The sequence below is a fragment of the Paraflavitalea speifideaquila genome (assembly GCF_032395985.1).
In the GTDB taxonomy this organism is placed as follows: domain Bacteria; phylum Bacteroidota; class Bacteroidia; order Chitinophagales; family Chitinophagaceae; genus Paraflavitalea; species Paraflavitalea speifideaquila.
In genome coordinates this window covers 4,434,102-4,491,629 of sequence record NZ_CP135920.1, presented here as the reverse complement: position 1 = coordinate 4,491,629, position 57,528 = coordinate 4,434,102, and the positions used below count along the sequence as shown (strand labels likewise).

The 57,528-nt window shown below is 45.7% G+C and carries 72 protein-coding genes and 3 pseudogenes (1 of these 75 cut by a window edge); 65 read left to right on the top strand and 10 right to left on the bottom strand.

All coding sequences use genetic code 11. The features are described 5' to 3' along the window. From RS881_RS30875 to RS881_RS60145, 3 genes and pseudogenes are all read right to left on the bottom strand, one after another. Positions 1–1,346: the 5' portion of a SusC/RagA family TonB-linked outer membrane protein gene (locus RS881_RS30875; RefSeq protein WP_315824658.1), read on the bottom strand. Its footprint begins 838 nt before the window's first position; the window shows 1,346 of its 2,184 coding nt (coding positions 1–1,346); the start codon lies at positions 1,344–1,346; the stop codon falls past the left edge of the window. A gap of 89 nt (positions 1,347–1,435) precedes the next feature. Continuing rightward, a pseudogene (locus RS881_RS30870) lies at positions 1,436–1,816 on the bottom strand (TonB-dependent receptor plug domain-containing protein); the annotation flags it as partial. A gap of 89 nt (positions 1,817–1,905) precedes the next feature. Further along, positions 1,906–2,076 carry a carboxypeptidase-like regulatory domain-containing protein gene (locus tag RS881_RS60145; protein ID WP_350339968.1) on the bottom strand — a complete coding sequence of 57 codons (171 nt, stop codon included), beginning with the start codon at positions 2,074–2,076 and terminating at the stop codon, positions 1,906–1,908. Between the two features lie 633 nt (positions 2,077–2,709). Between RS881_RS60145 and RS881_RS30865 the strand changes: the two genes are divergently transcribed. The 30 genes from RS881_RS30865 (at position 2,710) to RS881_RS30720 (ending at position 27,500) form a co-directional block, all read left to right on the top strand. Then, positions 2,710–2,838, top strand: a complete 129-nt coding sequence (locus RS881_RS30865; protein ID WP_315814267.1) for a hypothetical protein — start codon at positions 2,710–2,712, stop codon at positions 2,836–2,838. Between the two features lie 329 nt (positions 2,839–3,167). Next, positions 3,168–3,719: a hypothetical protein gene (locus RS881_RS30860; RefSeq protein WP_315814266.1), complete on the top strand. Its 552-nt coding sequence runs from the start codon at positions 3,168–3,170 to the stop codon at positions 3,717–3,719. A gap of 25 nt (positions 3,720–3,744) precedes the next feature. Continuing rightward, entirely contained in the window at positions 3,745–3,939 is a 195-nt protein-coding gene (locus tag RS881_RS30855) for a hypothetical protein (protein ID WP_315814265.1), read from the top strand. 401 nt (positions 3,940–4,340) lie between these two features. Continuing rightward, positions 4,341–4,949, top strand: a complete 609-nt coding sequence (locus tag RS881_RS30850; protein WP_315814264.1) for a hypothetical protein — start codon at positions 4,341–4,343, stop codon at positions 4,947–4,949. Next, positions 4,901–5,230: a hypothetical protein gene (locus RS881_RS30845; RefSeq protein ID WP_315814263.1), complete on the top strand. Its 330-nt coding sequence runs from the start codon at positions 4,901–4,903 to the stop codon at positions 5,228–5,230. Before RS881_RS30850 ends, RS881_RS30845 begins: the two co-directional genes overlap by 49 nt. Then, entirely contained in the window at positions 5,227–5,499 is a 273-nt protein-coding gene (locus tag RS881_RS30840; protein WP_315814262.1) for a hypothetical protein, read from the top strand. The genes RS881_RS30845 and RS881_RS30840 overlap by 4 nt, the downstream gene beginning before the upstream one ends. Positions 5,500–5,524: 25 nt before the next feature. Beyond that, positions 5,525–5,851, top strand: a complete 327-nt coding sequence (locus tag RS881_RS30835; protein ID WP_315814261.1) for a hypothetical protein — start codon at positions 5,525–5,527, stop codon at positions 5,849–5,851. Positions 5,852–5,989: 138 nt separating this feature from the next. After that, the gene (locus tag RS881_RS30830; RefSeq protein WP_315814260.1) at positions 5,990–6,541 is read left to right on the top strand and encodes a hypothetical protein; all 552 of its coding nucleotides are present in this window, start codon (positions 5,990–5,992) and stop codon (positions 6,539–6,541) included. Positions 6,542–7,047: 506 nt separating this feature from the next. Beyond that, entirely contained in the window at positions 7,048–7,581 is a 534-nt protein-coding gene (locus tag RS881_RS30825; protein WP_315814259.1) for a hypothetical protein, read from the top strand. Positions 7,582–7,586: 5 nt separating this feature from the next. Next, positions 7,587–7,937, top strand: coding sequence for a hypothetical protein (locus tag RS881_RS30820; protein ID WP_315814258.1), 351 nt, complete (start codon positions 7,587–7,589; stop codon positions 7,935–7,937). Between the two features lie 379 nt (positions 7,938–8,316). Continuing rightward, on the top strand, positions 8,317–9,225 hold the full coding sequence (locus tag RS881_RS30815) for a hypothetical protein (RefSeq protein ID WP_315814257.1): 909 nt from the start codon (positions 8,317–8,319) through the stop codon (positions 9,223–9,225). 80 nt (positions 9,226–9,305) lie between these two features. Then, on the top strand, positions 9,306–10,766 hold the full coding sequence (locus tag RS881_RS30810) for a PA14 domain-containing protein (protein WP_315814256.1): 1,461 nt from the start codon (positions 9,306–9,308) through the stop codon (positions 10,764–10,766). Positions 10,767–10,849: 83 nt separating this feature from the next. Continuing rightward, a complete protein-coding gene (locus RS881_RS30805; RefSeq protein WP_315814255.1) occupies positions 10,850–12,784 on the top strand; it encodes a hypothetical protein in 1,935 nt (644 codons plus the stop codon). A 17-nt stretch (positions 12,785–12,801) separates the two neighbouring features. Further along, positions 12,802–14,472 (top strand): hypothetical protein, encoded by a 1,671-nt coding sequence (locus tag RS881_RS30800; protein WP_315814254.1) that lies wholly within the window; start codon positions 12,802–12,804, stop codon positions 14,470–14,472. Next, positions 14,451–15,722, top strand: a complete 1,272-nt coding sequence (locus tag RS881_RS30795; RefSeq protein WP_315814253.1) for a hypothetical protein — start codon at positions 14,451–14,453, stop codon at positions 15,720–15,722. The genes RS881_RS30800 and RS881_RS30795 overlap by 22 nt, the downstream gene beginning before the upstream one ends. 32 nt (positions 15,723–15,754) lie before the next feature. Further along, the gene (locus RS881_RS30790) at positions 15,755–16,393 is read left to right on the top strand and encodes a hypothetical protein (protein WP_315814252.1); all 639 of its coding nucleotides are present in this window, start codon (positions 15,755–15,757) and stop codon (positions 16,391–16,393) included. Further along, the gene (locus tag RS881_RS30785; RefSeq protein WP_315814251.1) at positions 16,312–16,983 is read left to right on the top strand and encodes a hypothetical protein; all 672 of its coding nucleotides are present in this window, start codon (positions 16,312–16,314) and stop codon (positions 16,981–16,983) included. Before RS881_RS30790 ends, RS881_RS30785 begins: the two co-directional genes overlap by 82 nt. A gap of 100 nt (positions 16,984–17,083) precedes the next feature. Continuing rightward, entirely contained in the window at positions 17,084–17,803 is a 720-nt protein-coding gene (locus RS881_RS30780) for a LolA3 family protein (protein ID WP_315814250.1), read from the top strand. A gap of 164 nt (positions 17,804–17,967) precedes the next feature. Continuing rightward, positions 17,968–18,276 carry a hypothetical protein gene (locus RS881_RS30775; protein WP_315814249.1) on the top strand — a complete coding sequence of 103 codons (309 nt, stop codon included), beginning with the start codon at positions 17,968–17,970 and terminating at the stop codon, positions 18,274–18,276. Beyond that, positions 18,234–18,965 carry a hypothetical protein gene (locus tag RS881_RS30770; RefSeq protein WP_315814248.1) on the top strand — a complete coding sequence of 244 codons (732 nt, stop codon included), beginning with the start codon at positions 18,234–18,236 and terminating at the stop codon, positions 18,963–18,965. The genes RS881_RS30775 and RS881_RS30770 overlap by 43 nt, the downstream gene beginning before the upstream one ends. Then, on the top strand, positions 18,920–19,648 hold the full coding sequence (locus RS881_RS30765) for a DUF6443 domain-containing protein (protein WP_315814247.1): 729 nt from the start codon (positions 18,920–18,922) through the stop codon (positions 19,646–19,648). Before RS881_RS30770 ends, RS881_RS30765 begins: the two co-directional genes overlap by 46 nt. Continuing rightward, positions 19,645–21,861: a hypothetical protein gene (locus RS881_RS30760; RefSeq protein WP_315814246.1), complete on the top strand. Its 2,217-nt coding sequence runs from the start codon at positions 19,645–19,647 to the stop codon at positions 21,859–21,861. The genes RS881_RS30765 and RS881_RS30760 overlap by 4 nt, the downstream gene beginning before the upstream one ends. Beyond that, on the top strand, positions 21,858–22,190 hold the full coding sequence (locus tag RS881_RS30755) for a hypothetical protein (RefSeq protein WP_315814245.1): 333 nt from the start codon (positions 21,858–21,860) through the stop codon (positions 22,188–22,190). Before RS881_RS30760 ends, RS881_RS30755 begins: the two co-directional genes overlap by 4 nt. 235 nt (positions 22,191–22,425) lie before the next feature. Beyond that, the gene (locus RS881_RS30750) at positions 22,426–22,743 is read left to right on the top strand and encodes a hypothetical protein (protein WP_315814244.1); all 318 of its coding nucleotides are present in this window, start codon (positions 22,426–22,428) and stop codon (positions 22,741–22,743) included. A 196-nt stretch (positions 22,744–22,939) separates the two neighbouring features. Beyond that, positions 22,940–24,019, top strand: coding sequence for a hypothetical protein (locus RS881_RS30745; RefSeq protein ID WP_315814243.1), 1,080 nt, complete (start codon positions 22,940–22,942; stop codon positions 24,017–24,019). After that, entirely contained in the window at positions 23,988–25,004 is a 1,017-nt protein-coding gene (locus RS881_RS30740; protein ID WP_315814242.1) for a hypothetical protein, read from the top strand. The genes RS881_RS30745 and RS881_RS30740 overlap by 32 nt, the downstream gene beginning before the upstream one ends. Next, positions 25,001–25,933 (top strand): hypothetical protein, encoded by a 933-nt coding sequence (locus RS881_RS30735; RefSeq protein WP_315814241.1) that lies wholly within the window; start codon positions 25,001–25,003, stop codon positions 25,931–25,933. Before RS881_RS30740 ends, RS881_RS30735 begins: the two co-directional genes overlap by 4 nt. Beyond that, entirely contained in the window at positions 25,930–26,331 is a 402-nt protein-coding gene (locus tag RS881_RS30730; protein WP_315814240.1) for an RHS repeat domain-containing protein, read from the top strand. The genes RS881_RS30735 and RS881_RS30730 overlap by 4 nt, the downstream gene beginning before the upstream one ends. A 180-nt stretch (positions 26,332–26,511) precedes the next feature. Further along, positions 26,512–26,826, top strand: coding sequence for a hypothetical protein (locus RS881_RS30725; RefSeq protein WP_315814239.1), 315 nt, complete (start codon positions 26,512–26,514; stop codon positions 26,824–26,826). A 296-nt stretch (positions 26,827–27,122) separates the two neighbouring features. Further along, a complete protein-coding gene (locus tag RS881_RS30720) occupies positions 27,123–27,500 on the top strand; it encodes a hypothetical protein (protein WP_315814238.1) in 378 nt (125 codons plus the stop codon). 503 nt (positions 27,501–28,003) lie between these two features. Here the strand turns inward: RS881_RS30720 and RS881_RS30715 are convergent. Further along, positions 28,004–29,326 (bottom strand): hypothetical protein, encoded by a 1,323-nt coding sequence (locus tag RS881_RS30715; RefSeq protein WP_315814237.1) that lies wholly within the window; start codon positions 29,324–29,326, stop codon positions 28,004–28,006. A gap of 37 nt (positions 29,327–29,363) precedes the next feature. Then, positions 29,364–29,528, bottom strand: coding sequence for a hypothetical protein (locus RS881_RS30710; protein WP_315814236.1), 165 nt, complete (start codon positions 29,526–29,528; stop codon positions 29,364–29,366). A gap of 1,283 nt (positions 29,529–30,811) precedes the next feature. Here RS881_RS30710 and RS881_RS30705 point away from each other — a divergent pair. The 8 genes from RS881_RS30705 (at position 30,812) to RS881_RS30670 (ending at position 36,116) form a co-directional block, all read left to right on the top strand. Then, the gene (locus tag RS881_RS30705) at positions 30,812–31,720 is read left to right on the top strand and encodes a hypothetical protein (RefSeq protein WP_315814235.1); all 909 of its coding nucleotides are present in this window, start codon (positions 30,812–30,814) and stop codon (positions 31,718–31,720) included. A gap of 37 nt (positions 31,721–31,757) precedes the next feature. After that, positions 31,758–31,967 (top strand): hypothetical protein, encoded by a 210-nt coding sequence (locus tag RS881_RS30700; protein WP_315814234.1) that lies wholly within the window; start codon positions 31,758–31,760, stop codon positions 31,965–31,967. Between the two features lie 64 nt (positions 31,968–32,031). Then, a complete protein-coding gene (locus tag RS881_RS30695) occupies positions 32,032–33,105 on the top strand; it encodes a hypothetical protein (RefSeq protein ID WP_315814233.1) in 1,074 nt (357 codons plus the stop codon). Next, entirely contained in the window at positions 33,102–33,962 is an 861-nt protein-coding gene (locus RS881_RS30690; RefSeq protein WP_315814232.1) for a DUF8616 domain-containing protein, read from the top strand. The genes RS881_RS30695 and RS881_RS30690 overlap by 4 nt, the downstream gene beginning before the upstream one ends. A 19-nt stretch (positions 33,963–33,981) precedes the next feature. After that, entirely contained in the window at positions 33,982–34,350 is a 369-nt protein-coding gene (locus RS881_RS30685) for a hypothetical protein (protein WP_315814231.1), read from the top strand. 160 nt (positions 34,351–34,510) lie between these two features. Beyond that, the gene (locus tag RS881_RS30680; protein WP_315814230.1) at positions 34,511–34,834 is read left to right on the top strand and encodes a hypothetical protein; all 324 of its coding nucleotides are present in this window, start codon (positions 34,511–34,513) and stop codon (positions 34,832–34,834) included. After that, positions 34,831–34,962: a hypothetical protein gene (locus RS881_RS30675; RefSeq protein WP_315814229.1), complete on the top strand. Its 132-nt coding sequence runs from the start codon at positions 34,831–34,833 to the stop codon at positions 34,960–34,962. Before RS881_RS30680 ends, RS881_RS30675 begins: the two co-directional genes overlap by 4 nt. Then, positions 34,962–36,116, top strand: coding sequence for an MTBMA_p00010-related P-loop-containing protein (locus RS881_RS30670; RefSeq protein ID WP_315814228.1), 1,155 nt, complete (start codon positions 34,962–34,964; stop codon positions 36,114–36,116). The genes RS881_RS30675 and RS881_RS30670 overlap by 1 nt, the downstream gene beginning before the upstream one ends. A 176-nt stretch (positions 36,117–36,292) precedes the next feature. On the opposite strand, the gene RS881_RS30665 is transcribed toward RS881_RS30670, so the two are convergent. Then, a complete protein-coding gene (locus tag RS881_RS30665) occupies positions 36,293–37,966 on the bottom strand; it encodes a hypothetical protein (RefSeq protein WP_315814227.1) in 1,674 nt (557 codons plus the stop codon). A gap of 301 nt (positions 37,967–38,267) precedes the next feature. Further along, complete coding sequence (locus RS881_RS30660; RefSeq protein ID WP_315814226.1) at positions 38,268–38,618, bottom strand: DUF6617 family protein; 351 nt, start codon at positions 38,616–38,618, stop codon at positions 38,268–38,270. Between the two features lie 256 nt (positions 38,619–38,874). Here RS881_RS30660 and RS881_RS30655 point away from each other — a divergent pair. Continuing rightward, positions 38,875–39,972: pseudogene (locus RS881_RS30655) on the top strand (IS630 family transposase). On the opposite strand, the gene RS881_RS30650 reads toward RS881_RS30655, so the two are convergent. Further along, positions 39,973–40,257: a hypothetical protein gene (locus RS881_RS30650; RefSeq protein WP_315814225.1), complete on the bottom strand. Its 285-nt coding sequence runs from the start codon at positions 40,255–40,257 to the stop codon at positions 39,973–39,975. Between the two features lie 29 nt (positions 40,258–40,286). On the opposite strand from RS881_RS30650, the gene RS881_RS30645 reads away from it, so the two are divergent. From RS881_RS30645 to RS881_RS30620, 6 genes are all read left to right on the top strand, one after another. Beyond that, a complete protein-coding gene (locus tag RS881_RS30645; protein ID WP_315814224.1) occupies positions 40,287–41,015 on the top strand; it encodes an AAA family ATPase in 729 nt (242 codons plus the stop codon). Positions 41,016–41,083: 68 nt separating this feature from the next. Continuing rightward, positions 41,084–41,209, top strand: coding sequence for a hypothetical protein (locus RS881_RS30640; protein WP_315814223.1), 126 nt, complete (start codon positions 41,084–41,086; stop codon positions 41,207–41,209). Beyond that, positions 41,190–42,197, top strand: coding sequence for a DUF3871 family protein (locus tag RS881_RS30635; protein ID WP_315814222.1), 1,008 nt, complete (start codon positions 41,190–41,192; stop codon positions 42,195–42,197). The genes RS881_RS30640 and RS881_RS30635 overlap by 20 nt, the downstream gene beginning before the upstream one ends. Positions 42,198–42,320: 123 nt before the next feature. After that, complete coding sequence (locus RS881_RS30630) at positions 42,321–42,665, top strand: hypothetical protein (protein WP_315814221.1); 345 nt, start codon at positions 42,321–42,323, stop codon at positions 42,663–42,665. Further along, entirely contained in the window at positions 42,640–43,479 is an 840-nt protein-coding gene (locus RS881_RS30625; protein WP_315814220.1) for a HEPN domain-containing protein, read from the top strand. Before RS881_RS30630 ends, RS881_RS30625 begins: the two co-directional genes overlap by 26 nt. Before the next feature lie 526 nt (positions 43,480–44,005). Beyond that, positions 44,006–44,194, top strand: coding sequence for a hypothetical protein (locus tag RS881_RS30620; RefSeq protein ID WP_315814219.1), 189 nt, complete (start codon positions 44,006–44,008; stop codon positions 44,192–44,194). A gap of 564 nt (positions 44,195–44,758) precedes the next feature. On the opposite strand, the gene relB is transcribed toward RS881_RS30620, so the two are convergent. Continuing rightward, a complete protein-coding gene (relB, locus tag RS881_RS30615; protein WP_315814218.1) occupies positions 44,759–44,977 on the bottom strand; it encodes a type II toxin-antitoxin system RelB family anti-toxin in 219 nt (72 codons plus the stop codon). 161 nt (positions 44,978–45,138) lie between these two features. Between relB and RS881_RS30610 the strand changes: the two genes are divergently transcribed. From RS881_RS30610 to RS881_RS30535, 17 genes and pseudogenes are all read left to right on the top strand, one after another. Further along, positions 45,139–45,786 carry a hypothetical protein gene (locus tag RS881_RS30610; RefSeq protein WP_315814217.1) on the top strand — a complete coding sequence of 216 codons (648 nt, stop codon included), beginning with the start codon at positions 45,139–45,141 and terminating at the stop codon, positions 45,784–45,786. A 380-nt stretch (positions 45,787–46,166) separates the two neighbouring features. Next, entirely contained in the window at positions 46,167–46,820 is a 654-nt protein-coding gene (locus RS881_RS30605; protein ID WP_315814216.1) for a JAB domain-containing protein, read from the top strand. Positions 46,821–46,866: 46 nt separating this feature from the next. After that, the gene (locus RS881_RS30600; protein ID WP_315814215.1) at positions 46,867–47,601 is read left to right on the top strand and encodes a tyrosine-type recombinase/integrase; all 735 of its coding nucleotides are present in this window, start codon (positions 46,867–46,869) and stop codon (positions 47,599–47,601) included. Positions 47,602–47,618: 17 nt separating this feature from the next. Beyond that, a complete protein-coding gene (locus tag RS881_RS30595; protein WP_315814214.1) occupies positions 47,619–47,843 on the top strand; it encodes a tyrosine-type recombinase/integrase in 225 nt (74 codons plus the stop codon). Continuing rightward, positions 47,830–48,708 (top strand): tyrosine-type recombinase/integrase, encoded by an 879-nt coding sequence (locus RS881_RS30590; protein WP_315814213.1) that lies wholly within the window; start codon positions 47,830–47,832, stop codon positions 48,706–48,708. Before RS881_RS30595 ends, RS881_RS30590 begins: the two co-directional genes overlap by 14 nt. Positions 48,709–48,747: 39 nt before the next feature. Then, a complete protein-coding gene (locus tag RS881_RS30585; protein ID WP_315814212.1) occupies positions 48,748–48,927 on the top strand; it encodes a hypothetical protein in 180 nt (59 codons plus the stop codon). 39 nt (positions 48,928–48,966) lie between these two features. Beyond that, positions 48,967–49,359, top strand: a complete 393-nt coding sequence (locus RS881_RS30580; protein WP_315814211.1) for a type II toxin-antitoxin system VapC family toxin — start codon at positions 48,967–48,969, stop codon at positions 49,357–49,359. Between the two features lie 232 nt (positions 49,360–49,591). Continuing rightward, positions 49,592–49,798 (top strand): annotated as a pseudogene (locus RS881_RS60140) (RHS repeat domain-containing protein); the annotation flags it as partial. 155 nt (positions 49,799–49,953) lie between these two features. Beyond that, positions 49,954–50,505 (top strand): hypothetical protein, encoded by a 552-nt coding sequence (locus RS881_RS30575; RefSeq protein WP_315814210.1) that lies wholly within the window; start codon positions 49,954–49,956, stop codon positions 50,503–50,505. Between the two features lie 198 nt (positions 50,506–50,703). After that, positions 50,704–51,096 (top strand): hypothetical protein, encoded by a 393-nt coding sequence (locus RS881_RS30570; protein ID WP_315814209.1) that lies wholly within the window; start codon positions 50,704–50,706, stop codon positions 51,094–51,096. Between the two features lie 298 nt (positions 51,097–51,394). Then, positions 51,395–52,054 (top strand): IS1 family transposase, encoded by a 660-nt coding sequence (locus tag RS881_RS30565; protein WP_315814205.1) that lies wholly within the window; start codon positions 51,395–51,397, stop codon positions 52,052–52,054. Positions 52,055–52,255: 201 nt separating this feature from the next. Then, positions 52,256–52,462: a hypothetical protein gene (locus tag RS881_RS30560; protein ID WP_315814208.1), complete on the top strand. Its 207-nt coding sequence runs from the start codon at positions 52,256–52,258 to the stop codon at positions 52,460–52,462. 27 nt (positions 52,463–52,489) lie between these two features. Continuing rightward, complete coding sequence (locus tag RS881_RS30555; protein WP_315814207.1) at positions 52,490–52,762, top strand: hypothetical protein; 273 nt, start codon at positions 52,490–52,492, stop codon at positions 52,760–52,762. Continuing rightward, positions 52,759–53,061 carry a type II toxin-antitoxin system RelE/ParE family toxin gene (locus RS881_RS30550; RefSeq protein ID WP_315814206.1) on the top strand — a complete coding sequence of 101 codons (303 nt, stop codon included), beginning with the start codon at positions 52,759–52,761 and terminating at the stop codon, positions 53,059–53,061. The genes RS881_RS30555 and RS881_RS30550 overlap by 4 nt, the downstream gene beginning before the upstream one ends. 277 nt (positions 53,062–53,338) lie before the next feature. Next, the gene (locus tag RS881_RS30545) at positions 53,339–53,998 is read left to right on the top strand and encodes an IS1 family transposase (protein WP_315814205.1); all 660 of its coding nucleotides are present in this window, start codon (positions 53,339–53,341) and stop codon (positions 53,996–53,998) included. 437 nt (positions 53,999–54,435) lie between these two features. Further along, entirely contained in the window at positions 54,436–54,699 is a 264-nt protein-coding gene (locus tag RS881_RS30540) for a hypothetical protein (RefSeq protein ID WP_315814204.1), read from the top strand. Then, entirely contained in the window at positions 54,696–54,992 is a 297-nt protein-coding gene (locus RS881_RS30535) for a type II toxin-antitoxin system RelE/ParE family toxin (protein ID WP_315814203.1), read from the top strand. Before RS881_RS30540 ends, RS881_RS30535 begins: the two co-directional genes overlap by 4 nt. 250 nt (positions 54,993–55,242) lie before the next feature. Here the strand turns inward: RS881_RS30535 and RS881_RS30530 are convergent, their stop codons facing one another. Next, positions 55,243–55,674, bottom strand: coding sequence for an integrase core domain-containing protein (locus RS881_RS30530; protein ID WP_315814202.1), 432 nt, complete (start codon positions 55,672–55,674; stop codon positions 55,243–55,245). A 379-nt stretch (positions 55,675–56,053) separates the two neighbouring features. Here RS881_RS30530 and RS881_RS30525 point away from each other — a divergent pair, with 379 nt between their 5' ends. The 3 genes from RS881_RS30525 (at position 56,054) to RS881_RS30515 (ending at position 57,313) form a co-directional block, all read left to right on the top strand. Continuing rightward, on the top strand, positions 56,054–56,509 hold the full coding sequence (locus RS881_RS30525; RefSeq protein WP_315814201.1) for a hypothetical protein: 456 nt from the start codon (positions 56,054–56,056) through the stop codon (positions 56,507–56,509). 170 nt (positions 56,510–56,679) lie between these two features. Further along, on the top strand, positions 56,680–56,919 hold the full coding sequence (locus RS881_RS30520; protein ID WP_315814200.1) for a hypothetical protein: 240 nt from the start codon (positions 56,680–56,682) through the stop codon (positions 56,917–56,919). 85 nt (positions 56,920–57,004) lie between these two features. After that, positions 57,005–57,313, top strand: a complete 309-nt coding sequence (locus RS881_RS30515; protein ID WP_315814199.1) for a hypothetical protein — start codon at positions 57,005–57,007, stop codon at positions 57,311–57,313. The last annotated feature ends 215 nt before the right edge of the window (positions 57,314–57,528 follow it).

Below are 57,528 nucleotides of genomic sequence, written 5' to 3'. Positions count from 1 at the left end.
AAGTCGAGTGAAGCGGAATACTTTCCATTCATGAGCTCGAAATCGGCACCGATATTCCATTGCCTGGATTTCTCCCAGCTCAGGTCTTTCTGTGCAGCACCATCGTAAAAGTTGGGCGTAATGGCTGTGATGGCATTGTAAGAAGTAGCCTGGAGGTTACCATTATAGCCGCCCGCATTTACACTATACCGGTTGTATTGGAGATAGTTGTCGTTGGGCAGGGCGCCTGCCGTACCCAGGCTGGCGCGCAGCTTGATCATGGAGAAGGTATTGGCCACTCTTTTCATCCAGGGTTCTTCGGTGATGATCCAGGCTGCTGATGCGGAAGGGAAGAAACCCCATTTGTTGTTTTCGCCAAAACGGGAAGAACCGTCTCTGCGCACACTACCTGAAAGGAGGTATTTACCATTGTAATCATAGGCCATCCGTGCATAGTAAGACAACAAGCCATAGGCCTGGTAATCGGAATAGGCGCTGATCTTTGTTTGCTGGAAGCCTTGTACCACTTGTATCTGGTCGGCAGCGCCGCCAAATCCTGCTGCGATGGTACGCTGGTACTGATCGTAGGTAAATTCCTGGCCTGCAATGATGCTGAGGTTGTGTTTACCAAATTCATTGACATAGCTCAGGTAGTTGGATGACATAATGTTGAGACCATTGTCACTAAACGTAGATGAAAAATTACCATTGCCGTTCATCAGTTCGTTGGTACGGGTATAATCGCGGCGGGAGTTTTTGTAGATATAAGAGGTTAATGAAGTAAGCCTTAAATGGTTGTTGACGTTATAGGACAGGTTGAGTGTAAAGTTGAGCTGATTGGCGACGTTTTTATCCAGGTTGTCTTTATATTGACCCAGCAGGTAATCTTTTTTGTTGGGATCGAGGTTAAAAAGGGAAGAAGGCATATTGCCAGAACCGAGGCCGATGGGGCTGGCGCCATTTCCATTACCGCGTGCTTTATCGGTACGGGCATAACTGATGATGGGGTTGATCTCCAGTTTACCACCCAGGGTACGGGCGCCGAGGTTCAACCGCATGGTATACCTTTTGAAACCAGTGGCTTTGATGGTACCTTTTTCGTCATAATAGTTGGTGCTGAAGCGATAATTGGTACCGCCTTCGCTGGCGCCACTTAAACTAAGGTCAACACTCTTAACATTGCCGGGTTGATAAAACATATCCTGCCAATCGGTGTTGCCGTTAAAAGCAGGATTGAGGCTATCGGTGAGCAGGGCGGGTAAATTTCTTTGTTGGCCGTAATCCAGCTGTTTTTGCAAAATGGACAGCTTAGCCCTTCTTTCTTCTGTACCAAGGGTAACATCGCGCAACTTGGGGCGCTGGGTAATACCCGCATAACCCGATACGATGACTTTGGGAGGACCGTTCCTTCCTTTTTAGTGGTGATGAGGATTACGCCGTAAGCTGCCCGTGAACCATAGATGGCTGCGGCAGAGGCATCTTTTAATACATCAATGGATTCAATATCGTTGGGGTTGATACCACCCAGGTAGTTCATACCGGTCCCATTGGGGCCTTCAAAACTTTCGTTGGGTTGAGGCACACCATCTACTACATATAATGGCGTATTGAGAATACTGTATTCGTCGTAAGAGGAATTGATCTGGGAACTTCCGCGTACGCTTACCGTAGGCGTAGCGCCAGGGGCGCCGCTAAAGTTTTGTACATTGACGCCGGAGAGCCTTCCCTGCAATAGCTGGTCGAAGCTGGAGGCCGGTAGGTTGGCTAATTCTCTGCCTGAAATACTCGAAATGGCAGCAGTATTTTTCTTGCGGGTTACTTTTTGGTAACCGATCACAACTGTTTCGGTGAGGTTACTGTTGGATTCGGCCAGCTTGATGGCGAAGGGTTTTTCACTGCTAACTTTGAAGGTTTGGGTAGCATAACCTACGGAGGAAATTTCAGGACATCATTGATGCGGGATGGAAGGGAGAAGAAACCTCTTTCGTTGGTTGTGACACCGCGGTCGGTGCCCTTGATCTTGATGCTGACTCCTTGTAGTGGTTCGTTTTTGGAGTCGCTAATAATGCCGGTAATGATTACTTCCTGCGCTTGCATACAAAAGAACAGGCATAGCAATACCGATGATAAAAAGAGCTTTTCATCATTGCAGTTAATTTGGTTTTAACCTAAAGGTAGCGGTAATACCATGATAATATTGCGCAGATGTTGACTTTTCTTTAACAAATTTTACCACTACTAAAACAATTTAGCAGGTTGTTTCATTGTGCAACCGTTTGCGCCAGGGTTAAAGATTCAACGGCGGTTAATAAATATATTTTTACACGATTGAAGTATTTATGAATTGATAGCGAATGTGAATGCAGGAGGTTTGAAATAGAACAGATAAGTGGTAAACTTTTCATGATAGGCTGGCAGGGTACAGGCTGTGCATGTTGAGCAGGAAGTGGCGGCCGGCAATTCCTGCCCAGGCGGGACAAGCTGTGAATGGTTAATGGATTTGTTCTGATAGGTTGGGCACAAGTATGTCCCGCCCTAAAGGATGAGGCAACAAATATGCCTTCTTTGCGCAAGGATGGGGAGTTGATAAGGTGATAAGTTGAATGGTTGAGCAGGAGAATATGAAATGGCAGGCTTGATTGCACTGATCTGGTGGATATTTCGTATATTGAATAAGGAGACAATACTTATGGTTTACGAGTCTATGTTTAAAACTTCCATTTCGATCAAATGCGCCAGGGGACTGGTTTTGCCAATCGAAAACAATACAAACCCGCATTCCGCCTGCATTTGAGCTTTCCTTCCTTACTATTGCTTTACGGTTCCTTTACTGTTGCCTTACTGCTCACCTGGACCTGACCAGGGAGAACCCAGGGCTTAGCCCGGAGTAAGGCAGGGGTGGACCAAGACCTGATGGGGGCCTGACCATGACTTTACCAGGATAAATACCAAGTGGTGTCTTGTGCTGGAAGCAGGTTGCCGTTCATCAAGGGGTGCTCCAGGTGTTGTCATGGGGTGTGCCTGGTGGTATACCAAAGTGATAGGCACGGGTTCTCTATGATCGTAATTTCAGTCCATCTAAAGATTTAACATTTTATTGCGACACTATACGACAGGGTGCGCCAGGTTGCGACAGGGGCCTTTTTGTTACCACAATCCTTAGTAGTAAATTCAATAAAATTAAAGTTATGGCCAGGTATCTATCGAATATAGAGATCCATGGATCGGTTGGTGAGCAAACTTTCTATACGAATGCGTATGGAAAGCAGGTAAAGGCAAAAGGAAGTCCCAATGCGCATGCGATGAAGCATGGAGACAACTTCCTCAATAGCCGGTGTAATGCAGCAGAATTTAAACGTGCCACAGGGGCTGGGAAGCTTTTTCGCCTGGCGATGGGGCCAGTGCTGGCTGGTGTGAAGAATATGCAGTTGAGCGGCCGCATGATAGGCTGGTTGCACCCGGTGATCAAGGGTTATCGGATGCATAACAGAGGGGAGCGAACGATGAAGGCGGGTGATTTTTCGAGGCTGGGGGATTTGAATTTAACCCGGACGATGGGTTGGATGATGTGTTGCCCTTCAATACTGCCAACCACTGCCGGCTGGAAGGGGGAGCAGCAAAGGTGGCAATCCCTGCATTCAGGCTACGGAAGAAGAAAAGCATACCGGCAGGGGCAACACATTACCGGCTGGTATCGTGTATACTTAGGATCGATTTTGAGCAGGGAGGTTTACACGTAGTGTAGAGGAGGGGCCACTTTGTATAATGGGGCGTAAGGCGGGGGCAGGCTTTGAGGTGGAGCAAAAAGTGCCTGTGGTAGATGAGCAGGGTTGTTCTTGGCTGGTAGGGATCGTGTTTTATAAGCTGGTTGGTGACAAGGCCAGGTTGGTCAAAGGAGGTGTAATGCGGGTGATGGAATGGATTGGCGGGGAAAGGATAGACCTTATTACTATCACCTGACTATTGTTCCTATAAGATCCCAGTATGATGGTGGGTGGGGTAGTTTCTATATTCACCACTTCTTCAAACGGTTGCTTTTCACTACAACGGCTACCTGAACAAGATGTGCATAAACATATTGATTGCATAACTTACACCTCCTATTAAAGTTCCTATCTTGCGCGCCCTTCTACCAGGTGAAGTTAATAGTTGCCTCAAAGCAGTATTGCCCTTACACGGTTTTAGGCATTTTTAGCACGGTTACCGGTTTAAACTGCACACTTATAGGTTTGTGCTTGTTGGTATAACGGCATCCCCTTAATATTGCAGTCTCCCTTAGTCGGGCCACAAGAATCCCAATCTTCTATGAGGAACTAATATAACCTCTATTTGTAAACCCAGCCCAAAACCTTACTGCGTATATGGGAAAGCCATATTCGTACATACCTTCCTATGCCCTGACTGTTGTATTGGTCCTAATCATGACCACTGCTTCGGCTCAGGAACAATCAAACAAAGCCGCCGCCGATACCTCCGGGCCGGCCCCCAGGGCTTTACGCAAGATCACCGATTCCGTTCGATCCCTCACCGATACCGCCATTAAAGGCGTAAAGCAACTGGCCAACTACCAGGGAAAGTCAGCTGAAAAATCCATCAAGTCAAAACGATCGCTATTACCCACGGCGCCCGGTTTACCCAAAGCAAAGGACCTGCTACCTAGGGACTCCCTGCGTTTTGATGTACACAACCCGTTCAAAAAACTATTGCTGGCCAAACCCCTGGTAAAATTAAATGGCGGTTATGTAAGCTACCAGTTCAACTACCGCACGGCTATTGACACGCCGTATGTAGAAAAGAATATTGCCCAGCATAATATTACGGGCAACCTGTCGCTTACCCTGGCCGGGCATTTACCGGTGCGGGTGACCTGGTGGTCGCGCCAAAGCAATTCAGGATCTTCCGTGACATTACAGATGTACAGGTGTCTTTTGACGGGGCAGCCTATAAACAGCAATTACAAAACTCGCTAAGGCAACGTTTACTGGCCATGGCGCCCAACCTGCGCGATTCGCTGACAGAAAAGTTATATGGGGTAAAAAAATTACAACTGGATAGCCTGAAAGCAGGCATGCTGCGTTCCTTCTCACCGCAAGACCTGGTAGAAGCGCATGAAACCCTGCGGGTGCCGCGCATTACCTGGACGCCCAGCCTGCCCGACAGTGTGAACCAGGCGCGGGAAGACTCACTCAAAAAAGTAGCGGGTTTATTCCTGGACCTTTACGATAAAACCAGGGGGAATATGACCGGTTGACCAGGCAGGTGGATTCACTGAAAGGGGCTTACGAACAAAACCGGCAGAAAGTGCAGCGCTTCAAACAACTGGTGGGCGGACGCTGGGAAGAACTGACGGCTACACGTGGCTGGACGGATAAACTGCAGGAATACGGCATGGGACAGGTGCAGGTGCCTGCCAAATACCGCTGGCTGATGGGATTAAGGCAATTCAGTGTGGGCAGAAGTGTAACGAACTACAGTGAGCTGACGGTAAAAAATACCAGCGTTAACGGGATCAACTTTTGAATACAATAGTTGGTATTACCTGGCATTGAGTGCCGGCCTGGTGGATTACCGCTACCGCGATTTTGTGGTGAACGGGTCGAATAAAAAACCGCAATACCTGTACCTGGTACGGGCGGGTATTGGCCGGCTGGAAAAGAACTATTTTATCCTCTCGGCCTTCCGGGGTGAGAAACAATTGTTCCCCTCCAATGGCTCCCGGCTGTCTTCTATTACGGTAACCGGTTTTAGTGCTGAAGCAAAGATGCAGCTAAACCGTACCAGCTATATAACCGCTGAAATAGCCAAATCACTGGCGCCCGACTTCAGGCACAACCCTTCACAGGGCAATACCAAGTTTTCGCTGTCCGGATAAAGTAACCAGGCCTATTCCGTCAAAGCATTTTCCTATATCCCTTCTACTGGTACCCGCCTGGAAGGCTATTATAAACATACAGGCGCCAATTTCCAATCGTTCAGCAGTTTTCAAACCAACAATGCCCTGGAAAGCTGGATGGTAAAAGCAGAACAAGGATTCTTCAAACGCAAATTGCGGCTGACAGGCTCCCTGCGTAAAAATGAATTTACCAATCCCTTCCTGCCACAGGATTATAAAAGCAATACGGTATTCAAAAGCCTGACGGCTACCTTCAAAATGCGCAAATGGCCGGCAATTACCGTGGGCTACCAGCCCATGAGCCAGCTAACGGCGCTGGACAGTGTGGTGATCGAAAACCGGTTCCAGGTACTGAATGGCAGCGCTTACCATACTTATCATATAGGTACCCTGCGTACGGCCTCTACGCTGGTACTCAACAAATTTTACAATAGCGGCCGGGATACAGGTTTTGTGTACTTCAATGCCACCCATGTATTCTGGGCGCAGCAATTCTACTTCAACAAGTTTACCACGCAGGTAGCTATTTCATATACAAAGAATTCCAGTTACCGCCTGGTGGTGATGGACGAAGGGATACAATGGAACCTGAGGCAATTGGGATCAGCCGGGTTTGGGGTAAAGATCAATGCACTGAATGATCAACTGGTAAAAACAGGGGGTATGTAAATGTCAACCTGAGGGTATACAAACAGGATTTTATTACGCTTAGTTATGAATCGGGTTATTTGCCTGGATTCAATAAAGGGTTGATACAAAATGAAATGGCGACGGTGCAGTTTGTGAAGAGCTTTTAATCGCAGGTTACGCAGCGGGAACGCAGATTACGCAGCAAAGAAGGATTGCAGGAAGGGCACAAGTACGCCGGTACACGGGGCCTGGCTGCCTACTTGCGCCAGGGGCTAAGAGGTGACACCTTTTCGTTTTCGTGGTAAGGGAAAGGTGTCACCTCTTTCCTGATGAAGGTGAGCCGCTCTACAACGCTGCATTTGCCAGTCTGCAGAGCGACCCACCTTTCGCCAGGGTGCAAACAAATAAAATTTGGATGACAGTTCCTTGCGCCAGGGGGAGAAGAGTTTTTAATCGCAGGTTACGCAGCGGGAACGCAGATTACGCAGATGAGAAGGATTGCGCAGATGGAGGAAGAGGCAATAATGAATTACGAAATAAGACTTATGAGAAAGATATTTTTATTCACGGCATTGATTGCACTGGGCCTAAGCGGTAACACACAGGTAGTGCTCAACCTGCAGTTACCGCCATTGGGCCTGACCATCAAACCACAGTTGTGGAACTTATCGCTGATCAATACGTCGCAGCAGGATATGCAGGTGCGTATTGAAATGATAATGACGGATGTGGCCACCAACCAGCGGGTATTGACGGGCACTTCCAAACTGATCCACCTGCCCAGGGGGCTGAAGCAGGTACAGCTAAGTGATGTGATACCCATTACCTACAATCCGGGCAGTGCGGGCTATGCAGTAGATCCTTCACCCGAAGGCTTTTTACCCATTGGGTTGTTCAATATTTGTTATACAGCTATCCGCATAGAAAGTGATGCGGTAGACAGGCTGGGCGAGGAGTGTGAAACGATCGAGATAGAACCGGTCAGCCCGCCCCAGCTGATGATACCGATGGATGAAGAACAGGTAACCATTACCCGGCCCTTTTTGCCTGGATACCGCCTTCGCCCTTCAATACGCTGAATGGGTTGCTGTACGATTGGACGCTGGTAGAAGTACAGGCTACGCAAAGCCCGGCCGATGCCATTCAGCAGAATGTGCCCCTGTTGAGCCGGCAAAATATTTCCTTCACCAATTTTCAATATCCGTTGTCTGCACCTGAGCTGGACAGCAGCAAGCTGTATGCCTGGCGCATTACGGCCAGGAACAACCTGGCGCCCATTGGCAATAGTGAGGTATGGAGTTTCAGGGTGCGGCAATATGCACCGGACACCGTTGCCGGGCCCGGCACGGATATTTTGCCAGGCTGCACCGGGAGGAAGATGCTGCCTTTACCATCTGCACTGGCGTACTGCGGTTTGAATACAACAATGACCTGAACAGTGCGGCCATTCAATTACGATTATTCGATATCAGCAGCGCCAACCGCAAGTCCATTCAACTGGATAGTACGAGCCAACAGGTACGCATAGGACAAAACTTTGTACAGGCAGACCTGCGGGAAACCCTGGTATGATCACCAGGCATATATACCTGCTGGAGGTGGAGAATGCCAGGGGCGAGAAGGGCTTTTTGAAGTTTGAGTACAGGGAGTAGAGACTGGGGCGAGTGGTGAGTGGCGAGTAGGAAATCCAAGCAAAGATCCACCAGCCACCAGCCATTTACTACCAGCCGATTAATAAAAGACGATTCACGATTAAAATATCATTGCATGTTAGTTTCTCTGGCGCGTTATCACAAGTGTATTGCCTGGTTTTTATGGGATTGATCTACCTGGAACTGGCCCTGGTGCCCCTGGCAGCGAGGAGTGAACCAAGGATGCCCATTGCTTTTAAGTCGACAGGACTTTATGGCAGGGATGCTGCTTATTTGAAAAATGGTGCAGGCTGGTCAACAGCTGCCACTCCTGGTACAGGGGCCAACTTACCCATGACCAAGGCCCCCATTCCTTTCAAAGCTCCGGTATGGATGGCAGCGGCAAGACCGCTGGCAGGTAACGCCACCGGTAACAAGTATACCAACCCATTAACCGCGACGGCGCCATTGGCGATAGCCAGCCCTGATGGCGTAGCAGGTACCGGCCCCGGCCAACCGGAGATGGATGCCTTTACATCGGTAGGCAGCGCCAATATGGTGGACCTGTTTTCAGGTGACTTTTCTTATAATATTCCCCTGCTGGATGTAGGTGGTTATCCGGTGAACCTGGCTTATCGCGCCGGTGTGACGATGGACCAGGATGCCAGCTGGGTGGGCCTCGGGTGGAATGTCAACCCCGGCACGATTGGCCGGAGCATGCGGGGCCTGCCCGATGATTTCAATGGGCGGTATGATACCGTGCGCAAGATCATGTCGATCAAAGAAAACAAAACAGTGGGGGTAACGGCAGGGGCAGACATTGAAATAGCCGGTAAATCCAACGGCGGTGAAAAGGCTTCAGATACGACCAAAGGAGCAAAGGGCGCTAGCTTCAGTTTTAGCTTTGGCGGTAGCCTTGGCATTATGCACAATAATTACAAAGGCTGGGGATTGGAAAATAGTATCAATGCCAGTATTAATGCCGGTGTACCAGGTTTGGGGTCATTGACAGGCGGGCTTTCCGTTGCCAACAGTACGATGGATGGACTTTCCGTGACACCCTCTGCCAGCCTTAGTACCAAACTTTTGTAACTGATAAAGAAAATAACGGACTATCCGGCTTTAGTTTCTCGATATCCTCACCCTATAATTCACGATCGGGATTGAGGGCTTTGCAACTGGGGTTAGGTAGCACTAACTCAAGAAACAAGCATAAGGATCAGAATAGTAATGGCAGCTATGGCAATAGTTTTTCTACTGCCATCTCTTTTGGTTCGCCCAGCTATACGCCTACTATTTCTATGCCCTATACAAGTCACCAGATCTCTTTTAAGGCCAAAGTAGGCCAGGCGATCAAAGTGGCTTTCCCTGACCTGTTTGTCAGCGCTTATATTTCCAAACAATATATTGACAAGGCCGATACCCTCATGGAGTTGCCTTCGTATGGCTACCTGCATTACCAAACTGGCGCTCAGAACCGGGCTTCGCTGCTGGATTTTAACCGGGAAAAGGAAATGCCTTACCGGGAAAAGCCGGCCGTTCCGCATATTGCCCTCCCCGTTTATACCTATGATGCGTTTTCCATTACCGGTGAGGGTACAGGTGGTATGTTCCGGGCCTACAGGAGTGATATTGGTTTTGTACATGACCACTTTATCCGCACCAAGGACAAGTCGGGCCGGCTCGACCTGGAAATAGGGGTCGGCGACCTGGTGCATGCCGGGATTGACCTCAATATCAACCGGGTGGTTACACAAAATGGCCCCTGGCTGAACCAGAATGTGTTGAAGCATGCCACGCGGTTCAGGGCCGATTCGGCCGATTTTCAGGCGGTGTATTTCCGTAATCCCGGTGAAAAATCGATCAACGACAAACAATTTTATGAAACCCTGGGCGGCGATGATGTGGTAACAGTGGGCCTGGCACAGGAGAATAAGAACAGTGCGATCATTACCGCCACCAATTATTTGTGGCGGTATAAGGATGGCAAGTCCAATGGAGACAAAGTGCTATCGGCCAGCAATGCCGTGAAAGCCCAACGGGATAAACGTACCCAGGTAATCAGCTACCTCAATGCCCAGGAAGCAGCAGCGGCAGGCCTGTCGAAATACATCGAGTACCACCAAATGAACCAGTTTGATTCGGTATCCTGTACCGAAGGTTCTTTTGGTATTGATCCCCTGACCGGAACGGGACTGAAGGCCGAGTATTATAAGGGTATTACCCTCAGGGGAAAACCCGACTATGTACGTCAGGACCCCAATATTGCTTATGACTGGTTCAGGCGTTCGCCTGATGGCGTACCCGGTTTCCCGGGCGATTATTATTCCGTACGCTGGACGGGCCGCCTTAAAGCGCCGGTAACAGGCACTTATATATTTTATACCACCAGTGATGACGGTGTGCGTTTTTGGCTCAACGACAGCCTGCTGATCGATGACTGGGGCCGGCACAGCCGGGAAGGTGGACAACGTAGTGATACGGTGTACCTGGAAGCCGGTAAAATGTACAATTTAAAGCTGGAGTATAAAGAAGAGGGCGGCATCTCGTATATGATGTTTGAATGGAAGCATAAAAATCAACTGGAAAAGGATACGGTACCCCGCGCCTTTTATATCCGCCGCCTGCTGTAGATACTTTTGAACACAACTATATTGTAAGGGAACAACGGGTCAACCAATTCAGGAAGGCTGGCCATATATCGGAGATCAATGTATTGAACAATGATGGCCGGCGTTATGTGTATGGTATTCCTGTATACAACCTGAAGCAGAAAGAGGTCACCTTTTCGGTTGATAACAAGCAGGCCGACCGCGATGCCGGGTTGGTAGGATATGTACCCGGTACCGATAATACCACCGGTAATAAGCTGGGCAGGGACAATTATTACAACAGCGAGGAAATGACGGCCTATGCGCATTCTTACCTGCTGACAGGCATTTTATCGGCTGATTATTCGGACATCACCGGCAATGGCATTACAGACGATGACATGGGCGATGCGGTGAAGTTCAATTATACCAAGGTGGCTGGCATCCGGAATCCTTACCAATGGCGCACTCCTGCCTTTGACACCAAAGCAGCGTATAATGAAGGGTTGAAGACGGATAGCCGCGACGACAGGGGCAATTACATTTATGGTGAAAAAGAGCTTTGGTATATGCACTCCATCGAATCCAAAACGATGGTGGCCACCTTTATACTGGAAGAGCGCGATGACCTGCCTGCTTATGACGAAAACGGCAAACGCATCAACAGCCATGCCGCCAAAAGGTTAAAAGAGATCAGGCTATACAGTAAATCGGACTTTGCGGCCAAACAAACCAGGGCTATACCGGTAAAAACGGTTCATTTCCGCTACTCCTATAAACTCTGCCCGGGTGTTTATGGGCCGGGCACGGGTAAGCTCACCCTCGACAGCTTGTGGTTTACCTATAATGGTAATAATAAGGGCAAACAAAACCCTTATGTGTTCCATTATAACCCGCATAACCCGGCTTATAATATTAAATCGAGTGACCGCTGGGGCAATTACAAAGACCCTTTACAAAACCCCGGATCGACCAGCGGCAACCTGCTGAGCAATGTGGATTATCCGTATGCCTTGCAGGACAGCCTTACCGCTGCTCAAAATGCAGCTGCCTGGGCATTGGATTCCATTCGCCTGCCTTCGGGCGGCGCCCTGAAGGTGCAATATGAAAGCGACGACTATGCTTTTGTTCAAAATAAACGGGCGGCACAACTTTTCCGGGTAATTGGTACGGGCAGAACAGCCAATTTTGACCTACGTAAATCGGGTCTGTATACCAAAAACATTTCGATGAGCTGGGATGACCACCGGTATGTATTTATCCGGGTGCCCAAACCCGTGAGCAACCGGCGCGAGCTGTACCATGCCTACCTGGAAGGAATAGAAAAACTATACTTCCGGATAGCGGTGAAAGTGCCGTCGGACAATTATGGCAGCGGCTATGAAACGGTACCCTGTTATGCCGACCTGGAAGCCGACAGTAATTATGGGGTAGTGAACAGCCAGGTGATCTGGGTAAAACTGGCAGGCATATCGCTGAAAGGCGATGGACCGGGCAGGTTTAGTCCGCTCGTAAAAGCAGCCTCCCAGTTCCTGCGCCTGAACCTGCCTTCCAAAGCCTATCCCGGATCAGAAACGGGCGACAAGCTGGATATGGGCGAAGCCGTAATGATGCTGATGTCGCTGGCCACCAATATTACAACTGCCATCCAGGGTTATGATGCGATGGTGCGCAATAAACCCTGGATGCAACAGATAGATACCCTGCGCAGTTTTATACGATTGAACAATCCTTTCCTGAAAAAGATGGGTGGCGGCCACCGGGTAAAACGCATTACGGTGTATGACCATTGGGATAAGATGGCGGTGAAGCCTGGCCAACCCAAGGTAAGGCCCGCGGTGTATGGACAAGAATATATGTATACCAATGACTGGCCGGTAAATAGCGATTCGGTGGCCGGCAGCAGTGGGGTGGCTATTTGGGAACCTGGTATTGGCGGTGAAGAAAACCCCTTCCGGGTACCGATAGAATACGTGGAGAAGATAGCACCACTGGGCCCGGTATCCCTGGGTTATTCCGAAGCCCCCTGGGCGAATCGTTCTTCCCCGGCGCCAGTGTAGGGTACAGTAAGGTGTGTGTGCGGACCATTAATTATAAGAACCGTAAATCGGCCAACGGATTTGAAGAAACGAAATTCTATACGGCGTATGATTACCCCATTTTTGTAGACAGAACTTTCCTGGATGATGCTACGAAAAAGCGCTACAAACCTGAATTGAAGAACCTGTTGCGCATCAAAGCCTATCATTTCCTGAGCTTATCGCAGGGTTTTAAGATAGAACTGAATGATATGCATGGCAAGTTGCGCTCGCAGGCTTCTTACGCGGAAACGAATCAACGCACCCCGCTTTCGTACAGTGAGCAATTTTATAAAACAGATACCACTGTAGCCGGCTACCGGCGATTAAAGAACCAGGTATGGGCAATGGGCCCTGATGGCAGGATCGATACCATTGCCCTGATTGGCAAGGATGTGGAGTTAATGATGGATATGCGGGAACAGCAATCCATTACGCATGCTGTGAATATCCCTTTCAATACAGAATGGTTTACCATTCCATTTGTACCGCCTACCTTTTTACTGCCAACAGCTATGAACTTCCTGCAGCGGGAAGAAAATATTTACCGTTCGGTTGCTACCACCAAGATCATACAACGCTATGGTATTTTGGACAGCGCCATAAAGGTCGATAAGGGCAGCCGGATCTCCACACAGGATATGCTGTATGACAGTGAAACAGGTGATGTGTTGTTGACCCGTACGCAAAATGAATTCAATGACCCTGTATACAATTTTAACTATCCATCGCACTGGGCTTATGATGGCATGGGCCTGGCTTATAAGAATATTGATGCGGTACTGGACAAGGTAACCATCCGGGATGGTAAACTGGTGGGTATGACGGCTGCGCAGGAAAAACTATTTGCCAGTGGCGATGAAATACTGGTAGCCGGCAGGCAACTGACAACCGACCTGCCTGGCTGCATCAATGATACGGTGGCCACTTTTGCAGACTACGATAAAATATGGGCGGTAGACAGCAGTGTATTGTACGGTGGTACCCGCGCCATTTACTTTATAGACCGTTGGGGCAAGGCTTATAATGCCTACAATGTATCGATGCGCATTATCCGTTCGGGCCGCCGGAATATATTGGGGGCTGTGGGCAGTGTAACCAGCCTGGACAGCCTGGTGAAGCGAAATGCAGCCGGTAACTATGAATTGAAAGTGAATACCAGTTCCAGGATCATCGCCGCATCGGCGGGTGAGTTCCGTCAATTCTGGAAAACAGATGATATACTGCGCAAGCAAAAAACGATGACCTGCCTACCCATCCGCCAACCCAATGGCTTTGTGGAATGTATCCGGAATGCGGGCATCTATACCGGCTTCCAACGTATACAGTTAGAGGATATGAATCCCCTAAGCCCTTCTTACCAGCAAAAGACCTGGGATACCGTATTTAATTGTGCAGAATGCCCCCGTCCGGCCAAATGGGTGGTGCAGGCCAATACTTTCCAGTGCGCCCAGGACAGTGCGGGTAATAACCTGGGATTCCAATACCAGGGCGAGCTGGATACGGCCAGTTGCAGTGCTACGTTTGGCCAATACCGCTGGAAGATCGTTATTCCCGGCAAATGTGCTGAATGCCCCAAGCCGGCCAAGTGGCAATATGAGGCCTACGATAGCTGTCAAAGATCAATGGCGTGCATACAGGTTATGTATTGCGCAGACAGCGGAATATAGAAACCTGCAGCCCTGATTATGGCTCCATCCGCTGGGTACGCGATACGGCCAACTGTACCCTTTGTCCGAAACCCGTTGACTGGTGGAAGATTGACACCTTCCGTTGTGAAATAGTGGGTGGCGTTAAAACCGGTTATGCTGAACAACTGGAGATCAACAGGCAACCCTGCTTAAACAATGATTCGGCGTCCAGGTGGGTGAGGGCAGCATTTAATTGCAGTATGTGTGGCGGCGGTGGCGCTGCCGGCTGGAAAACTACCGGAACTCCTCCCCGCTGTGTGACATCTGGCGGCGTCAATACCGGCCAGCAAGAGCGGGAAGAAAGAGACACGGCGCTGTGCAGTCCTACTTATAACCAAACCCGTTGGATGGCCGACGGTGTGAATTGTACCAATTGTCCCATGCCGGCAGGCTGGAAAGCTACCGCAAATCTTCCCCGTTGTGTAACGTCTGGCGGCGTCAATACCGGCCAGCAGGAGCGGGAAGAAAGAGATACGGCGTTGTGCAGTCCTACTTATAACCAAACCCGTTGGGTGGCCGACGGTGTGAATTGTACCAATTGCCCCATGCCGGCAGGCTGGAAAGCTACCGGAGCCTCTCTCCGCTGCGCGATATCTGGTGGTGTTAATACCGGCCAGCAAGAGCGGGAAGAAAGAGACACGGCGCTGTGCAGTCCTACTTATAACCAAACCCGTTGGGTGGCGATAGGCATCAATTGTATAAGTTGCCCAAGGCCCTCTTCGTGGAAGCTGGTCGATTCCTTCTGTCTTGTTTCTGATCCGCACAAACCAAACGATTATACCGGATACCAGCGACTAATATACAGGGACACTTCCGGATGTAACAGACCCGATTCAACAGCAGACAGGTGGAACCCGGGAGGCTGTCGCCCTTGTGTGTATGCGCGAATTGAATATTCCAATGAGGCGCATGTATATGATCCAAAAGAGGATTTAACTACCGCATCTGCAGATATTCATATCCGTTTTTACTCGGATTCTACATTTACATCACCCTATCCGGTATACAATTTATCAGTTTCTTACTATGTTGATGTTTACCAGGGAAGCTATATGTTAAGCCGTAACACCGAGACAATCATTTGTAATGGAACAGCCGCTTTCATTGGAAGAACGAGGATTCAGGAATATGTTCCTGGCCAGGAGACTAGTGGTTGGCTGTGGCACTATCATGTACCAAATTCAAGTGTCGTTGCAGGACCTTGCAAATACCTGGGGCCCATACAATAATGTTTATTAAATAGATTAAGCCAATAAAGAGCATGAAATATTTTAAATACATATCTGGCGCCTGGTTGATGTTGGGCTTTCTTATAGAAACCAACGCCCAAACCTGTGATACCCTGCGCGGCACCATCTGCAAAAGCATTGTGGCCGATACGGTATTCAATCCTTATGTAACGGGGGTATTGGGCAATTGGCGGGCCAATAAGAGTTATACCTACTATGCCCGCCGCAAAGAGCAGGACCCCACTACTGCTACTACGAATATCCGGCAGGACGGCACTTTCAACGACTTCTCGGTATTCTGGGCTTTCCAGAACGAGCGGCTGGCCGCGGCGCCCGATACCAGCCGCTGGGTATGGAACAGCGAGCTGACGCTCTTCAACCGCAAGGGCTTTGAAGTGGAGAACCGCGATCCGCTGGGCAGGTACAATGCCGGCCTGTATGGCTACAACCTCACCATGCCGGTAGCAGTGGTGCAAAACAGCCGTTACCGGGAGAGCGCCTATGAAGGGTTTGAAGATTATGTGTTTGCCACCCAGCGATGTGATACGGCCTGTGCCTCAAACGCCATATTGATTTTTCAACCTATCAATTGTCTATCGATACCCTGCACGCGCATACGGGCCTGCGCAGCCTCAAGGTGCAGGGCAGCAGTGGGGGAGCTATTGGCATAGCTTTCGGGGTAGAACCATTATCGGCCGATACGGTGATCCCCAAACTGACCTTTACCATCAAAAATGTGGATTGCGGCAGCCAGGTGCTGCAGGATATACGTACGAACGAAAAGGTATTGCTGCCCGTATTTAAGCCCGCGCCGGCCACCCGTATGGTGATCAGCGCCTGGGTAAAAGAAACAGGCGATACCACCCTGCGGAGCTCTTACGCCAACAACAAAATCGTGGTAACAGATAAAACAACAGCTTTTACCTTTTATCCTTCGGGGCCCATTATTGAAGGCTGGCAACGGTACGAAGGGGTATTTACCATTGGCAACAATGCTACGGAGCTGTTGGTGAACCTGCAATCTATCGGGCCCAACGCTGCTTACTTCGACGATCTACGCATTCATCCCTTCAATGCCAATATGAAATCCTTTGCTTTTCATCCGGTAAACCTGCGGCTGATGGCTGAGCTGGATGAGAACAATTATGCCACGCTGTATGAATATGATGACGATGGCACCCTGATCAGGCTGAAGAAGGAAACACAACGGGGCATAAAAACGATCAAGGAAACCAGGAGTGCGCTGGTAAAGGACAATTAGACAATTTGACAATTAGGCAATTTGAGAATTTGAAAATTAAGAATACAGAATAATTCAGGGGTATGAAGAAAATAATAAACGTAATCATAATTGTGTTGGTGTGTATGCTGGCGGGGGCGAACAAACTCAGGGGCAGGTAACGGGAGTTGACAAGGCAGTGGTAGCGCTGCATAAGCTGGCAGCGAAATACCACCAGCCGCAATGGCTGAGCTTTGATGTGCAATTTCGCTATGCGGCGGAAACGCAACCTGCCACCTGGCTGGACTCGCTGGGCGGGCAATACAAACTGCATGGTAACCGGTTTTGGTCCATACTGGACGACCAGGTAAGTATTAACGACGGGCAGTTGCAACTGATGGTATTTGCAGAAGACAAACTGCTGATGCTTGCCAGGGCAGGGAGTAATGCCGGCGCGGGTCCGGTCTCGATGCTCGACTCCTTCCTGGTAATACAAAAAGAAGGCAATTATCAGTTTACCACCACTGCGACAGAAGAAGTGATTGAAATATCGTTTCCCGGCCCGGGCATGTACAAAAAGTTAGCCTGGCATATCGACAAGCAATCGGGTTACCTCAATAAGATGGTGAGTGTATTGCCTGCAAACCAGTTGTATGATCCTTCGGTGCGTGCATTGGTCAATGGCGGCAGCGATGCCTATGTGATCGTTGAAACGCTGTATCGCCATTACCAGCAGGGCGCTTTTACAGAGGGTGTGTTCAACCTGGGGAAATATATTAAAAAGAAGGGACGGCGTATGTGCCGGTTGCACCGTATGAAAACTATAAAGTGTTTTTGGGAAGTGGGGGACTGTAATCGCTGATTACGCTGATGGAATGAAAAGTCCGAAAGTCCGAAAGTCGGAAAGTCGGAAAGACCGGAAGTCCGGAAGCCGGAAAGACCGGAAGTTGAAGCCCGGATTGCTGACTTCGCTCATAGCGCGTTGCTTGCTTCAGGATTTGATTAAGAACTTTTGATAATATTATTATGAGAAAGCTGTTGCTTATTCAATGGATTGTCAGTATTGGCTTGTTGTTGCTATGCTATACGCCTGCACAGGCAGGAGAAGATCCGCCGGTGATCAAAGTATTGGATGGCAGCCTGGGACAGCTAAAGGTAGACTCGCTGGTATCCGTTAAGGACGCCAAGGTAGGGGTGTACCCGCTTGTAACCCCTTACCGCACCGAAAGCATTGTGTCGCTGGAGGTGAATGAAGGCTTGCCCATTTACCTGCAGGATTCTTTTCGGTTACCGTGGGACTGGCCATCACCTATAAGGATTTTGGTGGCAACCTGAACACGGAGAACAGGGTGCTGGCCATCAATTATATGATGACGGGCGGCTATAAAAATAAAGCTACCTATATCAGGACCGGGTTTACGGAAGTAACGGTGAAGATCACCAGCGTAACGGTATCCAGGAATGGAAACTGGGACCCCTTGCCGGGCGTAAAGGTGGTGAACCAACTCAACAGCTTTCCACAATACCTGTTTACGTATAGCGGGAATAGCATCGGCCAGGTAAGTGATTCGGCCTGGGCTGCCAATAGCGGCCGGGACGACCTGCCGGTATGGTGGACGCCATCCATTGGCGCGGATGAATACGACCTGGAATGGGCCTATATAGATTCTGCCGCCCTGGCGGCAGGCCGGTACAATAACGCTTTGGGCCAACCTGATGCTGCAAAGATCTTTGCGTTCAATGCCAGCCGGGTATCGGTCACCAGCACCGCTTACCGCATTCCCCTGTTGTACGACAGCAAGGGCGATTTGTTTTACCGGGTACGGGCGGTACAGGTGAAAACAGGGGCGGCCGTTATGAGGCCACCTGGAGCAACTTTATTACTGCCGGGCATGGCCGCTTTGCTTTTGATGGCCATGAAAGGACCTTTAACTGGCAGGCTACCACCAGCTTTGCCGAAGACGGCAAACGCAAGAGTGTGGTACAATATTATGACGGTAGTTTACGCGGGCGGCAAACGGTGACCAAGGACAATAACACCAACCGTACCATTGTAGCCGAAAGCTTTTACGATTACCAGGGCAGGCCGGTGATACAGGTATTGCCTGCGCCTACGCTCAATACGATTATCGGCTATACGCAAAATTTTAACCGGGGCATTAATCCCGGTGCGTATGACAAGAACCAGTTTGACAGCATGGCCAACCCCTCGCTGTACTGTAACCTGCAGGCCGGGCCGATGGACTCGGTGAGCGGCGCCTCGCAGTATTATTCCTCCCTAAGCCCTTATAAAGACTCCGGGGTGCATAAATACGTGCCTTCGGCCGGTGGGTTTCCGTTTACGGAAGTACAATATACCCAGGACAATACAGGCCGCATCAGCCGGCAGGGCGGGGTAGGCCCCGACTACCGCCTGGGCAGCGGCCATGAAACCCAGTACACCTATGCCACGCCCGATCAGCGGGAACTGGACGCCTTGTTTGGAACGGAAGCAGGCGACCGCTCGCATTATTTCAAAAACCTGGTGCGCGATGCCAATGGCCAGTACAGCATCAGCTATGTTGATATGCATGGCCGCACCATTGCCACGGCACTGGCCGGCAACCCTTCCCTGGAAAGCAAGCTGGAAAAACTGCCTTCCAACCAAAGCGCTGTTATTACCAAAACCCTGGCCGACCCTTATTCGGCCGTGATCAGGACCTGGTGATGGAAAGTCAGAAAAGCCTGGACGTTACTACGGCAGGTAACCACAACTTTGTATATACGCTGAACCCCTTGCTGCTGAAGCAGGAGGGCTGCAAGATGGATTCGGTATGTTATGATTGCCTGTACGACCTGGAGATCATTATTACCGATGATTGCAATAACAATAAACTGGGTGGTAAAGCCTTTGATACGGTGGTGCGCAATTTTTCGCTGAACGGCATTGACACCATTTGTAATAATGGAACAGGATTTACAGTAGCTTTTACCAAATGGCTGCCAGAAGGCAGCTATGAGATCACCAAGCGCCTGTCGGTCAGCAAATATGCGATGGATTATTACCGCGACAGTGTGTTCATGGCGAAAAACACCTGCAGAAGCCTGGATGATTTTATTGCGGAACAACGGGCACTGCGGGCACAACTGGCCATCGATTGTAAACCCAGTTGTGCGACTTGTGAAGCCGAGGTGGGCGACTATACCGCTTACCGAACACGGTTTATGACCAACAATGGCATTGCCATGGTAGATGCAGCCGCCTATGAAAGTATGGCCCGCCAAAGCTTTGAGGAGGCCAGACAGCGTTGCCTGGAATTGTGCGATAAAGAAAGTGATACCCTTACCATCCGTAAGAGTATGCTGATGGATATGATGCCCTCTTCGGGCCAGTATGCCAATATTGACCGGCTGGACGACCGTTACTCTATTTTCTTTTCGCGCGTGGACTCTACCAGCGATAACAGAACCAAGGATACCCTGGCGGCCTATACACTGGTGACCAATTACCGGAATGCCGATGGCCAGCCCGAACTGGTATACGATGAAGCCATTGGCCAACTGGTGCCCCCACAAAAACTAACGGCTGAGCAATTTGCCCAACGTTTTCAACCCAGTTGGGCCGAAGCCCTGCTGCCCAGGCACCCCGAATATGCTAAGCTGGATCGCTATACCCATTTGGAAGCCAGCCATGCCTGGGACCGTAAGTTTGAAGCCATCGACACCTATGCCGAAGCCAGGGCCGCGGGTTATTTGAACCCGATTGACGAGAGTACAGTCAGACCTTATTTTGGAACCAACAGCAATAATATTGATCCCTTATACAGCCTGAAGAATAATTTCTTCATGACCTTCCTGAGGGATTCTCTCCTGCAATTCAGGAAGGTAAAACTGGGCGATGGAAAGGGCACGCCCGAGGTAACCTTGAGCTTGTGGAGTGCGGCCACCATTACCGTGATGTGCCCCGGCAAAAGCAACAATCAAACCTGTGTGCTTAATTACAGTACGAATGCCAAAGCTTTTAACGCTGACAGCATGTGTGCCGCCGAACAGGATATGGCCTGGCGCAGCTTTCGCCAGCTGTACCTGGAAGTAAAACGCCGGCTGGTGAACAAATACGTGAAAGGCTGTGAAGGCCAGGGTTGCATGACTGCTGCAGCGATCGTAGCTACCGGCCACCAGCCGCATTTTACGGATGCTGCCGAACTGCTGCAATCGGGCGCCCTGCCGCCCCTGCCATCGGATACGAACGAAGCCAAAGCCATGGCCCAAAAATATTATGAGGATAATTGCAAATCGTATGTAACCCATTGGCTGGAAGCGCTGGCTCCTTGTGCGAAATATGATACGGGCAGTCTGAACCAGGTGATCATACCCGCGCTGATAGACATTTGCAAAGCAGGATCGGACCTGCAGCATCCGTATGGCTCCAGCTCGGTAAGTGCTGCCAGCACCCGGCCCGGCCACCTGCGCAGTTTTGAAGCCTACTTACAATATTATAATGCCAACAATGGTGTTACCGACAAAGTAAATTGTAATGCTTATGGCATTGCCATTCCCAAACCCTATGACCAGCAGGTGATCAATGGCAATAAACCCTTGTACAACAAACCCGATACCTGCGAGTGCAACAATATATCGCGCCTGTATACGAAATTCAAGCCCAAACGCACGCAGTTTGGCACTTTCTCCAATTACCTGAAGCGGGTATACCAAACCGATATTGCCGATTCGACCCTCAACACCTTACTGGCGTTGTGTGGTAATATAGATTTCCCGGCCACTACCTGCCATTATGTATCGCAGGCCATTTACCTGCCGCCGGTATTCCAGTGCAATGCCAATGATGTATGTGTGGACTGCAACCTGTTTAAGCAGTTGAATACGGCCTTTAAGGATTCATTCCCGGAGTACAACCCAGGTTATCTGATACCCTGGTGACCGATTCGGCACAGTTGCGCCATAACCTGGTGTACGAGCAGTTTATGAACCATCGCCTGGGGTATGTGAAAACGGCAGAAGAATACCTGCTGTTCAATGGGCAGTGCTATGGAACCATCGTGAGTGCCAACTGCGACAGCCTGCAGGACATGGTGGCCGGTTTCAATATGGCCCGGCAACAAACGCATGGGGTGGAGACACGCTTGGGTTATGGCGGCCCTGCGCAACTGACCAACCCTTATACGATCATGACCGATGGTATGCTGCGCTTGCCCGATTCTGTACGGGCAAAACCCGGCAATTGGTACAATGCAGTGGAGCTTTTTTAAATGGCGGGAAATCTTTTTGCTGGACTGATGGCTATACGGTGGAAGCGAAACTGCGGATACCGGGATATGCCGGGGCGAAACGTTTTACCTGGCCCTCTGGAACCTGGTCTCCACTTTCAGTGTTTATAATGATACTATTTTTCTGACAAGCAGCGAAGACAAATGGGGATGGAAAGAAACCTATAGTGGTGGGGTACGAGCAGGCACCACACCAGCCAACTGGTTTACCGTTAAGATGAAGGTAACGCCATCGCGCTACTATATCTATTTCAATGGCGTGCTGCTGGCCGATCATGCCCGCAACCCGGCCAATGCCTTACAAAGCGTTCCTAATTTCCAGCTAAGCATCAAAAGTAAACTGAGTGATGTTGACTGGATCAAAATGTATGATGCCAATGAGCAATTAAAATATTATGAAGAATACACGGCGCCAGCGGCGCCGGCGATGCCTGATGCGAGCTACCTATGCCCTGTAACATCGGCAGATTGTGCTGCCGCGTTTGTGACCTATTTTAATCAACGAACGGGTAAGAGCTACTCAAAAACCAGGTAGATTCGCTTTTCACGGCTACCTGTGGTATACTGCCCAATCCCTGCAGCAACGCAAGCAATGGTACCATTAGTGACACCCTGACCAAATGGCTGAACGATTATAAAAGTATGGCGGTATTCCGAACCTGGATGCCAGTGGGGCGGATACCACCAACTGGAAGGTCAATTTTGGCAATACGAGGTTTTACAAGGTGGGTGTGCCACTGAACGCAGTGATCCACAACGGTGCATTAAAACTGCCGGACTACTATACCGATACCTTGCCTGATGCAGTGCCTTATAGGGTATTGAACTATGACAGGTATCATGATACTCTATGCCTGGACCCGGCCGGTTTTACCTATGAAATAAGGCTACGGCTGCGCGATGAAGACGTAATACCCAATTATCTCAACGACCTCTGGCATATCCGGCTTGAGTCGGACCCAAATACCTCGGGCAGGCTGCTGGTATCGATCAAGCTGGACCCCACCAATGGAGTTGGTATTTGTACGCACCTGAACGATCCCAAACAAAGTTGCCTTCCAGAATATGTGCCCAGGGTGCCAACGAACGTGTGGCGCACCGTGCGGCTGCAGTTCAGGGGCCGGGACTTTAAGTATTATATAGACAACAACCTGATGGGCACCCGCATCCTTGATATGCCGATGACCAAGCTCTATGGATATTCAATAGCGGCCTATGCACAGAAGGGAGAGATCGATTATATACGTATTTCGGATGTAGAAGGTCGCTACCTGTTCAGCGAAGAGTTTACTGATGCACTGAACCTGGCCATTCCCGATCCATCCCTCCGCTGCGGCGGATGTGAAGTGGACTATGCCCGCTACTTCAACAAACGTAATAATTCAAACCTGCCTTATGCTGAGATTGTAAGCCTGTACAAACAGCGGGGCATCACCCTGGATGCCTGTGAACAGGCTGCCCTGACCCTTTGTGGCCGCGCCCAACCGGCTTTCCCGGCCACTTTGCTGGAAGCCATTGACAATTGCAGCGACTCGACCTTCTTCATTATGAGCAAGGCGCAGGACCTGTACCGCCGGTACACCGACAGCCTCAAAGGCCAGTTTGACAAGAACTACCTGGCCAAGTGTATGCAGGCTTACAAGTATGAGCAATTCACCGTACGCCATGCCGTGAGTGAGTACCATTATACGCTGTATTATTACGACCAGGCGGGCAACCTGGTAAAAACGATTGCCCCGGCCGGTGTGCGCGCCAATTATGACAGCCTGTGGCTAAACAGTGTGGCAGCCGCGCGGGCGGCGGACAGGTAAAAGTGCCGGCGCATATAATGCCTACGCAGTACCGCTACAATACCCTGAACCAGGTGACAGCCCAAAAAGCCCCGATGGTGGTAAAACCGAATTCTGGTACGACCGGCTGGGCCGCCTGGCCCTGAGCCGCAATGCCCGCCAGCTGGCGATGAGCAGCAGCAACAACAACTATTTCAGCTATACCCAATATGACTGGCTGGGCCGTATTGGCGAGGTGGGCCAGGTGAAGGACAACCAGAATACGGTGATCAACGATACCTTTACCCGCAATGCTACCGCCCTGAACAGCTGGCATACCGGCCTGCTGGGCAACCGCGAACAGGTAACGGCCACGGTATACGATACCGCTTATAATTTTACGGGTATTGAACCCAACCTGGTCGTTGCCCAGGCCCATGTGCGCAACCGGGTGAGCTATGTAACGTATACCGATACGCCGGGCGTTACCAGTTCCTTTAACCATGCCAGCTTTTACAGTTATGATATCCATGGCAATGTAGACACTTTGCTGCAGGACTATGGCCGGTCGGACAGCCGGGCCAACCTGATGAACAAAAATGCCAACCGCTGGAAAAAGGTGGTGTATGAATATGACCTGATCAGCGGGAAGGTGAACAAAGTAAAATACCAGCCGCAGTACAGCGACCAGTTTACGCACCGGTATTTTTATGATGCAGAGAACAGGCTGACGGAAGTGCAGACCAGCCTGGATGGCTATACCTGGGAAAAGGAAGCCAAATATGAATACTACCTGCATGGGCCGCTGGCACGCACCACGATCGGTCAGCAACAGGTACAGGGTATTGATTATGCCTATACGCTGCAAGGCTGGCTGAAAGGCATGAACAGTACGGGGGCTACGGCTACGCATGATATAGGGGGTGATGGCCGTATAGGCCACATCAACCAGTATGTGGGCCGCGATGCGCTGGGCTTTAACCTGAATTATTTCCTGGGTGACTACAAGCCCATCAATGCGGGGTGACGCCCTTCCCGGCCTACAAGACTGCGGGAACCGGGTTGCCAGACCAGCAATACCGCCCGCTGTACAATGGCAATATCAGCAGCATGGCCTACAATATCCGCATGTTTGAATCGCAGGGGCATACAACGGTATTTGCGAACTACCGGTATGACCAGCTGAACCGGTATAAAGGGCAGGACAATTACTTCAGGTTTGACAAGAACGCAAACAGCTATACCGGTACCTGGGAATCTGTGTATACCTACAAAGAGCAGGTAGGGTACGATGCCAATGGCAATATTCAAAACTATGACCGGTATGGTATCAACCCGGGCCCATCTAAAATGGATGAGCTGGGCTATCAATACTATCCCGGTACCAACAGGTTGAAGCGGGTAACAGACCAGGTAGCTGATAATGCTTATGGCAATAGCTGGGATGTGATACTGGATATAGACAACCAGGTGGACAGCAACTATATCTATGATTCCATTGGCAACCTGGTAGCCGATAAGGCGGAAAAGATCACGAGCATCAAGTGGAATGTGTATGGAAAGATCACGGAGATCAACCGGAATGTTACGCAATACGACCAGGTGACCACTACGCGCACGCGGTATACGTATGATGCGCAGGGCAACCGCATTAGTAAGGTATGGAAGGATTATAACAAAGACAGTAGCCGGTGGGAATTGAAGTATAGCTGGTATGTACGGGATGCGCAGGGTAATTTGTTGAGCACCTACACGACCGTTAATACGGATACGGCAGGAGGGAACCTGGATAGCCTGTACCTGACGCAGGCCGACGTACAGTTGTATGGCAGCAGCCGGCTGGGTAGCTTGTTCCCGCAAAACAGTGTTGTGGACAATGCCCAAACCAATAGCGGCCCCTGGATCAACCCGGATTACCGGGGCACCACTACCGGGGCAACCGGCAGTATGAATTGAGCAACCACCTGGGCAATGTGCTGACCACGATCAGCGACCGGAAAATAGGTGTATATTCGAATGGCTCTTTGACATTGCCAGGAGGATTTACCATCCCCGTGGTCAATTACTATGAACCGGAAATGCTGGCGGCCAATGATTATTATCCCTTTGGGATGTTAAGCAGGACGATAGGAAGCTCTGCTAAATACAAGTTTGGGTTTAATGGAAAAGAGAAAGATAATAGTACAGGAAATGATAATTACGATTATGGTGCAAGGATATATGATGGCAGGATTGGAAGGTGGTTAAGTGTAGATGCTTATTCTGATAAATATCCTAATGTTTCACCTTACTGCTTTTCTGTTAATAGTCCCTTACAGTATAAGGATGCTAATGGCAACTGGCTTTGTAGATAAAGACGGAAATATAATTTTTACAATTGGAAAGGTGACTTATGAAAGAAATGGTAATGAGATTATTGAATCACAGTTGTATTATTTTTATACAAACGATGGGCAAGCAGTAGAAGCTGTTTTTATAGAGTAAAAGGTACAGTTGATAATGTTGAATGGGGAGATAAAGAACAAACAAGATTTTTGAATTGGAAGGATAGAGATAAATTATATGTATTTAATAATACGGGAGAGCCTGAAGGAACTAATTGCCACGGTAATTCTCTAAACTTTCGCCCCGGAAGATTTGACTATTATGTTGCTGGTTTAGATGAAGAAGGACGAGATAATGTGGCAAAAATTTATAAAAATAAGGCAGAGTTTACACCAGTGAACGAAAAAGATGTACAGCCTGGCGATATAGCTATTTTTACAGACGACAAAGGAAATATCCAGCATTCGGCTACAGTTACCAAAGCCAGCAAAAAGAAAAAAAGTAAGACTTACCAGCAAGGATGATAGAAAGCCAGTTGAACGTAATCAAACTATTAAGGGGATAAAAAGAATCCAAACTATAAAAATTTTGCAGGGTATTACAGAAAAAATGCCAATAAAAAGTAGATGTCAAAGTTAATGAACAAGACAGTCCGGGCTATGCTGGCGAACCTGATGGAGAAGAAATTAAAAAAGTTCTTGAAGAAGCAAAGAAGAAAGAGTGAAAAATGGTTTATACAGGAGTAACAGCAAATATTTTGTTCGTTTAATAAACTACAAAAACTGAAATATTTTAAAATATGAAATGCTTTAGGTTGCTTTTGTTACATCTATTATTTATCGCTAAGAGCTTTGGACAGACTAATTGTAATCAAGTTATCATAGAAATTACCAAAGAAAGAAAGCCCAGCAAAATATACACTAAAGCAGCCTTTAAAGATACTTGTACTGATTTAGACTCAACATTTTTGCGACATATTGAAGCCCAGCTAAATAAATCTACCAAACTTTGCAGAAGCACTAAAAAAGGGAAATATATTGTTGAGGCAAAATTTATCGTAGCTAAAGACGGAAGTTTAAGTGAAATAAGTTGTACCAATAATTCTGATTATAAGTTATGTCAAGAAGTATTACTTTCTATTAAGCGAAGTGCTTTTTTAAGACCAAAAGTAAAGTTTCTGTTGAAGTTATACCAATAAGACATTAAAAATTGTTTTGCTGTCGTTGGTATTCTGTTTCGTTCCTTCGTCTGGGTTGAAACAAGAAAGCAAAAAAATACAAACCAAAAATTATTCAGCCGCTTGCAAAATGTGAGCGGCTTTTTTATTCCGGGCAACCTTCACAACGTGTTGACGATTAGCGATCCGGATATCCGGAAAGCGGAAAAATAAGATTTACCGGCAGGGAACACTTAAGAGGTGAACCCTGCAACCTTCACACCATGTTGACGATTAGCGATCCGGATATCCGGAAAGCGGAAAAATAAGATTTACCGGCAGGGAACACTTAAGAGGTGAACCCCTTACAAAGACAATGACCGGCACAAAGCGTGAATAAAGCTTTTTGTGTCGGTCATTTTTTATTGGCGGTGCAAAGCAGGTAAGTATTGAAGAGGATAAACTGTAAGGGTTGAACATCCTCTGATAGTGCAGGGGGGTGAGAATAGCTGGTTTGATTCAGCAGCCTGTAAAAAGTCAGCTTATCAAAAGCTATAGCAACAAGTGGCCTTCTTGTTGGTCGCGATTCGGTTTGCCCTGGCGGTGGCTATTTGTTGTCGATAGCCGTCACGGTCATAGCGCTGGCCACCGAGGACTTCTGTGGAGGTGAGGCCTTTTAAGGCTGCTAATGGCCGGTTGGCGTATGCTTCCACGAATAGTGGCATGTGCCGCCGCAATGCTGCGTGATCGGCTATAGGATGGTGGTAAAGATAATGGTATTTCGCTTGTTTATTGACCGACTCGCTCATGGAATTGGAAAACGCAATATCGCATTGAGCGATCAGGTGCCTGATGTGAGGTTGACCAGGCTGGTTAACGAGCGACTTGACGGGGCCATAGTTTTCAGACCCGTCATCGCTGATCAGTTGGCAGGTACTGATGCCAGCGGGCTGCAGGTGCTCACGGATCACCTTTTGCAGGTTCCGGAACACATACCGGGCATTGCATTCGAGCGCGACCTCCCAGGCCAATATGGCTCTTGAATAGTTATCAACCACGAGATAAATATAGTTCCTGACATTGTCCATTGTTCTGAACACCGTAACATCGACGTGCAAAATCTGCAGCGGTCCAGCAGCACGGATACCCACCTGGTGATGTTTACGCCGGTGAGCAGCTCGTTTCCTTTGCAGAGCCATCAGACGAACATACTTGTAGAAGGTGGCAATGGTGCACACGGCAGCACGATCACGGATCATCTGGTGGTACACGCTTGATAAGGGCCAGGATTGCCATTGCTGATCGCTGCAATACTCCTTAATAGCTGCTACTTCTTTATGCAGAAGCTGTGCAGGATGCCTGCTGCGGCACTGGCTGAAAAGAGATTGACTGCACCGGTTAGTTTGCTGCATCCTGCGGTAGCGGCCAGCAGGCAGTTGAAGATACCTTAGGGTGGTGGCTACTGAAAGCACTTTTGCAACCTTGGCGATATTATCCAGTACAACTGCATTGGCCGATCCTATCTTATCTTTTATCCGCACCTGGTAGCGATCCATAAACCGGCTAAGGGCTATAATCCTGAGCAGGGCCCGGTTGATCTTCAGCAACCTGCTGTTATTGAACACCTGCTGCATGACGGTAAAAGAGGGCTGATGCTGCAGGTACCACTCGTAACCAAATAAGACGGCCGCATGGCGTTGTTTCCAGTCGTGCCGGGTAGAGCAGGGGATCTGTTGAAGTAAATGATCGGGCAGGATGCCCAGATAAAAGCCCAACAGGATATAAGGATGGTAAGAACGTTTAGGTTTTACAGGCCAGGGAGCAACTGATAAGGGCATGGTGCAGGAAACAAGTGATGTTTTGATCAAAAAAACGGGTTGACGGAAGGACAACCAGCTATAAAGATTAGTTGTAAGGATAATCTGCATCAAAGTTTTGAAGGCCCACGATAATGTTGAGGGCCATCAGCATCATGTCATGGTCCTGGCATTTGGCGGGAAGCTGATTAAAGGGCATGCTGGCATAGAATAGCAGCAGCTTTTGAAAAGCGGTGGTTTGTGAAATATTCAATTGTTGATAAAGGTAAATAGCCAGTTTGGAGGGTTCGCTGGTGGTAGGGAAACTTGCATCCTTTTTTTTACAAAGGCAATGAAGTTGTTGGTAGCACTGTCTTTTTGTTTGGGCAGGATCTTACAAAGTCGGCAAAGTTCATATTCTTTTGTATGAGGGTGCAAATGTATAGATAATGCATATTGTAAACAACAATGAGGTTACAGGCGTAACCTACCCTGCCATTTATAGCAAAAAAGGCTGTTGTATCAATCAACGCTATTTGTACCCTATTACTACCCTTCGACTACCCTAGGACTACCCTTCAGCTACCCTACAGCCTCCCTTATTGTCAACACAAATTTACTTCATCGGGTTATTATTCTGGGTATACATATGCGCTTTTGACCATTACCGGCTAAGATGACTACAGCTGACTGCTTGTGGCCAGATATGGCAAGGGATGCCCTGCCATTAATTTATGCTCCGGCAGTTTTTCAAGTTCACTTCAAAACAGGAGAGATCAACAAGGGCTAAGAGCCCTTATTGTACACATAGATAGTGACAGGAGGCAAACTACTGAAGCAACAGCCCGCCAATAGGATGCAACCGGCAAACTGCCGGAGAAAGGCGGCCTGCTGAGCGGGAAAGACGATGTAAGCGCGGCACTGCTCAATACCGACGAGGCAGCAACTGGAACTGGCAACTAAATAAACTTGCATAGACGATACAGTTAAGTAAAAAATAAGCAGCATAAGCTGCAAGGCAGCAAGCAGGGCGGCATGGGCGCAAAGCCAAAAGGAACGCGGAATAAATGGGTGGATTGTTGTCGATGAATTACCCGGTAAAGCTGGTGCAGGATATAACGCAGAAGATTAGCACAGGGGCTTTATGCCGTACCTTTTGGCAGCCTCTGCAGGCAAGGATGCCGCCCTAATTTTGCTGCGCAGCCTTTTTGCTGCTGAATAGGCAAGGAATGGTGGCCAGGTGCAGCAGCGGAATGAACAGGGCAGCGGGGCTGGCCGGCGATGAGGCATGCTGCAGAAGGACTGCCTGGATACTCAGTACAGGTGGTTGTACTTAATAAATGTTGACGTTATTTTTATTGACAGCATGTTGATAATAAAGTGAATTGTTTTAATTGTCTCACACACTAACAGCGCAGTACAGTTGTATATTTGCAAACGCTCTTTGACATACAGATGAATAATGAACCGGACGTACAAGGGAGTGACACAACGGCGGCTGAATAGCAGCACTGCAGATGGCTACCTAAAAATGCTTAACTGCTTACGGAAGCAGGCTTGTCCCGCCTCAGCGGGATGGTGGCCCAAAAAAGCCCCGATGGTGGTAAAACCGAATTCTGGTACGACCGGCTGGGCCGCCTGGCCCTGAGCCGCAATGCCCGCCAGCTGGCGATGAGCAGCAGCAACAACAACTATTTCAGCTATACCCAATATGACTGGCTGGGCCGTATTGGCGAGGTGGGCCAGGTGAAGGACAACCAGAATACGGTGATCAACGATACCTTTACCCGCAATGCTACCGCCCTGAACAGCTGGCATACCGGCCTGCTGGGCAACCGCGAACAGGTAACGGCCACGGTATACGATACCGCTTATAATTTTACGGGTATTGAACCCAACCTGGTCGTTGCCCAGGCCCATGTGCGCAACCGGGTGAGCTATGTAACGTATACCGATACGCCGGGCGTTACCAGTTCCTTTAACCATGCCAGCTTTTACAGTTATGATATCCATGGCAATGTAGACACTTTGCTGCAGGACTATGGCCGGTCGGACAGCCGGGCCAACCTGATGAACAAAAATGCCAACCGCTGGAAAAAGGTGGTGTATGAATATGACCTGATCAGCGGGAAGGTGAACAAAGTAAAATACCAGCCGCAGTACAGCGACCAGTTTACGCACCGGTATTTTTATGATGCAGAGAACAGGCTGACGGAAGTGCAGACCAGCCTGGATGGCTATACCTGGGAAAAGGAAGCCAAATATGAATATTACCTGCATGGGCCGCTGGCACGCACCACGATCGGTCAGCAACAGGTACAGGGTATTGATTATGCCTATACGCTGCAAGGCTGGCTGAAAGGCATGAACAGTACGGGGGCTACGGCTACGCATGATATAGGGGGTGATGGCAAAGCAGGGAGCATCAACCAGTATGTGGGCGCGATGCGCTGGGCTTTAACCTGAATTATTTCCACGGAGACTACAAGCCCATCAATGCGGGGTGACGCCCTTTGCCAATTATCGCCCCACCGGTGGTGTAGGATTGCCAGACCAGTGTGTACCGCCCGCTGTACAATGGCAATATCAGCAGCATGGCCACAACATCCGCATGTTTGAAGCCCAGAACCATGTGCCGATCTTCTACAACTACCGCTATGACCAGTTGAACAGGCTGGTGAAGGGCAGGACAATTACTTCAACTTTAACCTGAAGGCAAACAGCTATAACCACTGGAATAAGGACATCACCTTCCAGGAGAATAGGGTATGATGCCAATGGCAATATTCAAACCTATGACCGGTAATGCGATTGGCGGGGGTCGGAAAATGGATGACCTGACGTATCAATACTATCCCGGTACCAATCAACTACGGCAGGTAAATGATAAAATTGCCGCCACCAAATATGGGTCGGGTATTTATGATGCTATTTATGATATAGACAACCAGGCAGACACCAGCAACTATATCTATGATTCCATTGGCAACCTGGTAGCCGATAAGGCGGAAAAGATCACGAGCATCAAGTGGAATGTGTATGGAAAGATCACGGAGATCAACCGGAATGCCACGCAATACGACCAGGTGACCACTACGCGCACGCGGTATACGTATGATGCGCAGGGCAACCGCATTAGTAAGGTATGGAAGGATTATAACAAAGACAGTAGCCGGTGGGAATTGAAGTATAGCTGGTATGTACGGGATGCGCAGGGTAATTTATTGAGCACCTACACGACCACTAATACGGATACGGCAGGAGGGAACCTGGATAGCCTGTACCTGACGCAGGCCGACGTACAGTTGTATGGCAGCAGCCGGCTGGGTAGTTTGTTCCCGCAGAACAGTATTGTAGACAATGCCCAAACCAATAGTGGCCCCTGGATCAACCCGGATTACCGGGGCACCACCCAATACCGGGGCAACCGGCAGTATGAGCTGAGCAACCACCTGGGCAATGTGCTCACCGTCATCAGCGACCGGAAAATAGGTGTATATTCGAATGGCTCTTTGACATTGCCAGGAGGATTTACCATCCCCGTGGTCAATTATTATGAACCGGAAATGCTGGCTGCCAATGATTATTATCCCTTTGGGATGTTGAGCAGGACGGTTGGAAGTTCAGCTAAGTATAAGTTTGGGTTTAATGGGCAGGAAATGAGTAATGAGGTTAAAGGATTGGGGAATAGTTATACTGCGGAGTTTTGGGAGTATGATCCGAGGATTGGAAGAAGGTGGAACATTGACCCAGTATATAAACATAGCCCATATGAGGCTTATGGTGGAAATCAATTCTCTTTTCAGACCCCAATGGGGCAGATACAGTTAAATTTACTAAGACTTCAATGATTGCTACTTCCAGCAGAAGTACATTTAGTGGCGCTGGAGGGATAAGGCCAGACGCAACTGCTACATTCTCAATTAGCGTAGTTCCTGCAAAAGGGCCAGATATTTTTGTTTACACTAATACTGTTACGAGGATAATAGATGGGAATGCCTCCACGACTACAACCACAACAACGCTTAATCCTGAGGATTCTAAAAGTGCTAAAGGGGTTACTAAGGGTAGGAATATATATTTTGATGGTTTAATCACAGAATCAAGGAATAATAAAGATTGGGAAACTGTTGGTAAGTTCATGAATTTGGACAAAGGGTTTTATGACTACATGGTAGCCAGAAATCCAAGAGCAGCAGGATGGCGTGCCAAAGCATTGAGTATTGAAGCAGGCGAGTTTTTATTGCCTGTATTGGTGCAGAGTGGGTTGGGTGCATATGGAGGATTTCGTTTGGCAGGTGCTCAATCAATGAGGCTTGCAGGGTTCGGTGATGATGCTGCTATTACTTCAAATATGGCAAACCTTACTCCGAAAAAAGGCTGGTATGATGTAGTGGTTCACGGAACAGAAGATGGCTTAGCTTTTACTGTGAATAAACAGCTCGTTACTCCTAATCAATTATATAACATGATGTTGGCTAACGGGTATCAACAAGGAACAAAAATCCGCTTAATGTCTTGTTATTCAGGATCTGTTCCCGGTGGAGGTGCTGTTCAATTGTCAAAATTAGCTAATGCTCCCGTTATGGCTCCAACAGGTGCTTTATCTATTTTTGGAAAAGGTAGTTTTATGGTAAATTATGGTCAACAATTCTACATAGAACCCACTCAAGCACATGAAATAGGAAGAATGTTGTTATTTAAATAGGTCTTAAATTTATAATATTATGAAATTTGTTGGAATACTAAAAGAGCATGAATCTGGATTAGTTAAGATAGGGCAGGCTTTAAGTGATTTTAATGCCCCCAATAAATCGAAAATCGAAAACTATGAAGCAATTGTTTCATATCTTGAAAATGGAACAATTGTAATATCTTTTCTGCATTATGTTCAAGATGCTATGGGTAATTCAATTGTACCCCTTATATTTTATACTGATGGAAAATGGATTTGGCCAAGTTATCTCGTGCATTATCTCTCTAAAAATTATACCTCCTTGTTGCCAGTAGAATTTATTGCTGATATGAAGTATAATAAGTTTGATCCCCAAAAAAGTAGGAGAAGAGAAAATAGTGGAGGCGCAAAGGTTCTATAAAAGCATTTATGATCCAAATAGAAACAGATAGGACAGTGTCCAACTTGTCACCTGCGTAAATTTAAAATATCTAAAGGATTGGCGTTTTGCCAGTCCTTTTTTGTGTTATACCAATTCAAGGGAAGCAGCCATGTTTCCTTTTTCATTTAAAACTGTAACCATGTCAAACAATATTGAACTCAATACAGAGAATCCTGAATATTTTACATGGCAGTATGAACAATTGCAAATTGGCATACTGGGAGGTCTAAAGATAGAAGGGCTGGACAGGATGCGGGTAACCTTGAAGATTGAATGGAAGCAACTGGCAGTAAGACATAACCTGGACTTGTACAATGATACTGCTTTGGATAAACTGATCAGAAAATGCGCAGAAAGGTTTTCTTTGGGCACTGCTTACATGGCAGAGGTGTTTGCAGCACTCATCACTGTTTTGGAAAACTACCGGCTTGGTGAGCTTAAAAGCAGGTTAAAACGGAAGTGAAGGAACCTATGAAGCCGGAGAGAAGGAGAGAAGTGGAGAATTTCTTACAGCAGCCGGGATTACTCAAAAGAACCAATGACCTGATTGGACAGAGTGGAGTAATAGGGGAAGAAAAAACAGGCTTCTGATGTTTTTGGTATTCACCAGCCGGAAAAGGGAGCAACCTTTACACATTATCAGTCTTGGAAGCAGTAGAACAGGTAAAAGCCATTTGCAGGAGAAGGTGGGAGAACTGATGCCACCGGAGGACAAAATTGAGATCACAGCTTTGAGTGAAAATGCCTTTTACTATTTCGGTAAGCAGGAACTAAAGCACAAATTGATACTGATAGAGGATTTGGATGGCGCACAGGAGGTATTATATCCATTGAGAGAATTACAAAGTAAAAAGGTGATCAATAAAACCGTGGTGTTCAAGTCTTCCAATGGAGAAACACAAACCACTACATTGAGGGTAGAAGGCCCTGTATGTGTAGCAGGCTGTACCACCAAAGAATCAGTTTATGAGGATAATGCCAACAGGAGCTTCCTGATCTATCTGGATGAAACCAAAGAGCAGGATAGCCGGATCATGGACTACCAGCGTAAAAAGAGTGCTGGAAAGATCAATACCATGCAGGAGAATCAGGTAAAGCAGTTCTTGCAGGATGTACAACGGGTTTTACAGCCTGTGGCAGTAAGGAATCCCCATGCAGAAGATTTGCAGTTGCCGGTGAGTGTATTCAAACCCCGCAGGACTAATGCTCACTATCTGGCTTTCATAGAGGTGGTGACGTTTTATCATCAATTCCAGCGTGAGCAAAAGACAGATCAACACACCGGGGAACTGTATATTGAAACCACATTAGAAGATATACAGGAAGCCAATCAATTGATGAGTGAGATACTGCTACGGAAAAGTGATGATCTGTCAGGAGCTTGTAGGAGCTACTTTGAGGAACTGAAAAGCTGGCTGGCAGGGGCAGAAACCCCTACCTTTACCAACAGGCAGGCCAGCAAAGGGCTGCATATTCCGTTAAGTACTGTAAAACGGCATCATCTTACCCTGTTAAATGCCGGATACCTGCAAAAGACCTACGGGGAGGATAATAAGAGCTTTTCTTACACCGTGGCACATCAGGGGGATTATCAGCAACTACAGGCCCATATTACCTCCATCCTTGACAAGGTACTGGAAGATTTAAAAGCCAAACACCGGCTCACTGGCTCATCATTGGCTCAACAGGGTATTGAGCCGGTGAAACCTAAGGCAGTAAAGAGAAAGAGGCTATCGGCTCATTAGCTCACCGGGAGGTATATGAGGGTGATTTTACTAACGTAGAACAGATAAGGAGAAATATCAACTCCCTCCTGGCTTATCATTATTCCTTTTACCTTTTATTTTGCGGGGTGGAAACAAGTTCGGGAAATCCAATACCAGGGATTGTATAAAGCTGATCCCGGCAGGAGTGATCCTGGTTACTGCCATATTAATAAAGTCATCCTGATTTTTATGACGATGAAATAACCACTATCTACAAACTCATCAAATGGTATATTTTGCCGGTAATCATTGTGATAAAGCACGTTTAATTTCCGTAGCCCTTTAAAGAGGGTTCTGGAACCGATGTTAAGTTTCCTGGCAACAACAGAAACAGAGTGGGTATAGGGTTTGGTGATACCGGTATCATCAGCATAACCATAGCCAATATTGGACAGGCTTTGTATTTCAGGAGTTGGTTGGGTAGGCTCTGAAGCAGGCTTTATCAGGAGGGATTCATCCCAGGGTTCTCTTTTGATCTTGACATCACTTCCCAAGACTTCTGATAAATGCTTTTTCAATACCTGCTCTACCAGCCCATAGTGCTCAATAGTTGATGCAATGGAATCATGGATAGTAAAGAGTGGCACTTCAGGGTTGATGGCAAACAACTCCCCACAAGCCTTATGCAACACAATTTCGGCTTCCAGGTTCTGTAAGGAGCAAGCCAGGGTATTGTGCTTACCCATTTTTATAAGCCGGAATACCTCATAGACAGTAGGGAAATGCTGCCGGAATAGCCTCAATGCCTGGCTGTCTTTCCCGTTGATGGCCTGGTTCCTGTCAAAGAAAGCCCGGAAAATTTGCCCTTTGGCGTATTTTCTAAGTCCAATATCTCCCAATCCCTGGGCGATCCCATTGCCTAGCAGAAGCCTCCCAAAGTACTCATATAGCTCACCGGAAAGCACCAGATTTTTATATAAATCAACATCTTGTGCCTGAATACGCATAAAATTTACTAACGTAGAACAGAGAGAGGGAGAATTATTCCTTGCAAACCCTCCAATAATCCTAAACCTGTCATTATACAAACCTATCCTTTCCAGCATCCTGTTTTTATGAAACAGGTGCTCATCCATGAAAACAAGGGTTAAAAGGGGCTGTGAGTTCTTAATGTCAGCAGCAACTATAGGCTTACCATCATAGTTAATAAAGGCTTTTAGTTCGGATTTTAAGTTGGTTAATGGAGTGTGTAGCCTGCCTGCTGTATCATCTACATAGAAAAGCATATCCTTATGATTGACCACTGCATCCAATACCATTTTCCGGCAGTTAAAATTGTGCATGGGTTGGAGAATGGTTTTATCTTGCTGCTCCTGGTTTAATACTGATCTTAAATATTGTTCAGCCAAATCTGTATCAATGTTCAGTTTATTACTAAACCATTTCTTCAGGTACTGAAGTCTTTTTTTTGCCAATGCTGAATAGCCCATATTGGCCTTTTGAAGATCAACAGGAGAAACTCCATACAGGTCTTCAGGATTTAATACAGGTTGTTCTATCTTTGATCTCTTTTTGCCCAGTAGGATGCTTTTTATCAAAGGCCAGGAAGTAATACGGTATTCTGTTAGTTCAGTTCTATAAGCTGGGGCAAACCTATACCCCATTGATCTTTTCCCTTTTATATAGTGACCGTTAATCTCCAGGATACCTCTTTCCGTTAACCAGCCCATGAGCATTACATACTCATGCACCCTATTCTGGATATAGGTACTTTTGAGGATAGTATAGCCACCCGTTTCATTGATGTCTTCATCTTTTCTAAAGGCTGGTACAGCATGGATGATATGCAGCAGATAGGCTAATTTATCCTGGACACCAGGCTCATCCATTGGATATTGTTGCAATAGTATACCCAGGTCAAGATTGGCAGGGATATAAACAGGATAGGATGTTGCCTTTCGGGGGCTTTGTTCTTGCTCATTTGATAATTGTTAAAAATTAAAAATGAGCTGCGCAGCTCTGATTACTTTCCGGTGCAACAAAAGTAAACAGAGCTAATGCCCTTACAGGTAAGAAGGTAAGAGAAGCAGTAAGAAGAAAAGGTAAGGTTGGTCTTACCTTTTTGTAATCCTAAAATTGACAAGAGAATTTTCTATTTCGGTCTTTTCATCCTCTTTGGAGAGATCATTTTTAAACAGGCTTCTTGCCTTCTGTAAAGCCCCCCAGGGTTATACCCCCTCCCTGTTTATTCTTGAACGAGTTAGAGAGTTCAATGGTTTTATCATTTAGGTTATAAAAGTAAGGTTGTAGATATTTCAATATATAAGCAGCCTTTTCTAAAGTACAGGCAAATTGTAATTTAATGTTTAATGCACTTGGAGTAGATGTTGTGAATACTTTTATAAAATCATCAACATTAGTTTCGTCCTCATTGAATAATTTAAGCTCACACAATAACTTAAATAGGGTTTTCAAACCATTGCGTTTTCCTTTAAAGTCAAACAAGCCATCCCCGGCTTCATCTTCTTTAAGATTGGACAACAGATTAAATACACTATGAGATATACTTAATGAAGGGTATTTATCGCGTAGGAATAGAATTAAGTTCAACAGCCATTTGGCAACTACTGCTTCAGCCCTGTAAGTATTGATCTTCGGTATTTGCTGATAAAGAAAATGGAGGGAATCCAGGTAAGCTATTATTTTGGCTTTTAGGTCTACACTTGATAGAATACTAGTGTAATGACAAATTAATTATGAAACATTTTGTATATTAGTGCTCTAAATCGACACTAATATGGCATTATCCTTAAAGCTTAACCGGAAAGAACTATCCTTTCTAGAGTCTAAAAAGCAAGGTAAGGATTTGGGGTTGCGCAGATATAACCGCATTAATGTGCTATTGCTTCTTCACAAAGGGAAGAAGGCGTCAGAGATAGAGGAGTTCCTGGGAGTCGACCGTATCACGGTCTGGCGCACAAAGAATCGTTATCTGGAACAAGGGATAGAGGCGGCCATTGAGGAAGAAAGTCGTACAGGTCAGCCGGTGAAGTATACAAGCGATCATGAAGCTGAATTGGCCTCATTAGCCTGTGGTCCGTGCCCTGCAGGCAGAAAGCGTTGGACAATACGTTTACTCACAGAAGTGATCCGGTCCAAACCCGGTTTTGAACAGATCAGCCGCGAAAGTGTGCGGCTGGTGTTAAAAAAATGAATGTAAGCCTTGGTTAAGGAAGATGTGGTGCATTCAGGAGATAACCCCGGAATATCGTAAACGAATGTACCGGCTCCTGGATCTTTACAAGCAGCCATATGACGATAAACACCCGGTGATCTGCCTGGATGAAAAAAGTAAACAGTTATTAATGGACAGCCGTTCACCGATAGCGGCCAAACCCGGAAATCCGGAAAAGTATGATTACGAATACAAGCGAAAAGGAACCTGTAACATATTCGTTGCAGTTGTACCCAAAGCCGGAAAGCGTATCGTGAAGGTAACAGATACAAGAACAAAGGCGGACTTTGCCTGCTTCGTTGAAGAACTGCTGAACAACCATTTTCCAAAAGCCGATTACATACAGTTAGTCGTGGACAACTTAAATACACATTTTGAACGTTCCTTTTATGAAACAATGGGGCATCAAAAAGCTTCCCGGATACTGAAGCGAATAAGATTTATTTACACCCCGAAACATGCAAGTTGGCTGAATATGGCAGAAATTGAAATCAATATTATGGATAGGCAGTGTACCGGCGGCAGGATAGAATCAAAGAAAAAATTGATCACTGACATCCACGCCTGGAGCAAAAGCGCAATCGTAATAAATGTGACATCGAATGGAAGTTTACACAGCAGGACGCAGATAAAAAACTTTCTAAACACTACGTTTCATAATTAATTTGTCACTACACTAGCTAATTGATTACTTAAAGCATGGGTTGAACTTCTGTAAGCATTTTTGAAAGCAACATTTACCCTGTCTTGAAATGATTCAGTAGTAAAGTACCATTCCCCAAACTCATCTTGCTCCGGGAAGGCAAAGGTATCATTTGCATCAGTAGTAAAGCTGCCAGCCAGAAAATCCCTATCAGTTAAAAACCTGTCATAAAGCCTTTCAATTCCACCATTCTGGATAAGGTTCTCATATTCAGCAAGGGGATTGATTGAGTTGTCAGCCATTCATTTTTAATCAAATAAAATCAAAATACATGCAACTACAAAAAGCAGCAAGAAAAAGAGTAAAGCTACGGTTAAACATTGCCTCCCCATCAGGCTTTGGTAAGACCTATGGAGCATTGCTTATTGCCTATGGTATAACCGACAACTGGCAGAAAATTGGGGTCATTGATACCGAAAATGATTCCGCCTCCCTGTATTCCCACCTGGGAGATTTTAAGACACTCTCACTAGGCCCTCCTTACAGTCCTGACAGGTACATACAGGCCATCAGGATTTGTGAGGATGCAGGCATGGAAGTGATCATCATTGATTCCATTACCCATGTCTGGAAAGGGCAGGGAGGGCTATTGGAGTACCAAAACTCACTGGGTGGCAGGTACCAGGACTGGGCCAAGGCCACTCCTTTGTATCAAAAGTGGCTTACAGCCATCCTGCAATCAAAATGCCATGTTATTACCACTAACCGAAAGAAGCAAGGCTATAACATGATCACAGAAGGCAATAAAACTAAAGTGGAAAAAGCTGGTCTGGATGATGAAATAAGGGATGGTTATGAATATGAAATGACCATTGCCTTAGAGCTCATCAATGATAAACACCTTGCCAGGGCTTCCAAAGACAGGACATGTTTATTTACTGGTAAGCCGGAGTTTCAGATAACACCAGACACAGGTAAAGCCATCCTGAACTGGTGCAATGAAGGCAGTGAACCCCTGTGCCTTCAAATCAAAATATTCCTCCTGATCAAACTACCCTAAAAGATCAGATTGTAACCTGTAACACTGTTGAGCAACTGTTAGCCCTGTATAAATCCCAACTTCCACAGGTGCAACAAGAGCATTCCAATGCCTTCACAAAGAAGAGGCAGGAACTATTGACCAAGGCCCCTAATCAATCAAACCATATTTCCCAACACCTCAAAACCATGACCAATGGAACTGTTACCGGTTAAACCAGCCCAATCCAATGGAATTACAAGCATAGTAGTAGATTCGTTTGAAACTCCTGTACAAGACCTATCCACAGACAAACCCTTTATCCAGGCAAATACAGAAGCTGCCAACTTACAGGAGATCACCCATAACCATATCATACCGGTATTTATCAAGGATAATGAGCCTTTGATCTCACATGGTGATTTCATAGATACTACGGTGCAGGTTATTTCGGAAGTTTACCGGGGTGAAACTATCCTAAGCCCCTGCATCCGGGTTAGCCATCCAGTCAAGGGCAGAATACCGGAAGCCAGAAACAAGCCTGCTATTGATCTTCAGGAGTGGGAAAAGACCTTATACTATGAAAGAATGGCTTTTATTATTGAAGTGCCGGGAATATGGGATACCATCGAAGGCAACACCTTATCCCTAACCATTGGAGGTATCAAAGCCTACAATATGGATAACCTTTATGGCAGGAAAGGCAGTGATGAGCATTTTAAGTTGTTTATCGGATTCCAGAACAGGGTATGTATGAACCTGAAAGTGTGGAGTGATGGTTATACGAGTGATGTACGGGTAAGTAATATCAACCAGCTTAAAGCCTGCATCAGGGCACTGGTAGAAAACTACAATGCTACCCAACACATCAGTGCTTTGAAGAGCCTGACTAACTATGCCTTAACAGAGCAGCAATTTGCCCTGCTTATTGGCAGAAGCAGGATGTATCACCATTTGCCACCTGTTCTGAAATCAGTCATTACACCTTTACTGTTAAGTGATACCCAGATCAGTACTGTTGTCAAAGACTATTACAGGGATGGTTCTTTTTGCAAACTGGACAATGGAGATATTAGCCTGTGGAGGTTATACAACCTGTTTACCGGTAGCAACAAAAGCAGCTATATAGACACCTTTCTGGACAGGTCAATCAGTGTATATAATTTCACAGAAGGAATAAGAAATGCACTGGACAGCAAAACCCCTCATTGGTTCCTGCATTAACAGGCTATCGTAATATCCCTCTTTTATTTGAAGTCAAATCCCTGCTATGGCTGGTAGCTGGTAAATCAATTGCCAGCCATAGATTTTTATGCCTCATTGTAACAGCATCAAAAAACAATCATCATGGAAGAAGAAAAAGAATACCTCCCCGTACTATTATTATTATACCCCAAGGAAAAACAGGAGTTCAAGACCTTGTGGAATGAGTTTAAGTATTCCTATCACTTGGGAGATGTAAGAGAATTACTGGCCCAATGCCTGGAAACCTGCCTGTGTTCAGGCCACAGCAATTTCAGTGATCCTTTGGACAGGAGCAATATAGCCTTTTTCATAGGTGAGCTAATGGCCTTGCTGGAAGCTAAATACCTGAAAGAAATCAACAGAGATGAACAATACCGGCAATTTACTACCGGCAAAAAGAAGCAAAAACCCGATAACACCCATGAAGACAACCTACCTGATCAATAAGTACAACACAAAACAGCTAAGTAAAGTGATAGACTGCATTACTGAAGCCATCCACCCGGAAAAGATATTCCTGTTGGGTGCTACTGCTGATCATACCCTGTCAGAAAACATCTTCCGGGGTAATAGGCAACCTGCACTTACAGTAAAAGAATACCAGTTGCTTATTTTGATCAATGCAGATGACAGACAGGTTATAGATGAACTTCAAAATATGGTAGAATCTGCCTGTAGGTCACACACGGCTATAACTGCCATGATCATTCACCTGCCGGTATTCAACAAATGGCTACAGAAAGGCCATTTACTGGCTCATACAGTCTACGCCAATAACTGCCTGATCTACGATGCCGGCAAAGTACCACTGGCTGAACCTGGCATGTGTAACCAGCAAGTGCTGCAAGATAAAATAAGCAGGGAGTGCATGGTATGGCTTAACAGGGCTACTGAATGTATGGCAGGGGTGGAGATGTACAGTAAACGAAAACAATATGGTATGGCAACCTTCCTGCTGCATCAGGCTACAGAACTGGCATTCATGACAGCTATCAGGTTAAAGACAGGTTTCAAAGCCAGTACCCACAACCTAAATATTCTAATGCGATATGCAGTGCCTTTTTGTGGGGATGAGCTTCAGGTATTTAACCTGAACAATGACAAAGACAGATCACTGTTTAAGCTGCTCCAAAAGGCATATATACAGGGCAGGTATGAGAATGGTTTTGTTGTGAAGGAACAGGATTTTGCAGAACTGCTAAAACGTGTTCAGCGACTCCTGAAAGTGTTCCAGGATTTGGATGGGGGAGTTATTGAATAACGAGTGAGTTGATAGTGTCAAAAGAAAACAGGCTGATGTGGTCTGTTTTCTTTTGTTGCTTGTCAGATAAACAATGATTGGTTTTATTAGCTATCTAATTCTGATAGTTGTCCACCTGAACAGGGTGTTTTTTTTTAATAAAATTTTTTACCCAAAAATCATACACACTGACCACCCTCATCAGCACCCCGGCTACTTTTATCAAGGGAAACTCCCCGGCATGTTTTAATAGGAGCTGCCAATTTCAGGGCTATAATTATAAGCATAGATTTTACACTATCAGAAAGCAGGAGCTTTGGTTACGTTGATCTTCAGAAACAGGAGGGTCACCAGCACCTTAGCACTTCCCACCTGCCTGCTCCCTCTTTTTCACAGGGCCATATGCCCCTATCCACCCCCACTAATCTATGGGTTGCCATGTAGGGTAATACCCGATTCATTCACCTTAAAACCAAAATTGTATGGTTACTGTAACAGATTACAAACTCCGTGAGAGTTTGGAAGGAAAGACCTTTTTGCCCTCATCTTGCAAGGTGGGGTGGAACTGGTCAGATCAGCCAATGGGGGTAGCTACCTGACAGCTAAGAAAGCCTCTTTGCCCACCACTTTTGATGAAGTGACCTGCCAGTCATTGGTAGGCACTCAATTACCGGGTAGTATTCAGAAGGTAGAAACAGAACCCTATGAGTACACCATCCCGGAAACAGGGAAGTGATCATGCTTACCCATCGGTATGCGTACCAGGAGCAGGAAGAAGTACAGCCTGCTGTTGATTTTACCAAGCTGTATAACCATTCCAGCAATGGTGTGCACAGGCCAGCAGCAGTTTAATGAGTAGGAGGAATGAAGGCTGTCCAGCTTTTATCGGAATCCCTATACAGGACTACGATATATTTTGGACAGCTTTCTTTTTCTGATTATCGGTCTTAATTATAATCAATGAAAAAGATTGCCATTGCCGGTTATTGTTATTATTGAAATCCTCCCCGGATATAGCTTTTTCTTGAAGTAAATTGTAAGTGACTGGTGTACTTAAAACAGGCTGTTGTTTAAGTAGAACTGAAACTTATTACAGATTAACCTGAAATAGTTCAAGGAATACGCTTATCAGGTATATTTTTAGTTTGAAGTGACAGGATGGGCAACTGGATAAGTTACAGGTTAACCTGATGTGAATACACAGACCAGTTAATTCCTTACTTGAACCTGCAATAAATTTAAATGCACCATGAAGTCTTACAGCTTATACTAAATAGCCAATTCTTTCAATCAGGCTCTTTTATTCAATTTCTACCAATTCAGCAAGGGTAATATCAAGGGCCTTAGCCACTTTGTACAGGGTATAAATCCGGGGATTTACCCTGCCTGATTCCATACGGGAAATATTGGACTTCTCTACGTTGATCTCCACACCCAGGTCAAACTGGGATATGTCCTTTTCAGTCCTTAACTGCTTAATCTTAAGCCCCAGTTTCTTCAGGTACACCTTTTCTGTCATAGGTTATCATTTATGACAACCAAATTCCAAAAAAGCCGTACTTTGGAGGTTATCATAAACAACATCATTATTTAACCCTTGAATCATTTGAGTATGAAAAAACGAAAAACTGGGATACTGTGTTAATCTGTAGTTTGGTTATTGCAGCTTCCTGCAAAACATTGCAGGTATCAGATTTAAAGCCTGTCAATAGCAATCAGCGTAAAATAGCTTCCTTAATTCCTCAAATTGATTTGCCGTCAGTAGAAAATGCTTACACCAAAGGTTCCTCTTTAAGTCAGGGAGCAGGAGTGGCTACCACATCTAAGTATGTCACAATAGGCGCCTTTGCTGGGACCAGTATTTCCTTCCCTGATAAAAGGATACAGGATATAGCTACCCTATTTGAACGAGATGTGCAGAATAATATTTGTACCCCTGCATCGGAAACCTATGGAAACATCAGGTTAAAAATAACCTTCTCTAAAACCAAAGAGGGAGGATGGGGTTACTTGGTGCCAGCCATTTTCACAGCAGGTATAGCCTGGGCTTTTGGTATGCCCATGAATACGGTCACACAGGAACTTGAATTGCAGGTAGAAATACATAATAAGGGCGGCAGGCTAATAGCAAGGTATGAAGCTATAGGGAAAGCCAAAGTGAATGTGGCCGCTTATCATGGCTATACAAAAGGAGATGCACCTTACATGGTGCAGGCTTCAGTAGGTAGAAAGGCCAATATAGAAGCTTACAACATGGCTATGCAACAAATTAAGATCAGCATTGATAGAGACTATGATAAGATACAGAAAGGATTTCAGGAAAAATAACCCTTAAACTATAGTCATATGACCTTTCCTCCTGAGATTTCGATGGTGCTTAGGGTAATAGTAAGCATAGCCCTGGCATATAATGTCATATATTTTTCAATGAAGATTTAAGTAAGCCAGACAGGTTATATTTTATCCTGCTGAAAGTAGCAGCTTGTTTCACTGCTATCATAAGCTACTTAAATGACAGGGAGCAAATGCTTAGGATTACCAACAGGAGCTTGTTGATAGAAGATATAAACTTTGCCCCTAAGTTTACGAAGTTTAGTTTTATGTATGTGGTTATTGTCATTGTTTATAACCCGGTATATCCGTTATTTTATTCCAAAACCCAGTGGGTTATTTCAGATACGATAACAGTACTATTCTTTTATTGAAGATTGAAAAGAAGAAAAATAAAAGCAACCTATTCTATTCATGTAAGCTGTCCATTACCGGGCAGCTTTTTTTATACCCTTTTATCAGATAAAAGAAAATCAAGTACAATGAAAAGAACGACTAAAATCAATAAAGGTATTGTTAGCAATATTGGCCTTGAAACTCCTACTTTAAGCACAAGTAGTATGGAACAGCAGTTACTGCCATGTAAGCAGTTTACAGTTCCGCTAATAGAACTTTCCTATATTAATCAGGTAAGGTATTCTGAAAGACCTCAAATAAAAACCTCCGATGCTGCCTACAGGCTTCTGTATCAATCATGGAACAAAAAGAAGATTGAATTGCAGGAGGAGTTCAAGGTATTACTGCTCAACAGGTCAAATCATGTATTGGGGCTATATGAATTATCAACAGGTGGGGTTACCAGTACAATAGCCGACCCCAGATTGATTTTTGCTGCTGCAATTAAAGCTAATGCCTGTGCCATCATACTTGCCCATAACCATCCATCAGGGCAATTAAGTAGCAGCAAAGCTGATGAGCATTTAACACATAAAATGCAACAGGCAGGGAGCCTGCTTGACATCAGAGTACTTGATCATATTGTTGTTACCAATGATGGCTACTATTCCTTTGCTGATGAAGGATTAATGTAGGGCAGACCAGATCAGTTGTTCAGCTTACACAAGTTAAAAAAACACCATGAAAACACTATCCCTTCAAACCACCTATTATGAATACCTTTTACAATCATATCAGGAATGGTTACAGACCATAGGCTATGCTGATCCCACATTAAACAACTGGCCTGCTCATGTAAAGGAACTGCTGCATTATCTGGAAGGTAAGAACATCCTGCATATAACATTGGTGAGTAGTTACCACCTACAGGATTTCGTGTATCATATCAAATACCGGCAAAATACAGTAAGACCAGGGGCATTGAGCAGCAGCAGTATCAATACCATCATCAATGCCATCAACAGCTTTGCCCGGTATTTAAACGGCAGTGGCAAATATGTGCTGGATTATATACCGGAAAGAGCAGAAAATGATATAGCCATTCCTACAGTCTTGACTGTACAGGAGATAAAAGACCTGTATGAAGCCACCTTTATGCCTCATAGAGAAAATAGTGTAGCTATGGGACAGCGGGACAGGGCTATTATTGCTGTGTTTTATGGTTGTGGGTTGAGAAAGATGGAGGGCACACAGTTAAACATTGTTGATATAGACCTGCAAAAGAGGCTACTCTTTGTAAGGAAGGGAAAGGGTAATAAACAACGCCATGTGCCTATTGCAGCCAAACATGCGGAAGATATACGAAAGTATTTAGAAGAGGGTGGGGACTGGTTCCTGCACCAGCATTATGCCAGAGATTACACCCGTAAATACGCAAAGAAGAAAGAGGCTCCGGATACCGGGGCCTTTTTATAGGTCAGCATGGGGGAAGGATGAAAAGGTTTTACCAAAGGCTGGAATACCTAAAAGAAAAGGCAGGCATTGAGAAGCAGTTTGGCCTGCATACTTTGAGACATAGCATTGCCACCCATTTATTCCTGAATGGTATGCCCATAGAAGAAATAGCCCGTTTCCTGGGGCATAGTAGTCTGGATTCCACACAGATCTATGTACATCTGGCTCATGAACTTAAAAACCAAAAGGATGGATCACTTTAAACAATACCTGCAAGCTAAGAGGCATACCCCGAGAACCATTGATGAACACCTGCTGAATGTGAACCGGTTTATAACCTGGGCTACAGAACAGCAGCATATAGGGATAGCTGAAATCAGGTATAATGATCTGTTGGTTTACATACAACAGGAGAAAGGAAAGGGCATCCGTGTTGAAACCATTAACCTGCGGCTAGCCAGCATCAACAAATACCTGGAATACCTGAAGGTGCAGGGAGAACTGGAAAAGAACCCTGCAAAGAACCTCCGGGTTAAGGGAGAGCTACAAAAGGTGATCAGGAACCCTTTGAATAGGGTCGAATTGGATACCCTGTACCAGCAATATTGCCAGTTAAAGAAGGTTGCCAACCATCAACAGCAGGCAGATCAGGCACATGGCAGGAACATTGTAATACTGGGTTTATTGGTATTTCAGGGGGTACACAGTGGGGAACTTCAGAAAATGGAGGTGGGCCATGTAGACCTGAATGCCGGTACTGTTTACATTCCTTCCACCAATCAGGGTAGCAGCAGGCAATTGGAGCTATCCCAAAAGCAGGTGATACCCCTGCATCGGTATTTAAGCGTCATAAGAAGACATTTAAAGCCCAAAGGAGAGGAGTTGATACCTGGCAGTGTCCGAAGCCATGTTCTGCGTCTAATGCAGGAAATACAGGGTCTAAACCCCATTGTGACAAATGCCCTGCATATTCGGGGTTCTGTGATCCTGAATTGGCTCAAAATCCACCCCAAAAGACAGGTACAGTATATGGCAGGGCATAAGTATATTTCCAGTACAGAGAAATATGCCGCCCAGGAGGTGGAGGATTTACAGGATGCCCTTACAAAACACCATCCTTTTGGATAATGATTAAAATTTGTAAATTTGTCAATAAACCTATGAGTTATGTATAGTGAAGCTCGAAAAATACATTTAATTGAAGAAGTCCTCAAAGTGACCAATGAAGCTATTCTGATTGAGTTGGAAACTGTAATAAAAAGGTCAAAGAAAAAGGCAGAAAAGGAAAAGAAGCCAAGTATCTATGACTTTGTCGGTATCCTTACTAAAAAGAAGCCAATGATATGAGAAAGGCTATTGCAGAAACCTCCGAAACAATTAATCCTGATGACTGGAAATAACTTACTACTGGATACTAATATTGTAATTGAAGTTTTTGACGGGAATAAGGATGTCGCAGATAAGATCAGTAAACTCTCTGAATTTTATATTTCCTCAATTGTTTTAGGGGAGCTATACATAGGTGTAAATCGTGTGACTAATAAAGCAAAGCACCTGAAAAAAGTTAATGACTTTTTGAAGTTATGTACAGTGATTAATATAGATAGTGAAACTGCCATTCACTATGGTGAAACAATAGCAGCTTTGTATAAGAAAGGTAAGCCATTACCTATTAATGATGTTTGGATAGCAGCTTCTGCAATTCAACATGACCTTACTCTTATAACAAGAGATAAGCACTTCAATGAGATAAGTAATCTAAAGGTGAAATCCTGGTAGCCTCTCATTCAATTCATCTTGCTTGCCACAGTATTTACTTTTTTAAATTGTATAATTTAAGCTGGGATAAAGCCGCAGCTTGATTTTTACATCAAAAACTCCGCAGTAAGGGAACCACCTGGGCAATGTACTCACCACGATCAGCGACCGGAAAATTGGTGTATATTCGAATGGCTCTTTGACATTGCCTGGCGGATTTACGATCCCCGTGGTAGATTATTACGATCCCGAAATGCTGGCAGCTAATGACTATTATCCTTTTGGAATGCTAAGCCGTACCATTGGTGCTTCTGATAAATACCGGTTTGGATTTAATGGTAAAGAGTATGACAATGAGGTAAAGGGCAGGCAGAATCAGCAGGATTATGGCATGCGGATTTATGATCCGAGGATTGGGAGGTTTTTGAGTGTGGATCCGATTGGAGCTGAATTTCCGTGGAATAGTGCTTATGCTTACGCAGAGGGCAATCCGATCAATTATATCGATTTTGATGGTTTGAAACCCCCACAGCCAGAGCTCAAAATACTCCTGCGCCTACAAGGCCTCCTATTACTTATACCACCCCCAGCGACTACGGTCAACCTGGCAACTACGTGGTTAAACCTAATGGCAGAATCAGGAGTGCCCCACTTGATTTGTCTCCTGAAGCAGCAAACTTACCAGCCCCAACAGTACATATACCGGATGCAGTTTTTAGTCAATACGTTCCCAAAAATGCACAGAGTGCAGGTGTAGTCCAAGATGATGATGGAATTTGGGTCACTGGTGCTGATGTAAATGGGCGACCCTATAAAAATGCGGTGTTCAAATTTCCCAAAAGCCACCAACTTACATGGGTAGATAAACTTATCGTCGGATTACAGGATGAAAAGCTGAAATATTTTAATCAAATAAATTCTCAGAATCCCGTCCCTACGATGGTAGCTGAAAATCCGGTAGCTAAATCCCCATCAAATAGCATAGATAACACTAACGATGATAAAGCTGAAAAGTTACTTTATCGTGGTGGATCATTTACAGACTTAAATTTCACACCAAGACCCGATCAAGATGACAATGATGAATCAGATCCCAAAAGTGGTTGGTCAACATTCACAACACCTGAAGCTGCAACCAGAGGGAAAGGGGGAAAGTTCAAGTCCTAAGCCGCGAAAAATTAGCTAAATTAGGGTTTCAACTTACAGAGGTAGATGGACATGTAGGAATTAGACCCAAAAGTCAACGTGCTCTCAAAATTTGGGCACAAACAAGACTTGATATTGAAAAAGGTAAGGCACCACATTTATTAACCAGGATTCTAAAAAAGCCCGAATTCGAGAGCGAACAATACCTAAAAAATAGCAATGGATAATAATATTATTTTCAATAAGATAGAAGCCGCCTTTTTAAAAGTGTTTTCCAAGCTAAAAGAAACATCAGAACGAGATGAAAGTCCCATTTTTGTGAGAATGGAACAACATCAACCAGCACAAGAGGTTTCTTACCACCAATACATAATAGAAATAGTTGTTAAAGAGAAAATCAATTCCGATGAATATGGTGTTGTTTATACGTTGAATCTTGAGGATATAGGCAATGGCCTTACTGTTGGAATAGAAGTATCAAGGTCTAATGGATACATTTTAAGTTCGCAAGATTATCATTTAACCGAGGGCAAGCATGGCAATTACAATGACGGAAAAGTTGAGGAAGTTATAAATTACATCAACACAGCATCAACGCATCTTTTGAATTAGCCCAGGAAGAATAAGACCGGCAGGGGCAATGTCGGCAATGTACCGATTGAAACCTGCTGGCAGTGTCCAACTTGGGTAGTGTCCAACTTGTCACCTGCGTAAATTTAAAATATCTAAAGGATTGGTTCAGAACCAGTCCTTTTGTTTTTGATGTAGTTTTATGGTTGGTATGGAATGCCTGTTAAGAGGCAGGCTCTTAAAAAAGGGCGTCTGTATTGACTTTTAAAAACTATCGTGTCCAACTTGTTACCTGGCTATGGAATGTAAATATTGTAAAGGATCATGCAAACGGAAAGGGATGTATAAAGGGGTACAAAAATGGCAATGCAACAATTGTGGAAAACATCAGCGGGAATTTTACCGGCAAAACTGCTACGATAAGGAAGCAGAACATCGAATCGTATTACTAAACAACGAAGGTATGGGTATTAGATCTATTGGCCGGATACTTCACATACCCAAAAGCTCCGTTCAGCTGTTATTGTTGAAGGCATCACAGCAGGTAAAGCCACCTATTTATGATGAATCCGGACAGGTATATGAAGTAGATGAGTTGTATGCTCCTGTTGGAGTTAAGTTGTGTTTTGTGATCTACGCTATTAACCGTGCTACCCGGAAGGTGATCGATTATGTAACCGGAGCCAGAACAAAAGATAATATTGGCAAGGTGATCAATAAATTGTTGAGCCTGGCGCCTAAAAAAATATACACAGATAAGTTACCCCTGTTCTCTTATATCATTCCAGCGAAGCTTCACCGGGTCTGTAAATATAAAACAAACCGGATAGAAAGGAAGAACCTCACCCTGCGGACACATATAAAAAGGTTATCCCGGAAAACGATTTGTTACAGCAAGAGCATAACCATGCTGGAAGCCTGCTTCAGCTTATACGTTTGGAAGGAGAATGAAACCGGGTTACCGGCTCAACACCAGCCCAACAGGACATTGAGCCGATGAAAGCCAGGCCAGCAAAGCAAAAGAGTTTCCCGGCTCAATAGCCTAGCAGAATGGATAAGAGGACCGATTTTGGCAGGCAGTCAGGGCTATCTTCAAAGCAGACCATACGCCTGCACCAGTATTTAGCCGCCACCAGGGCCATTTAAAGCCCAAAGGGGAGGAGTTGATGCCTGGCGGTGTCGAAGCCGTGTTCTGCGCTTAATGGAGGAAATACAGGGTTTAAACCCCATTGTGACGAATACCCTGCATATCCGTGGTTATGTGATCCTGAATTGGCTCAAAATCCAGCCTAAAAGACAGGTACAGTATATGGCAGGTCATAAGTACATATCCAGTACCGGGAAATATGCTGCCCAGGAGGTGGAGGATTTGAAGGATGCACTGGCAAAACACCATCCTTTTGGGTAATCATTTAAAACCTTAAATTTGTTGAAAATGTATGCGATTATGAGTGCTGCAACTAAACTGAAACAAATCAATACTTATCTGACCCAGCTAAATGATAAACAAATAACGGCTGTATTAACAGTTGTTAAAACCTTTGCAGAAGAACAGGAAAATGATCTTTGGGAGGATTCAGCATTTATCGCTGAATTAGACCGTAGAACTGCTGAATATGAAAGCGGGAAGGCAAAGGTGCTTACATTGGATGAATTGGAAACAAGGGTAAGGAAAGCCTACAAATCTAAAGTAAAGGCTAAACGATGAATTACAGGCTGGATTTCCATGAAGATGTTGAAGGGGATTATCTGGAAGCATATACATGGTATGAAACTGCAAGGGAAGGATTAGGGGAACGTTTTTTGAAAATGGTGAAGGCTAAACTGGAACAAATAGCAAAAACACCTGAAGTATTTGGGCAAAAGACAAAGAGCGGGTATAGAGCAGCAACAGTAGATGTATTTCCTTATATCATAGTATATAAGTTGTACAAGAAAGAAAGGGTGGTCTTTGTCAACGCTGTTATCCATCAAAAGAAACATCCCCGCAAAAGGCATCGTAAGTAATCCTAAATAATTACAAAGTCTGCTATCATTAAAATAGCAGGCTTTTTTCATTCGGTAGTGTCCAACTTGTCACCTGCGTAAATTTAAAATATCTAAAGGATTGGTTCAGAACCAGTCCTTTTGTTTTTGATGTAGTTTTATGGTTGGTATGGAATGCCTGTTAAGAGGCAGGCTCTTAAAAAAGGGCGTCTGTATTGACTTTTAAAAACTATCGTGTCCAACTTGTTACCTGGCTATGGAATGTAAATATTGTAAAGGATCATGCAAACGGAAAGGGATGTATAAAGGGGTACAAAAATGGCAATGCAACAATTGTGGAAAACATCAGCGGGAATTTTACCGGCAAAACTGCTACGATAAGGAAGCAGAACATCGAATCGTATTACTAAACAACGAAGGTATGGGTATTAGATCTATTGGCCGGATACTTCACATACCCAAAAGCTCCGTTCAGCTGTTATTGTTGAAGGCATCACAGCAGGTAAAGCCACCTATTTATGATGAATCCGGACAGGTATATGAAGTAGATGAGTTGTATGCTCCTGTTGGAGTTAAGTTGTGTTTTGTGATCTACGCTATTAACCGTGCTACCCGGAAGGTGATCGATTATGTAACCGGAGCCAGAACAAAAGATAATATTGGCAAGGTGATCAATAAATTGTTGAGCCTGGCGCCTAAAAAAATATACACAGATAAGTTACCCCTGTTCTCTTATATCATTCCAGCGAAGCTTCACCGGGTCTGTAAATATAAAACAAACCGGATAGAAAGGAAGAACCTCACCCTGCGGACACATATAAAAAGGTTATCCCGGAAAACGATTTGTTACAGCAAGAGCATAACCATGCTGGAAGCCTGCTTCAGCTTATACGTTTGGAAGGAGAATGAAACCGGGTTACCGGCTCAACACCAGCCCAACAGGACATTGAGCCGATGAAAGCCAGGCCAGCAAAGCAAAAGAGTTTCCCGGCTCAATAGCTTAGCAGAATGGATAAGAGGACCGATTTTAGCAGGCAGTCAGGGCTATCTTCAAAGCAGACCATACTCCTGCACCAGTATTTAGCCGCCATCAGGGGCCATTTAAAGCCCAAAGGGGAGGAATTGATACCAGGCAGTGTTCGGAACATAGTTCTGCGCTTAATGGAGGAAATACAGGGTTTAAACCCCATTGTGACGAATGCCCTGCATATCCGTGGTTATGTGATCCTGAATTGGCTTAAAATTCACCCTAAAAGGCAGGTGCAGTACATGGCAGGTCATAAGTACATATCCAGTACCGGGAAATACGCTGCCCAGGAGGTTGAGGATTTACAGGATGCCCTAACCAAACATCACCCTTTTGGATAATCATTAAATATCTTAAATTTGTTGAAAATGAGCATAGTTATGACAACAGCAGCAATAAGAGAAAAGCTATATGACTATATCCGGGTTGCCGGTGATAAAAAGTTGAAAGGGATATTCATGATGTTGGAAGATGAAATTACAGAAGAACTGGAATGGTGGAAGGATAAGGCTTTTGTCAAAGAATTAGACAAAAGGTATGATGCCTGGGCAAGTGGAAAAGAAAAAGGATACTCACAGGCGGAAGTGGATGCAACTTTTGAACAATTAAAGAAAAAGCGTGCTTCCAAATGAGTTATAGCATAGAATACTTGCAGAAGGCACGTTTGGAATTGGTGGAAGCATGGGAATGGTATGAGGATAGGCAAACAGGCTTGGGTGATAAATTCAAAATGAGTATAGATAGCTGTATCAGATCAATTGAACAGAATCCAGAGAGGTATCCTGAAAGAAGAAAACATTACCGGGAAGGCATTATAAAAACTTTCCCCTATCTGCTTGTCTACCGTATTCATAAAAGAAAGAAAGTCATAGCTATTGTTTCTGTATTTCATACCAGAAGAAATCCGCGCAAGAAATATCAATAAAGTAATTAGCAAAAGACCTGCACTAACGAAAGCAGGTCTTTTTATTTCATAACAGCATTGCTCTGCAACCTCTACGATCTTTCTACAATAAGGCGTCCGGATATCCGGACGGGATAAAAAGAGGAACAGGGCTGCGGGTTTAAGACGCCAGGAAGTATAAAGCAGGTGTTGGCTGAAGTTTAAAAAAGCCAATAGGAAAAGAAACGCAGGTTAACAATGAACCGTAAAAGAACCTCCTTAACAGCTTTGCTTAAAAAGTATAGCTGCCGCAGGAGGTTCTTTTATTTTGGGCAATCCGATGGGCCCTGGCAGCATTAACTTGTTGATGGTATGTTGCTTTGTCATATCGTTTACCATGCAAGACTTCCAGGGGTGTTAACCCATTCAAGGCAGCATGGGGCCGGTTGTTGTAATCCTCAATGGCTTGCAGGATAATTTTTTGAAGGGCGGCAAAATCAGGAATGGACCGGTGATACAGAAAGCGGTATTGTAATTGTTTATTGACCGCCTCGATCATGGAGTTGGAAAATTCAATATCCTGTTGGGCAATGAGGTGTTCTATAATGGGCGGCAGATCGGAGGAAGTGATTGCAGAAACCGGACCGTAATTTTCGGAGCCGTCATCGGTAATAAGCTGACAGGAAGTTACGCCCCCTAACTGGCGCAAGGAACTGTCATCCAAATTTTATTTGTTTGCCCCTGGCGAAAGGTGGGTCGCTCTGCAGACTGGCAAATGCAGCGTTGTAGAGCGGCTCACCTTCATCAGGAAAAGAGGTGACACCTTTCCCTTACCACGAAAACGAAAAGGTGTCACCTCTTAGCCCCTGGCGCAAGTAGGCAGCCCGGTAACTGTGCCAGGGTACTTGTGCCTGGATAAATAGCTCGACCGCTGGTAGTAATATCAGCGGTCTTTTTGTTACATAGATTTTGTTATTTTTATTAATAATCTCAATATCGATGAGCTCTAAATACAAGTTCCGGAACCAGGAAAAGTTGTATTTCGTAACGTTTGCTGTGGTGTACTGGATTGACCTCTTTGTTCGCAATGAATATAAGGTATTATGCTGGATAGCTGGCGGCATTGCATAGCCAATAAAGGTATGGAGCTGTATGGCGGGTGTATTATGACAAGCCATGGGCACCTGATCATTGGTTCTCATGGTGAAAAGCTGGAAGACATAATGCGGGATATGAAGCGACATACTTCAGAGAAGTTAAGGGCCGCAATTCAGCGCCTCCCTGGTGAAAGCCGCAAGGAATGGCTGCTAGAGTTAATGGGCAGAGCCGGTACCGCCAATAGCAATAACAGCGGTTTTCAGTTGTGGCAGCAGGACAATCATCCGATAGAGCTTACTACCCCAGAAAGGAAACATCAAAGGTTGGATTATATACATCGTAACCCGGTATTAGCCGGGATTGTAGAAAAGTCGGAAGAATATACCTTTAGCAGTGCTAAAGATTATTATGGTGGGAAAGGGCTTATAGAACTATTGCCGATAGATCCGATTATAAAGTAAAGGGCACAAGTACGCTGCCACACAAGCCAACCCTGCATACTTGCGCCAGTACGGGGGACCAATAAAGCTACCAATGCTGTAAAGCCTGTGTTGGGAAATAAAAATGCTGCAGCAGTAAAAGATATATATGTAAGTGCTGGATTAGAATGGCTAAACAAAAATGCCCCTGATTGGCAAACAGTATTAAAAGTACAAATCAAATGATAGCTGAAACTTCTGGAAATGTATATAAGTTTCCACTTGCCTTTGGCAAAGGATATGCCTATGCTGAAATATTAGATTATTCTGATATTGCCGGGTTTGATGGAATATTAATGCAGGTTTTTGGATTAATAGACAAGGAAAAAAATCTTGAACCAACCATTGATAATATAAAAAACACGGCATCATGTTTGGGCCGGTTTCTGTAAATAAGTATCCTAAAGTAAGCAAAAACAAATGGAGGTTATATGGCAAAGATTTAAATTTTGATAAAGTCCCCCTTTTTTTAAGCGATTGAAAGCAGCTCCAATCAATAATAATTGGGCAATGTTGAGTCCATGGGTGAAAGAGGATAGGTTTGGAGAAAGTATGCAGAGTATTGAGTGTGAATATGAAGAGGTTAGAGGGTTGGAAGTATCCATACTCAATCATGTTGATTCGGTAATAGATAAGGTAACAATGATGACAATCATTAAAGAAGGTAATGATGTCAAGGATTATTTCGATTTGAAACAATTAGGCAATAAAAACCTTTATTTACAAGTAGTGAATACTTACTATGAAAAATTTACTGCTGAAAAATTATTGACCATTTTAGGGTAGTGTACCGATTTGGCAGTATACAACTTATCACCTGCTCTGCAACCTCTACGATCTTTCTACAATAAGGCGTCCGGATATCCGGACGGGATAAAAAGAGGAACAGGGCTGCGGGGTTAAGACGTCAGGAAGTATAAAGCAGGTGTTGGCTGAAGTTTAAAAAGCCAATAGGAAAAAAACGCAGGTTAACAATGTACTGTAAAAGAACCTCCTTAACA

Bases quoted from the DNA above. Each gene is read 5' to 3' on its own strand.
- RS881_RS60145 (WP_350339968.1), bottom strand. From the start codon at position 2,076: ATGCAAGCGCAGGAAGTAATCATTACCGGCATTATTAGCGACTCCAAA.
- RS881_RS30865 (WP_315814267.1), top strand. From the start codon at position 2,710: ATGCGCCAGGGGACTGGTTTTGCCAATCGAAAACAATACAAACCCGCA.
- RS881_RS30860 (WP_315814266.1), top strand. From the start codon at position 3,168: ATGGCCAGGTATCTATCGAATATAGAGATCCATGGATCGGTTGGTGAG.
- RS881_RS30855 (WP_315814265.1), top strand. From the start codon at position 3,745: ATGGGGCGTAAGGCGGGGGCAGGCTTTGAGGTGGAGCAAAAAGTGCCT.
- RS881_RS30850 (WP_315814264.1), top strand. From the start codon at position 4,341: ATGGGAAAGCCATATTCGTACATACCTTCCTATGCCCTGACTGTTGTA.
- RS881_RS30830 (WP_315814260.1), top strand. From the start codon at position 5,990: ATGGTAAAAGCAGAACAAGGATTCTTCAAACGCAAATTGCGGCTGACA.
- RS881_RS30825 (WP_315814259.1), top strand. From the start codon at position 7,048: ATGAGAAAGATATTTTTATTCACGGCATTGATTGCACTGGGCCTAAGC.
- RS881_RS30815 (WP_315814257.1), top strand. From the start codon at position 8,317: ATGGGATTGATCTACCTGGAACTGGCCCTGGTGCCCCTGGCAGCGAGG.
- RS881_RS30790 (WP_315814252.1), top strand. From the start codon at position 15,755: ATGAAATATTTTAAATACATATCTGGCGCCTGGTTGATGTTGGGCTTT.
- RS881_RS30775 (WP_315814249.1), top strand. From the start codon at position 17,968: ATGAGAAAGCTGTTGCTTATTCAATGGATTGTCAGTATTGGCTTGTTG.
- RS881_RS30750 (WP_315814244.1), top strand. From the start codon at position 22,426: ATGAAGGTAACGCCATCGCGCTACTATATCTATTTCAATGGCGTGCTG.
- RS881_RS30695 (WP_315814233.1), top strand. From the start codon at position 32,032: ATGGCAATATTCAAACCTATGACCGGTAATGCGATTGGCGGGGGTCGG.
- RS881_RS30690 (WP_315814232.1), top strand. From the start codon at position 33,102: ATGATTGCTACTTCCAGCAGAAGTACATTTAGTGGCGCTGGAGGGATA.
- RS881_RS30685 (WP_315814231.1), top strand. From the start codon at position 33,982: ATGAAATTTGTTGGAATACTAAAAGAGCATGAATCTGGATTAGTTAAG.
- RS881_RS30680 (WP_315814230.1), top strand. From the start codon at position 34,511: ATGTCAAACAATATTGAACTCAATACAGAGAATCCTGAATATTTTACA.
- RS881_RS30670 (WP_315814228.1), top strand. From the start codon at position 34,962: ATGTTTTTGGTATTCACCAGCCGGAAAAGGGAGCAACCTTTACACATT.
- RS881_RS30665 (WP_315814227.1), bottom strand. From the start codon at position 37,966: ATGGATGAGCCTGGTGTCCAGGATAAATTAGCCTATCTGCTGCATATC.
- RS881_RS30650 (WP_315814225.1), bottom strand. From the start codon at position 40,257: ATGGCTGACAACTCAATCAATCCCCTTGCTGAATATGAGAACCTTATC.
- RS881_RS30645 (WP_315814224.1), top strand. From the start codon at position 40,287: ATGCAACTACAAAAAGCAGCAAGAAAAAGAGTAAAGCTACGGTTAAAC.
- RS881_RS30635 (WP_315814222.1), top strand. From the start codon at position 41,190: ATGGAACTGTTACCGGTTAAACCAGCCCAATCCAATGGAATTACAAGC.
- RS881_RS30630 (WP_315814221.1), top strand. From the start codon at position 42,321: ATGGAAGAAGAAAAAGAATACCTCCCCGTACTATTATTATTATACCCC.
- RS881_RS30625 (WP_315814220.1), top strand. From the start codon at position 42,640: ATGAAGACAACCTACCTGATCAATAAGTACAACACAAAACAGCTAAGT.
- relB (WP_315814218.1), bottom strand. From the start codon at position 44,977: ATGACAGAAAAGGTGTACCTGAAGAAACTGGGGCTTAAGATTAAGCAG.
- RS881_RS30600 (WP_315814215.1), top strand. From the start codon at position 46,867: ATGAAAACACTATCCCTTCAAACCACCTATTATGAATACCTTTTACAA.
- RS881_RS30595 (WP_315814214.1), top strand. From the start codon at position 47,619: ATGAAAAGGTTTTACCAAAGGCTGGAATACCTAAAAGAAAAGGCAGGC.
- RS881_RS30590 (WP_315814213.1), top strand. From the start codon at position 47,830: ATGGATCACTTTAAACAATACCTGCAAGCTAAGAGGCATACCCCGAGA.
- RS881_RS30585 (WP_315814212.1), top strand. From the start codon at position 48,748: ATGTATAGTGAAGCTCGAAAAATACATTTAATTGAAGAAGTCCTCAAA.
- RS881_RS30580 (WP_315814211.1), top strand. From the start codon at position 48,967: ATGACTGGAAATAACTTACTACTGGATACTAATATTGTAATTGAAGTT.
- RS881_RS30570 (WP_315814209.1), top strand. From the start codon at position 50,704: ATGGATAATAATATTATTTTCAATAAGATAGAAGCCGCCTTTTTAAAA.
- RS881_RS30565 (WP_315814205.1), top strand. From the start codon at position 51,395: ATGTATAAAGGGGTACAAAAATGGCAATGCAACAATTGTGGAAAACAT.
- RS881_RS30560 (WP_315814208.1), top strand. From the start codon at position 52,256: ATGGAGGAAATACAGGGTTTAAACCCCATTGTGACGAATACCCTGCAT.
- RS881_RS30555 (WP_315814207.1), top strand. From the start codon at position 52,490: ATGTATGCGATTATGAGTGCTGCAACTAAACTGAAACAAATCAATACT.
- RS881_RS30550 (WP_315814206.1), top strand. From the start codon at position 52,759: ATGAATTACAGGCTGGATTTCCATGAAGATGTTGAAGGGGATTATCTG.
- RS881_RS30545 (WP_315814205.1), top strand. From the start codon at position 53,339: ATGTATAAAGGGGTACAAAAATGGCAATGCAACAATTGTGGAAAACAT.
- RS881_RS30540 (WP_315814204.1), top strand. From the start codon at position 54,436: ATGAGCATAGTTATGACAACAGCAGCAATAAGAGAAAAGCTATATGAC.
- RS881_RS30535 (WP_315814203.1), top strand. From the start codon at position 54,696: ATGAGTTATAGCATAGAATACTTGCAGAAGGCACGTTTGGAATTGGTG.
- RS881_RS30525 (WP_315814201.1), top strand. From the start codon at position 56,054: ATGCTGGATAGCTGGCGGCATTGCATAGCCAATAAAGGTATGGAGCTG.